Source organism: Clostridium phoceensis (assembly GCF_001244495.1).
GTDB lineage: Bacteria > Bacillota > Clostridia > Oscillospirales > Oscillospiraceae > Lawsonibacter > Lawsonibacter asaccharolyticus.
Genome location: NZ_LN866274.1, coordinates 373,616 through 431,286, shown reverse-complemented (window position 1 = coordinate 431,286; position 57,671 = coordinate 373,616). Strand labels below are relative to the sequence as shown.

General features: G+C 62.3%; 49 protein-coding genes, 1 pseudogene and 1 other annotated feature (1 of these 51 cut by a window edge). Of the genes and pseudogenes, 29 read left to right on the top strand and 21 right to left on the bottom strand.

From position 1 onward, the window contains the following. Positions 1 to 184 carry the end of an MATE family efflux transporter gene (locus tag BN1969_RS02845; RefSeq protein ID WP_050622906.1) on the top strand. It extends 1,190 nt beyond the left edge of the window, so 184 of the gene's 1,374 nt are visible here — the last part of the coding sequence; its start codon lies beyond the left edge, outside the window; it ends in the stop codon at positions 182 to 184. Positions 185 to 261: 77 nt separating this feature from the next. On the opposite strand, the gene BN1969_RS02840 is transcribed toward BN1969_RS02845, so the two are convergent. The 3 genes from BN1969_RS02840 to BN1969_RS02830 all read right to left on the bottom strand — a co-directional run bounded on the left by BN1969_RS02840 (position 262) and on the right by BN1969_RS02830 (position 3,409). Further along, positions 262 to 1,584 (bottom strand): aspartate aminotransferase family protein, encoded by a 1,323-nt coding sequence (locus BN1969_RS02840; protein ID WP_050622905.1) that lies wholly within the window; start codon positions 1,582 to 1,584, stop codon positions 262 to 264. A 143-nt stretch (positions 1,585 to 1,727) separates the two neighbouring features. After that, positions 1,728 to 2,357: a GntR family transcriptional regulator gene (locus BN1969_RS02835; RefSeq protein WP_050622904.1), complete on the bottom strand. Its 630-nt coding sequence runs from the start codon at positions 2,355 to 2,357 to the stop codon at positions 1,728 to 1,730. A 65-nt stretch (positions 2,358 to 2,422) separates the two neighbouring features. Beyond that, positions 2,423 to 3,409, bottom strand: coding sequence for a carbohydrate kinase family protein (locus BN1969_RS02830; protein ID WP_050622903.1), 987 nt, complete (start codon positions 3,407 to 3,409; stop codon positions 2,423 to 2,425). 268 nt (positions 3,410 to 3,677) lie between these two features. Here BN1969_RS02830 and BN1969_RS02825 point away from each other — a divergent pair, with 268 nt between their 5' ends. Next, positions 3,678 to 3,899: a hypothetical protein gene (locus BN1969_RS02825; protein WP_050622902.1), complete on the top strand. Its 222-nt coding sequence runs from the start codon at positions 3,678 to 3,680 to the stop codon at positions 3,897 to 3,899. A gap of 65 nt (positions 3,900 to 3,964) precedes the next feature. Here the strand turns inward: BN1969_RS02825 and BN1969_RS02820 are convergent, their stop codons facing one another. Then, complete coding sequence (locus BN1969_RS02820) at positions 3,965 to 7,531, bottom strand: S-layer homology domain-containing protein (protein WP_050622901.1); 3,567 nt, start codon at positions 7,529 to 7,531, stop codon at positions 3,965 to 3,967. Between the two features lie 551 nt (positions 7,532 to 8,082). Between BN1969_RS02820 and BN1969_RS02815 the strand changes: the two genes are divergently transcribed. From BN1969_RS02815 to BN1969_RS02790, 6 genes are all read left to right on the top strand, one after another. Beyond that, positions 8,083 to 9,501: an MATE family efflux transporter gene (locus BN1969_RS02815; RefSeq protein ID WP_077138682.1), complete on the top strand. Its 1,419-nt coding sequence runs from the start codon at positions 8,083 to 8,085 to the stop codon at positions 9,499 to 9,501. Positions 9,502 to 9,725: 224 nt separating this feature from the next. After that, positions 9,726 to 10,487 (top strand): threonine/serine exporter family protein, encoded by a 762-nt coding sequence (locus BN1969_RS02810; protein ID WP_050622899.1) that lies wholly within the window; start codon positions 9,726 to 9,728, stop codon positions 10,485 to 10,487. A 21-nt stretch (positions 10,488 to 10,508) separates the two neighbouring features. Then, positions 10,509 to 10,961: a threonine/serine exporter family protein gene (locus tag BN1969_RS02805; protein ID WP_050622898.1), complete on the top strand. Its 453-nt coding sequence runs from the start codon at positions 10,509 to 10,511 to the stop codon at positions 10,959 to 10,961. Positions 10,962 to 11,012: 51 nt separating this feature from the next. Further along, a complete protein-coding gene (locus BN1969_RS02800; protein ID WP_050622897.1) occupies positions 11,013 to 11,993 on the top strand; it encodes a GDSL-type esterase/lipase family protein in 981 nt (326 codons plus the stop codon). Next, positions 11,990 to 12,466, top strand: coding sequence for a DUF4358 domain-containing protein (locus tag BN1969_RS02795; protein WP_050622896.1), 477 nt, complete (start codon positions 11,990 to 11,992; stop codon positions 12,464 to 12,466). Before BN1969_RS02800 ends, BN1969_RS02795 begins: the two co-directional genes overlap by 4 nt. Before the next feature lie 154 nt (positions 12,467 to 12,620). Further along, entirely contained in the window at positions 12,621 to 13,424 is an 804-nt protein-coding gene (locus BN1969_RS02790; RefSeq protein ID WP_050622895.1) for a cell wall hydrolase, read from the top strand. 128 nt (positions 13,425 to 13,552) lie between these two features. On the opposite strand, the gene BN1969_RS02785 is transcribed toward BN1969_RS02790, so the two are convergent. Both BN1969_RS02785 and BN1969_RS02780 read right to left on the bottom strand, forming a co-directional pair. After that, the gene (locus BN1969_RS02785) at positions 13,553 to 15,211 is read right to left on the bottom strand and encodes a ribonuclease J (RefSeq protein WP_050622894.1); all 1,659 of its coding nucleotides are present in this window, start codon (positions 15,209 to 15,211) and stop codon (positions 13,553 to 13,555) included. Positions 15,212 to 15,593: 382 nt separating this feature from the next. Continuing rightward, a complete protein-coding gene (locus tag BN1969_RS02780; protein ID WP_147576982.1) occupies positions 15,594 to 17,972 on the bottom strand; it encodes a sugar phosphate nucleotidyltransferase in 2,379 nt (792 codons plus the stop codon). 259 nt (positions 17,973 to 18,231) lie between these two features. Here BN1969_RS02780 and BN1969_RS02775 point away from each other — a divergent pair, with 259 nt between their 5' ends. The 4 genes from BN1969_RS02775 (at position 18,232) to BN1969_RS02760 (ending at position 25,050) form a co-directional block, all read left to right on the top strand. After that, positions 18,232 to 18,564: an arsenate reductase family protein gene (locus BN1969_RS02775; RefSeq protein WP_050622892.1), complete on the top strand. Its 333-nt coding sequence runs from the start codon at positions 18,232 to 18,234 to the stop codon at positions 18,562 to 18,564. Positions 18,565 to 18,631: 67 nt separating this feature from the next. Next, entirely contained in the window at positions 18,632 to 19,618 is a 987-nt protein-coding gene (locus tag BN1969_RS02770) for a helix-turn-helix transcriptional regulator (protein ID WP_050622891.1), read from the top strand. 51 nt (positions 19,619 to 19,669) lie between these two features. Then, on the top strand, positions 19,670 to 20,347 hold the full coding sequence (locus BN1969_RS02765) for a response regulator transcription factor (protein WP_050622890.1): 678 nt from the start codon (positions 19,670 to 19,672) through the stop codon (positions 20,345 to 20,347). Positions 20,348 to 21,021: 674 nt separating this feature from the next. Beyond that, positions 21,022 to 25,050 carry an S-layer homology domain-containing protein gene (locus BN1969_RS02760; RefSeq protein ID WP_050622889.1) on the top strand — a complete coding sequence of 1,343 codons (4,029 nt, stop codon included), beginning with the start codon at positions 21,022 to 21,024 and terminating at the stop codon, positions 25,048 to 25,050. A gap of 82 nt (positions 25,051 to 25,132) precedes the next feature. Here BN1969_RS02760 and BN1969_RS02755 read toward each other — a convergent pair whose 3' ends face one another. Both BN1969_RS02755 and ilvD read right to left on the bottom strand, forming a co-directional pair. Further along, positions 25,133 to 25,717: a hypothetical protein gene (locus tag BN1969_RS02755; RefSeq protein WP_147576980.1), complete on the bottom strand. Its 585-nt coding sequence runs from the start codon at positions 25,715 to 25,717 to the stop codon at positions 25,133 to 25,135. A 403-nt stretch (positions 25,718 to 26,120) separates the two neighbouring features. Beyond that, a complete protein-coding gene (gene ilvD / locus BN1969_RS02750) occupies positions 26,121 to 27,782 on the bottom strand; it encodes a dihydroxy-acid dehydratase (RefSeq protein ID WP_050622887.1) in 1,662 nt (553 codons plus the stop codon). A gap of 137 nt (positions 27,783 to 27,919) precedes the next feature. On the opposite strand from ilvD, the gene BN1969_RS02745 reads away from it, so the two are divergent. From BN1969_RS02745 to BN1969_RS02715, 7 genes are all read left to right on the top strand, one after another. After that, positions 27,920 to 28,594: a FadR/GntR family transcriptional regulator gene (locus BN1969_RS02745; RefSeq protein ID WP_050622886.1), complete on the top strand. Its 675-nt coding sequence runs from the start codon at positions 27,920 to 27,922 to the stop codon at positions 28,592 to 28,594. 280 nt (positions 28,595 to 28,874) lie between these two features. Then, positions 28,875 to 29,927 carry an inorganic phosphate transporter gene (locus BN1969_RS02740; protein WP_050622885.1) on the top strand — a complete coding sequence of 351 codons (1,053 nt, stop codon included), beginning with the start codon at positions 28,875 to 28,877 and terminating at the stop codon, positions 29,925 to 29,927. Between the two features lie 24 nt (positions 29,928 to 29,951). After that, a complete protein-coding gene (locus BN1969_RS02735; protein ID WP_050622884.1) occupies positions 29,952 to 30,575 on the top strand; it encodes a DUF47 domain-containing protein in 624 nt (207 codons plus the stop codon). A 160-nt stretch (positions 30,576 to 30,735) separates the two neighbouring features. Next, positions 30,736 to 31,047 (top strand): DUF2178 domain-containing protein, encoded by a 312-nt coding sequence (locus BN1969_RS02730; protein ID WP_050622883.1) that lies wholly within the window; start codon positions 30,736 to 30,738, stop codon positions 31,045 to 31,047. A gap of 2 nt (positions 31,048 to 31,049) precedes the next feature. Next, a complete protein-coding gene (locus BN1969_RS02725; protein ID WP_050622882.1) occupies positions 31,050 to 31,256 on the top strand; it encodes a type II toxin-antitoxin system RelB family anti-toxin in 207 nt (68 codons plus the stop codon). Positions 31,257 to 31,346: 90 nt separating this feature from the next. Further along, complete coding sequence (locus BN1969_RS17780) at positions 31,347 to 31,790, top strand: hypothetical protein (RefSeq protein ID WP_050622881.1); 444 nt, start codon at positions 31,347 to 31,349, stop codon at positions 31,788 to 31,790. Positions 31,791 to 31,932: 142 nt separating this feature from the next. Continuing rightward, positions 31,933 to 32,838, top strand: coding sequence for a polysaccharide deacetylase family protein (locus BN1969_RS02715; protein ID WP_050622880.1), 906 nt, complete (start codon positions 31,933 to 31,935; stop codon positions 32,836 to 32,838). Between the two features lie 627 nt (positions 32,839 to 33,465). Here BN1969_RS02715 and ilvC read toward each other — a convergent pair. The 13 genes from ilvC to BN1969_RS02645 all read right to left on the bottom strand — a co-directional run bounded on the left by ilvC (position 33,466) and on the right by BN1969_RS02645 (position 50,770). After that, positions 33,466 to 34,485, bottom strand: a complete 1,020-nt coding sequence (ilvC, locus tag BN1969_RS02705; protein ID WP_050622878.1) for a ketol-acid reductoisomerase — start codon at positions 34,483 to 34,485, stop codon at positions 33,466 to 33,468. After that, entirely contained in the window at positions 34,466 to 35,032 is a 567-nt protein-coding gene (gene ilvN, locus BN1969_RS02700; protein ID WP_242850269.1) for an acetolactate synthase small subunit, read from the bottom strand. Before ilvN (BN1969_RS02700) ends, ilvC begins: the two co-directional genes overlap by 20 nt. Positions 35,033 to 35,045: 13 nt before the next feature. After that, positions 35,046 to 36,749, bottom strand: a complete 1,704-nt coding sequence (gene ilvB, locus BN1969_RS02695; protein WP_050622876.1) for a biosynthetic-type acetolactate synthase large subunit — start codon at positions 36,747 to 36,749, stop codon at positions 35,046 to 35,048. Between the two features lie 131 nt (positions 36,750 to 36,880). Continuing rightward, positions 36,881 to 37,366, bottom strand: a complete 486-nt coding sequence (gene ilvN, locus BN1969_RS02690) for an acetolactate synthase small subunit (RefSeq protein ID WP_050622875.1) — start codon at positions 37,364 to 37,366, stop codon at positions 36,881 to 36,883. 14 nt (positions 37,367 to 37,380) lie between these two features. After that, positions 37,381 to 39,009, bottom strand: a complete 1,629-nt coding sequence (ilvB, locus tag BN1969_RS02685) for a biosynthetic-type acetolactate synthase large subunit (RefSeq protein ID WP_082203476.1) — start codon at positions 39,007 to 39,009, stop codon at positions 37,381 to 37,383. Positions 39,010 to 39,077: 68 nt separating this feature from the next. Continuing rightward, positions 39,078 to 39,322: a binding site (T-box leader), on the bottom strand. Between the two features lie 101 nt (positions 39,323 to 39,423). Next, positions 39,424 to 39,858: a ribose 5-phosphate isomerase B gene (gene rpiB, locus BN1969_RS02680; RefSeq protein ID WP_050622873.1), complete on the bottom strand. Its 435-nt coding sequence runs from the start codon at positions 39,856 to 39,858 to the stop codon at positions 39,424 to 39,426. A 42-nt stretch (positions 39,859 to 39,900) separates the two neighbouring features. Next, positions 39,901 to 40,704, bottom strand: a complete 804-nt coding sequence (locus BN1969_RS02675) for a PHP domain-containing protein (protein WP_050622872.1) — start codon at positions 40,702 to 40,704, stop codon at positions 39,901 to 39,903. Positions 40,705 to 40,898: 194 nt separating this feature from the next. Further along, positions 40,899 to 43,334 carry a glycogen/starch/alpha-glucan phosphorylase gene (locus BN1969_RS02670; RefSeq protein ID WP_050622871.1) on the bottom strand — a complete coding sequence of 812 codons (2,436 nt, stop codon included), beginning with the start codon at positions 43,332 to 43,334 and terminating at the stop codon, positions 40,899 to 40,901. A 177-nt stretch (positions 43,335 to 43,511) separates the two neighbouring features. After that, on the bottom strand, positions 43,512 to 44,951 hold the full coding sequence (gene glgA, locus BN1969_RS02665; RefSeq protein ID WP_050622870.1) for a glycogen synthase GlgA: 1,440 nt from the start codon (positions 44,949 to 44,951) through the stop codon (positions 43,512 to 43,514). Positions 44,952 to 45,019: 68 nt separating this feature from the next. Then, entirely contained in the window at positions 45,020 to 46,138 is a 1,119-nt protein-coding gene (glgD, locus tag BN1969_RS02660) for a glucose-1-phosphate adenylyltransferase subunit GlgD (RefSeq protein ID WP_050622869.1), read from the bottom strand. Beyond that, entirely contained in the window at positions 46,135 to 47,352 is a 1,218-nt protein-coding gene (locus tag BN1969_RS02655) for a glucose-1-phosphate adenylyltransferase (protein WP_050622868.1), read from the bottom strand. The genes glgD and BN1969_RS02655 overlap by 4 nt, the downstream gene beginning before the upstream one ends. A 75-nt stretch (positions 47,353 to 47,427) precedes the next feature. Next, positions 47,428 to 49,443, bottom strand: coding sequence for a 1,4-alpha-glucan branching protein GlgB (gene glgB / locus BN1969_RS02650; protein ID WP_413464695.1), 2,016 nt, complete (start codon positions 49,441 to 49,443; stop codon positions 47,428 to 47,430). 172 nt (positions 49,444 to 49,615) lie between these two features. After that, positions 49,616 to 50,770 carry a D-alanyl-D-alanine carboxypeptidase family protein gene (locus tag BN1969_RS02645; protein ID WP_050622867.1) on the bottom strand — a complete coding sequence of 385 codons (1,155 nt, stop codon included), beginning with the start codon at positions 50,768 to 50,770 and terminating at the stop codon, positions 49,616 to 49,618. 197 nt (positions 50,771 to 50,967) lie between these two features. Here BN1969_RS02645 and BN1969_RS02635 point away from each other — a divergent pair, with 197 nt between their 5' ends. From BN1969_RS02635 to BN1969_RS02590, 10 genes and pseudogenes are all read left to right on the top strand, one after another. After that, on the top strand, positions 50,968 to 51,285 hold the full coding sequence (locus tag BN1969_RS02635) for a hypothetical protein (protein WP_050622865.1): 318 nt from the start codon (positions 50,968 to 50,970) through the stop codon (positions 51,283 to 51,285). Beyond that, entirely contained in the window at positions 51,273 to 52,529 is a 1,257-nt protein-coding gene (locus BN1969_RS02630; protein ID WP_050622864.1) for a PBSX family phage terminase large subunit, read from the top strand. Before BN1969_RS02635 ends, BN1969_RS02630 begins: the two co-directional genes overlap by 13 nt. Before the next feature lie 37 nt (positions 52,530 to 52,566). Continuing rightward, positions 52,567 to 53,712 carry a phage portal family protein gene (locus BN1969_RS02625; protein ID WP_050622863.1) on the top strand — a complete coding sequence of 382 codons (1,146 nt, stop codon included), beginning with the start codon at positions 52,567 to 52,569 and terminating at the stop codon, positions 53,710 to 53,712. Continuing rightward, positions 53,709 to 54,635, top strand: coding sequence for a hypothetical protein (locus BN1969_RS02620; RefSeq protein ID WP_050622862.1), 927 nt, complete (start codon positions 53,709 to 53,711; stop codon positions 54,633 to 54,635). The genes BN1969_RS02625 and BN1969_RS02620 overlap by 4 nt, the downstream gene beginning before the upstream one ends. 42 nt (positions 54,636 to 54,677) lie before the next feature. Next, positions 54,678 to 55,040: a hypothetical protein gene (locus BN1969_RS02615; RefSeq protein WP_050622861.1), complete on the top strand. Its 363-nt coding sequence runs from the start codon at positions 54,678 to 54,680 to the stop codon at positions 55,038 to 55,040. Between the two features lie 21 nt (positions 55,041 to 55,061). Then, positions 55,062 to 56,075, top strand: a complete 1,014-nt coding sequence (locus BN1969_RS02610; RefSeq protein ID WP_050622860.1) for a phage major capsid protein — start codon at positions 55,062 to 55,064, stop codon at positions 56,073 to 56,075. Continuing rightward, positions 56,075 to 56,410: a hypothetical protein gene (locus BN1969_RS02605; protein WP_077138680.1), complete on the top strand. Its 336-nt coding sequence runs from the start codon at positions 56,075 to 56,077 to the stop codon at positions 56,408 to 56,410. The genes BN1969_RS02610 and BN1969_RS02605 overlap by 1 nt, the downstream gene beginning before the upstream one ends. After that, complete coding sequence (locus BN1969_RS17775) at positions 56,407 to 56,739, top strand: hypothetical protein (protein ID WP_050622859.1); 333 nt, start codon at positions 56,407 to 56,409, stop codon at positions 56,737 to 56,739. The genes BN1969_RS02605 and BN1969_RS17775 overlap by 4 nt, the downstream gene beginning before the upstream one ends. Next, positions 56,736 to 57,239 carry a hypothetical protein gene (locus BN1969_RS02595; RefSeq protein WP_050622858.1) on the top strand — a complete coding sequence of 168 codons (504 nt, stop codon included), beginning with the start codon at positions 56,736 to 56,738 and terminating at the stop codon, positions 57,237 to 57,239. The genes BN1969_RS17775 and BN1969_RS02595 overlap by 4 nt, the downstream gene beginning before the upstream one ends. Then, a pseudogene (locus BN1969_RS02590) lies at positions 57,236 to 57,671 on the top strand (phage tail sheath C-terminal domain-containing protein); the annotation flags it as partial. The gene BN1969_RS02595 and the pseudogene BN1969_RS02590, both read left to right, overlap by 4 nt.

The window sequence follows — 57,671 nt, the reverse complement described above, 5'->3', positions numbered from 1 at the left end:
GCTGGTCTTTCCGCTGGCCTGTCTGGCGGTGCTGCCAGCCGCGCTGGGGCTGGACGGCGTGTGGCTGACGGCGCCGGCGGCCGGAGTGCTGACCGCCGCTCTGGCAGTCTGGTTTTTGATCGCAGTGCTGCGGCAGGAGAGAGCCCAGGACCGGCAGGAGGGGGAGGGTACACCCCAGGCGTGAGACCCGGTCCCATCATCAGAAAAAACAGGTCCTGCGCTCAGAGGAGCGCAGGACCTGTTTTAATGAATCACGGCGGTTCACGCCTCCTGGGCCATGACGGCCAGGGCCTCATCCACGGCGGAGAGGAGGTACTGGATGTCCTCCTCTGTGTGGGCGGGGGAGAAGCAGAGGCGGCTGTTGTGCAGGATGCCGCGGTCCTTCAGCAGGGCCATAAAGCGGCTGTGCTTGGGGAAGCTGGCGTTGGCCAGGGCGTCCCGGTGGTTGATGATCTTCTCCTTCTTGGTGAACACGGGAAAGAGCGCCCCCGGCATCCCCTGGACGATCATGTCCACGCCGTGCTTTCTGGCCAGAGCCTCCATGCCATCCTTGGCCATCTGGGTGTACCGGCGGATCAGGCGGAACGCCTCTCCGTCGTTGGCCTCCAGCTGCCGGATAGTCTCCAGCACAGCCGCGGCGGCCAGGGGATGGCCATTGTAGGTGCCCACGGCCAGGACGCGGTTGTCCTCGATGACCTGCATGACCTCCCGCCGGCCGGCGAAGGCGGCCACAGGGAAGCCGCCGCCGATGGCCTTAGCAAAGGTGCACAGGTCGGGGGTGACGCCGAAGTACTCCTGGGCGCCTCCCAGCGCCAGGCGGAAGCCGGTGAGGGTCTCGTCAAAGACCATCAGCACGCCATACCGGGTACACAGCTCCCGCAGTCCCTCCAGAAAGCCGGGCTCAGGCATGCAGCCGGTCATATTCAGGGTCACGGGCTCCATGATGACGCAGGCGATCTGATCCCCCTGCTCCTGGAACAGGGCGGCCAGCCCCTCCAGATCGTTGTATTCTGCCAGGAGGCAGTCATCCAGGGCGTGGGGGGCGCGGCCCTCGGTGTAGCACATGGCGGAGTAGAAGTCATCCGGGTCCACGCCGTCCCGGGCCTGGAGATCGCCGCGGTCGGTGCGGCCGCCCAGAACGAAGTCCATGCCCCCGTTGTACTGCCCCTTGAACTTTACATACAGGGGGCGTCCTGTATAAGCCCGGGCCACCCGGATGGCGTTGAAGACTGCGTCCACGCCGGAGACGGCGAAGCGGACCAGCTCGGCGCAGGGGACCACCTGCTGGATCTTTTCCGCGGCTTCGATGGCAGCCAGGCAGTCCCGGTTCGTGTAGGCCTGGTCCAGCTGCTCCCTGAGGGCCCGGCGCAGCCCCTCGTTGCTGTGGCCCAGAATGGCGGGCCCGGCGGAGAGGGAGAAGTCGTAGTACACATTGCCGTCATAGTCGGTCATGCGGCAGCCCTCGGCGCTTTTGACATAGACCGGAGCGACGCCTTTGGCCTTCTTGAAATTGGACAGGACACCGCCGGCCAGACAGCGGCTGGCGCGCTGGAACAGAGCTTCATTTTCCGTATGGACAGTCATGTGGGTGGCCTCCTTGTGGATCGTTGTGCTCTGAGTATAACAGATGCATACATCTTGGTCAATAGAAAAAGTCTAAATTAAAAAAGAAAATTATAAGATGCATACAATAAGAGATCCCCCGGCAGTGTCGGGGGATCTCCAAATCAATATTGAATGTGGTTCTCCAGCAGCTCTGTCAGCCGCGCCAGATCCCGGCGGCGGATGCAGTCCAGGATGGCCAGGTGCTCCGTAAGGCTCTCCTCCACCCGGGAGAGCAGGCGGACCGACAGGTACTGATACCGGCGCAGCACGGCCCGCAGGTCGTTGGTGGCCTTCTGGGCATAGCGGTTGCCGCTCTTTTGCAGGATCTGGTCGTGGAGGGCCCAGTCCGCGTCGGCAAACTCCTCCACGCGGACAGTCTCTCCCTGTTCCAGCCGTACCTGGAGGGAGCGGAAGCGGGCCTCCAGGGCGTCCAGCTCCTCTGGGGAGAAAGCGCCAATGGCGGTCCGGGCGGCCAGAACCTCCAGGGCCTGGCGCACCGCGTAGGCATCCTCGATGTCCTTCTGGGTGGCAGATTTGACGAAGGTGCCCACGCCGTCCCGGATCTCCACCAGGTCGTCCCGCATCAGCATCTTCAGGGCCTCCCGGATGGGGGTGCGGCTCATGTTCAGCTTCTGGGCCAGGGCCACCTCGCTGAGCATGGCGCCGGGGGGGAGCTGATTGTCCAGGATACGGCGCTTCAGGGTGTCATAGGCGAACTCTGCGCGGCTGGTCTTTTTCTCTTTGACGGGCAAAGGGCCACCTCCTTCAAGACGGAATGACTGATTATAACACGGAAAGGGAGAGGGAACAAGAGGATTCATAGGGAGAGGGGGGCGGGCTCTCCCATCCGGGCCACCACCTGGGCCAGCTCCGGGATGCTGGGGATGCCGCCGGGGTGCTGAGTGGAGAGGCTGGCGGCGGTGACGGCAAAGCGGGCGATCTCCTCCAGGCCGCCCCGGTCCAGCTCCTCCGGGGGGACGCGGAAGTCCAGCAGGCGGTGGAGGGCGCTCCCGCCGAAGATGTCGCCCGCGCCGGTGGTATCCACAGGGGAGACCTGGGGGGCGGTCAGGGCACAGCTCCCCCTCCGGTTCTGGAGGTAGCAGCCCCGGGGACCCAGGGTGACCATGGCCAGGGAGACGCCGCACTCCTCCAGCAGGCGGCGGGCCCCCTCCTGGGGGGAGCAGCCCCAGAGGAAGTCCACCTCCTCGTCGCTGAGCTTGACCACATCCGCCTGGCACAGGCTCCACAGGATCTGGGCCCGGGCCTCCGCGGGGGAGGGCCAGAGGGGGAGACGCAGGTTGGGATCAAAGGTGACGGTCCGGCCCAGCTCCCGGGCGTAGGCCACCGCGGCCCGGGTGGCGGATCGGGCGGGCTCGTCAGTGAGGCTGAGGGAGCCGAAGTGGAAGAGACGGCAGCGCTGGATGAGGGAGCGGTCCACCTCCTCCCACCGGAGCTGGGTGTCCGCCCCCGGCTTGCGTGCAAAGCTGAAGGAGCGGTCCCCCGCGGCATCCAGGGTGACAAAGGCCAGAGTGGTGAAGGCGGAGGAGGTGAGGCGGATGCCCCGGGTCTGGACTCCAGCCCGGCGCAGGGACTCCAGAAGGAGGTGGCCGAAGGCATCCTCTCCCACCTTGCCCAGAAAGGCGGTGCGCCGGCCATATCTGCTCAGGGCGGCCAGAAGATTGCCCGGCGCGCCCCCGGGATTGGCCTTGAGCGTGGGACAGCCCGCCCCATCGGTGGACACGGGGGTAAAATCAATGAGCAGCTCGCCCAGGGCCACAACGTCATAGACAGCTTCCTCACACATAAAAACACCTCCACAGCGGCCGTGGGGCCCACGGCCGGGATCGTATTTCCATTATATCCGAGAGTAAGAAGAAAATCCAGAAAAAGCGGGGGCGCGCACGATGCGCCCCTCAAAAATGCCCATGGGTCCTGTGGAGGCGGGACAGAAATGGGCATAGTCCCGCTTGATTTCCATAATTTGTATTGAAACGTCTCACAAAAAGCTCTTTCCCTCCGGTTTTGAGCGGGTCCGGATCTGCCGGGCCCAGTCAGGACAGGAGGGATTTTTTATGGCAAGGGGACAGACTCAGTATTATGGACTGAATCAATGGGAGGCTGCGGACCAGGTGCTCCGGACGGAGTTTAACGCGGATAATCAAAAGATCGACGGGGCGCTGAAAGCCATGCGGGATCTGATCGTCAGCCCCAGCGTTCTCAATGCGGTACTGGATAAGCTGCGCAGTGATATCAACGCCCTGTCTGCCCGGGTGGATAAGCTGGAGGAGAGGTGAGAGAGCCCCCCGGAGCAAATGCTCCGGGGGGCTGTTAAATTGCGTGAATCAGAATCTCACTCTAATCAGCGCTTCTGACCAATGGTGAGGGTCAGCGCACCGTCAGCATCATACTCCACAACATACTCACCGGTAATCACGGCCTTGGTGCCGAGATCTTCGTAGTAGTACAGAGTAGTGGTAGTACCAGGGGTACTGTTCTGCTGAGTCTCACAAGTGGAATCACTGTAGAGCTTTCCATCAGCCGCCAACTTAAGGGCTAGCTGGAAATCCGCATCGGAGTTGGTCACCGAAACAGATTTAATGACAGGATCCTTGCCCTCCACAGTGAGCTCGGCGTCACATACGGCGTTGCCGTCAATGCGGAACTCACGGACCCCGTTATGTTCGTCACTGGCCTTAACCTCGGTCCCGGTAAAGGTGTAGCGCTCACCGACCTTTACTTTATTGCCGGTATTGACGGGATTACCATCTTTATCGGTAACAGTGATCTTCCACACAGCAGAATCACTATAGGTCAGGGTGTACTCATCGGCCTTGGTCTCTACGTCGATTACCACGTTCTCCAGACCGGCGGGAATGGTGACGGTCCAGTTCTTGGTGTCGATCTTGGCGGTAACATTGCAATCAACAGAAGTGATGGTGTAGCCCTCCTTGGGGGTCAGTGTCACCACAACCTCCTCATCGGTCTTAGCGCTGTCCTTGTCGCCAGTAGCATTACCATTCACAGTGATGGTGCGGCCGTTGGCGGTGGCCTTCGCGTTGATCGTCCGGTCTCCAGTAATAGTGTACTCGCCGCTCGGGTCCGCAGCAAAGGAGTAGCCGGGCTTGGCGGTGGCGGCCACGGTGATCTTGGTGCCGGCAACGATCTCCACAGGCCCGGTGTAGGGCTCGCCGTCGATGGTCACGTCGGCGTTCTCAACATCGACAGTCACGGTGTAAGAGATGATGGGGTCCACCACGGGCTTATAGATGATATATACCAGCTCGGCGTACTCCTCGTCCTTCTCCACCACGGTGACGTAGGTCAGATAGTCGATGCCGTCCTGCTCCTCGGGCTCATCCTCAAGGATCATGTCGCTGATGCCGCCCTCAGAGACGGAGTACTTCCAGCCGCCCGTATAAGCGGCATAGGAACCAGCAGCCTTAAACTCAGCGGGCTTCTTGGGCTCCATCTCCACGTAGACGAAGACGGTCCCCTCATCGCCGCTGTCGGTGTCGAACTTGACTTCCTTGGACTGGGTGGTGGTCAGCCAGAAGGCGTCATCGCCGGTGGCGTTGACCACGTTGTCCTCCAGCGCGACCTCCCGGTACTCGGTGATGTACTGCTCATCGGTGGTCTTCACAGCCTTGTACAGGGTGCCCTCTTTCAGCGCGTTCAGATCCTGGTCGATGAACACGGACTGCTTCTGGCCGTCCACATAGGCGTTGAAGTACTCCCAGTAGTAGTCGCCGTCGTACTTCAGGGACTCGCGCTTGGTGCTGGTCAGGTAGAAGTAGGTGCTGTCCTCGTCATAGATCTCGCCATCCAGGATGAAGACGATCTCAGCCACGCGGCCGTCCATGACATAAGCCAGCTGGGCCTTCTCCACGTTGGGCACCTCGTCGTAGCCGATGTAGGCCACGTTGTTCATGGTGTCCACGAAGATGGTCTGCTTGTCAACGATGAACTCGTTGTTGCCCTGGGAGACATAGGCCTTGCCGTTCTTGATCTCGGCATCGGGATTAGCAACAAAGGTGTCACCAGCCTCCTTGGCGGGCAGGTACTTGTCGTTGACCTCCTTCAGGGAGTAGACATTGCTGCTCTCGCTGACGGTGTAGGCCCAGATGCGCTCGTCGATGTTGGTGGCGTTCTTAACAACGTGCTCGGAATCATTGTCCCACTTAATATCCTGGCTGACGCCGTGGGTATCCTTGTAGGTGTCCTTCAGCTCCACCTTGGGGCTGGTGCCGTCGGCCAGGTCAACGCGGGCGACCCAGTCGCGCAGCTCCTCGTCGGAGTCCTCCACGTACAGGTACTTGGTCTCGGACTCGCCGGCCAGCTTGAAGCCCAGAACGTAGCCGTTGGGATCCAGGTACAGGTCGTAGTCCTCACCCAGCTCGGGGTGCTCATCGGTGTTGCTGTCCAGATCGTAGACGATGTGGTTTGCACCGGAGTAGGGGTACTTGGTGCCGTCGTCCAGCTTCAGATAGGTGTCGTCGCTGTCGCGGTCGTTCTCCACGCGGCTGACCTCACCGGTCGCGACCTCGGGAGTGATGACCTCGGCAATGTAGAAGTCGTCGTCCTCGTTCTGGTCGATGGTGAAGACGATGTAGTCGTCCTCCTCATAGCCCTCGACATAGAAGTCGCGGTCGTCCAGTTTGGCGTCGTCCTGGCTCAGATTGGACAGGGCCTTGACGTTGATGTACTCGCCGTCGTCGTCGGTCTTCACCTTGGAGACCTGGCCCATGTAGTAGTTGATGGCGACCACAGTGACGGTGGTGTCAGCGTCGTCCACATAGATCTCGGTGACGGTGCCCTTGCCGGTGTACTGATAGTCAGCATCTTCGCCCCGCTCAGGAACGTCGTTGCCCACGCTGTTGTCATAGACGGTGTCAGCGACATCGGTGCCCTCGTCATAGACCTTCTCGCCGTTGACATAGACGGTCCACTCATAATCGTCCTCGTTGCAGACGGACTTGCCCAGATCCTTGTACACATCGTCCTCATCGGTGCCGGTGGTATAGGTGTAGGTGGGGGTGTTGGGAACGGTGATGATCTCGTCCTTGTCCAGCATGCGGACCATGGAGGCGATCAGGCCGCCGTCCTCGGTCAGAGTATCGGTCTTGCTGGTGTCGCCGGCATCGGTCTTGACATTGTAAGAGCCGGTGCCCCAGGTGGTGGCGGGACGGCCATAGATGGTCTCGGTGTCGGTCTTATAGACCAGGTCGAAGTTCTTGTAGCCCAGGGTCTGCAGGTAGTTGAACTCCAGGGAGTAGATGATGCCCTGGTTCTCGTTGTAGTACACACCCAGCAGCTCGTTGTACTGAACAGGCACGGCCTTGGTCAGGGCGTTGAACACCAGCTCAGCCACGTTGTCGCGGGTCAGCCCGGCGTTGGCGGTGAGCTTCAGGTCGCCATACAGGCCCAGAGCGGTGCCCTTGGCGGTGGCGGCCAGCATCCAGTCATTGCCGAAGTCAGCGGCGCTCTGGAAGTAGCCCAGGGCGCGGCACAGCATCAGCACGGCCTGCGCGGTGGTCACGGTGGCGTTGGGGTCGAACTTGCCGTCGCCCACGCCGGCCACGATGCCCAGGCTGGAGCACAGGTTCACATAGCCCTGCGCCCAGGCGGGGACATCGGTGAACACGCTGGTCTCCGCGAACTGGTTGACGTTCACACCGGCGCCATACAGCATGGTGCAGATGATGACCGCCATCTCGGCGCGGGTGACTACGTTCTCGGGGCCGAAGGACCCGTCCTCGTAGCCTTCGAACATGCCGATGGCAGAGGTGACCGCCACGGCATCCTGATTGACGATCTCAGCCTTGTCGGTGAAATCGTCGATACCCTTAGCGCTGGAGCCCACGACCATCATGCCCAGGAGCATAACGGAAGCCAGAGCCAGGCTGAGAGCACGCTTCAGGTTTCTCATTGGATATTCCTCCTTTTTATATTGACAAAAGTCGCTGTTTTCTGACAAACCGGGCCTTTTCTAGAACATTTCGGCCCACTATGCCTGTACAACACTTCTGACACAGGAGGAATTGGTTATAAAAAGGGGGAGATCAGGGGAAAAATCCCTGAGATCACGCCCAAAAAGTTTACCTGGTAGACATTTGGTAGACACATGAAAACAGAAGGGGCGGCAAGGCCCTGAAACATCAGGCCCCCGCCGCCCTTTTTTGGTAGACTTTTGGTAGACGAAAATTCAAATCGCATAGCACATAGGGAGTCCCGCAGGCCGGAGCATCTCCTGCGCTTGAGGGACAAGGAGAGAAGCGGAGTAGGAACCTTGTAAAAGTAACGGAAATTTTGTGAAAAACTTAGCGACGGACAGGCGAATAGAGGAAATTTCAGAGAAATGGGAAGAAGGGCCTTGAAAAGTGGGCGGGAGTGTGTTAAGGATTATATAGTAGAGATAGAGTGTGACCAGAGAAGGTCTGAAGCTTTCGGGATAGATGGAAAGGAATGGCGGATCGACCCATGAGAAGACAGAGCAAGGGCTATGAAATCGATATGTGCAACGGGACGCTTGCCAACAAGATCCTGCTGTTTGCGCTGCCGCTGATGGCCTCCAGCCTGCTGCAGCTCCTGTTCAATGCGGCGGATGTGGTGGTGGTAGGCCAGTTCTGCGGAAAGGCGTCCCTGGCTGCTGTGGGCTCCAACACCGCGCTGATCAATCTGCTGGTCAACCTGTTTGTAGGTCTGTCGGTGGGTGCCAATGTGGTGGTCGCCCAGGACCTGGGCGCCGGACGGAAGGCCGAGGCCAACCGCGCTGTGCACACCTCCATCCTGCTGGCTATGATCAGCGGCGTGGTCTTGATGATCTTCGGCGTCATTATGGCCCGCCAAATGCTGGAGTGGATGTCCTCCCCGGAAAATGTGATCGGGCTGGCCTCGGTGTATCTGAGGATTTACTTCATCGGCATGCCGGCCACCATGGTGTACAACTTCGGCAGTGCCATCCTGCGCGCCAAGGGAGACACCCAGCGTCCGCTCTATTTCCTGCTGGCTGCAGGTGTGCTCAATGTGGTGCTGAACCTGTTCTTTGTCATCGTTTGCAGGTTGGATGTGGCAGGTGTCGCCATGGCCACCAGCATTTCCCAGTATGTCTCTGCCTGGCTGATCCTGCGCTGCCTGATGCGGGAGCACGGGGCGCTGCACCTGAACCTTCACCGGATGCACTTGAATAAGCGGGTCATCGGCCGGATCTTTCAGGTGGGCCTGCCCGCCGGCTTCCAGGGCGTCATCTTCTCCCTGTCCAATGTGGTGATCCAGTCCTCCATCAACTCCTTCGGCGACACGGTAATGGCGGGGTCCGCCGCAGCCCAGAATATCGAGGGCTTCGTTTACGCGGCCATGAACGCTTTCTATCAGAGCGCCCTGACCTTCAGCGGGCAGAACTATGGTGCCGGCAAATGCGACCGCGTGGACAAGGTGGCCCTCTACTGCCAGGGCTTTGTGATTCTGACCGGCCTGATCCTGGGTAACCTGGCCTTTTTCTTCGGCTCTCAGCTCCTTGGCATCTACGCACCTGGGGAGCCGGATGTGATCCAGCAGGGACTGGTGCGGATGTCCTATATCGGCCGGCTGTACGCCATCTGTGGTATTATGGATACCATGGTGGGCATCCTAAGAGGGATCGGCTATTCTATCGTGCCCATGGTGGTCTCCCTGCTGGGCTCCTGTGTGCTGCGCCTGCTGTGGGTCTGGTTCGTGTTCCCCCTGGACCCGGTTCCAGGGAACCTGTATATCTCTTATCCCATCACCTGGGCAATCACAGGAGCGGTCCACATCATCATGTTCCTGGCGATCCGGAAAAAGGCGTACGCCAAGGTACAGGGGAGCGGTCCCTCCTATCTGTCTGTGGATGGACACCATCCGGAAGCGACGGAGCAGTGAAAAGAAAAAGCGGCTGGGGTCTCTGCGCGGAGATCTCAGCCGCTTCTGCCTGTTTAAAAAGAAAAAATCGACCAACAGAAAACTTTTCTGGCGTCATGACCGTCTGAACTAGGTAGAAGGGCCCCTTCTCTCTGCATGGCCCCGTGGCGCGGGGATTGTAACAAAATTGTTGCTTGCATCCGGCAGTGAAACCCGGTATTCTGTTGCAGGAGGAGGGGGAGGCTATGGACTATGACAGACTGCTCAATCTGACCACGGATCTGGGATACCAGCTGATGGCCAGCGGGGCGGAGATCTACCGGGTGGAGGAATCCATGCATCGGGTGCTGAAGGCCTATGGCCTGGAGCGGCCGGAGGTGTTTGCCATCCCGAACTGCATCATCGTCAGCGTGACTACGCCCCAGGGGCATCCTATCACCCGGATGCGGCGCATCCCGGGCCATGGGACAGACATTGAGCTGCTGGAGCGGTGCAACGACCTGTGCCGGCATCTATGCAGCCAGGTCCCACCACTGGAGGATGCCCAGAGCTTGGTCTCCGCCCTGGAGAGAGGGTATCCCCGCTACTCGTCCCATCAGGTACTGATGGGGTATGGTTTGGCCCCCGCTTTTTTCACCCTTCTATTCGGAGGTCATTTCCTGGACGGCCTGTGTGCTTTCGTGTGCGGCTTGGCGGTAGGGATCTGCCTTTTATATGGGGGGCGGTTCATTGGGAGCAACAGCTTCTTCCGCACCGTAGTATGCAGCACAGTGGGCTCGCTGCTCTCCCTGCTGCTGGTGCGCCTGGGCTTCGGATACGACGTGGATACTGTGACTATCGGTGTGCTGATGGTGCTGGTGCCCGGCGTGGCGCTGACCAACGCCATGCGGGAGATCATGGCCGGGGACATCATCTCGGGCCTGAGCCGGACAGCGGACGCCATCCTGGTAGCTTCGGCCATTGCCCTGGGCACGGTGGTGGGGCTGGCCATCGGCCAGATGCTTTAGGACCGTTGGAGGTGGATCGGGATGGAGCGAATTTTTCTGGACTATGTCTTGCCCTGCCTCTGGGCCTTTCTGGCCTGCGTAGGCTTTACACTGGTCTTCAACATCCACGGCGTAGGAAAGCTGATCTGCGGCTTCGGGGGAGGACTGGGCTGGCTGGTGTATCTGCTGGCGGGCAGCAGCATCGTGGCCGCGTTCCTGGCTGCGGTGGCCATCGGCGTCTTTTCGGAGATCATGGCCCGGCTGCGCCGCTGCCCGGTGACCGGCTATCTGCTGGTAGCACTTCTCCCCCTGGTTCCGGGGGGAGGTATCTATTACGCCATGAGCTACTGCGTGGCGGGAGATACAGACCGGTTCCTGGCTGAGTTGCTGCACACCTTTGGGATGGCGGCGGCCCTGGCGGTGGGAGCCATGCTGGCCTCGTCTGTATTTCGGACGGTGTTTCCTCGGCTGTACCACCGGCCGGCCGGGTCCTGAGACGGGGCAAAGAGAGAGAATCATGCGACTGGAATTTTTGGAGGTAATCTGATGAAGCGTTTTCCTTCCTTTCTCTGTTTCCTGATGGCAGCGGCTATCTCGGCCAGCCTGACCGGGTGCGGCGGCAGCCCCGGCGCAGGCAGCTCCGCCCAGGGACAGTCGGCTGACCCGCCTGCCCAGAGCGCTCAGTCGGAGGCCGGTACCCCGGCGGCTGACCCCTCCGGGGCGCCGGATCATAATGTGCCTGGAGAGGGCCCTGCCGGAGCTGTGCCGGAGGGAGAGCCCTCCACCCTGTCCGGCGGATCAGAACAGGGGCAGAACGTCCCAAACAGCCCGGAGGACAAGCCTGCCCATGTGGGAGAGAGCGGAGAGAGCAGCTACGACTTCTCCCAGCCCGCGCCGGAGAGTCCGGCAGTGGACAACACCTACTTTGAGGACGCCGCTTTTGTGGGGGACTCCCGCACGGACGGCTTCCTGCTTTACAGTGGGATCGGGACTGGGACCAACCTGACCTCCAACGGCCTGTCCATCTTCAAGCTGGCGGAGAAAAAGGCGATCACGATTGATGGGACCGCCTATACGCTGCTGGAGGCCCTGGAGCTGGGCGAATATGGAAAGGTGTACCTGTCCCTGGGCGTCAATGAGCTGGGCTACTACAACGACGAGGGCTTTTACCAGGCATACTGTGACGCCATCGATGCTATCCGGGCTTGCCAGCCCGACGCGGTCATCTACATCCAGGGCCTGATCCCTCTGAACGAGTCGGTGGTGGCGGCATCTGGCGGCCCCAGCTATCTGACCAACGAGCACCTCCGGGTGTACAACGGCCTGATGCAGAAAGCGGCAGAGGAAAAGCAGGTGGTGTTTCTGGACCTGTATTCCGAATTTGCCAATGAGAACGGGGAACTGCCCGAGGAGGCCAGCAAGGACGGGGTGCATCTGAAGAGCGACTACTGCAAGCAGTGGCTGGAGTATCTGAAAGTCCATACTGTGGACTTCGAAACACTTTATCCGGAGGGAACTGAGGCATGAGACGATTTGCTGGGATAGCGGCGGTACTGTTTCTGCTTTTGCTGCCGCTGGCCGCCTGCGGCGGCGCGGAGGAGAAGGCTGGGTTTGACCCGGAGATCACCCTCCAGGCGCTGGCGGACGCTGGAGCCTTCTCTGAGGAACTGGAGGAGCTGGACGGCGACACTGCCTTTACCCTCTACGGCTTGGGAAACTCCGGGCTGGAGCGGGAGGATCTGACCGCCGCCAAGGTACTGCGCTCAGCGGGCGCCACCTGTGAGGAGGGGGCTGTCCTGGTCTTCACCAGCGGGGACCAAGCGCAGACAGCCGTCCAGGTGCTGGGAGACTATGTGCAGAAGCAGATAGACTCCAACCGGGACTACCGTCCTCAGGAGCTGCCCAAGCTGGAGAGCGCCGTCATCCAGCAGCGGGAGAACACTGTGCTGCTGCTGGTGGCCGGTGACCTGGAGGCGGCTCAGGGCGTGCTGGAGCAGTAAAGGGAGATAGACTGGGGGGCGGGCCGCAGATGCGGCCCGCCCCTTTTATGCCTGACTGCCTGGAAGAAAACGGAGCACCAAAACTTACAGCTTGCCTTTGCACTGCATAAAAGTTACAATTTGGTTACAAAATAGAGCAAAGGAGCACGAGAGCATGAGACGACTGTTTTTCCGATGGGCCGCGGCCGCCCTGCTGGCGGGCGCTCTGATGATACCGGCCGCCGAAGCCGCCCAACTCCAGATCGATGACAGGATAGTGGAGCCCTCCGCCGCATGGACGGAGGAGGGGACGCCCTATGTGACGCTGGCCGCCCTGTGCCAGGCGGCGGACGGATACACGCTGAGCTGGAATGGGACAGCGGCGGCGCTGACAGCGGAGGACCTGGAACTGACGGCCACCCCCGGCGCCCTCTACGTGGAGGTCAACGGCAGAGCCCTGTATGTGGAGCACGGGGTACAGGTCCGGGATGGGAGGATCGCCCTGCCCCTGGAGGTGCTGGCAGAGGCCGCCGGTCTCCAGCTGACCTGGGACGAGGTGGAGGGAGCCGCTTGGCTGTCCACTGACCAGGCCCAGCCCGCCTCTGCCAGCTACCCGGCGGAGGACCTGTACTGGCTGTCCAGGATTATCTCGGCAGAGAGCCGGGGGGAACCCCTGCTGGGCCAGATCGCGGTGGGCAACGTGATCCTGAACCGGGTGGAGAGCAGCCAGTACCCCGACACTGTGGAGGGGGTGGTCTTTGACACAAAGTACGGCGTCCAGTTCCAGCCGGTGTCCAACGGGACCATCTATGACGCCCCGGCCTCCTCCAGCCTGGTGGCGGCGAAGCTCTGCCTGGAGGGGGCCGACGTGGTGGGCGAGAGCTTGTATTTTTTCTCCCCTGCCCTGTCGGCAGGCAGATGGATCGTGAGCAACGCCACCTATTATACCACCATCGGTGGACACCAGTTTTATGTCTGAAAAACTGAGGCGCGGAGCATCTGCTCCGCGCCTCAGTTTACTCTTCTTCCAGATATCCCCTTCGGCCTCCGGCGGGGACACACAGGGGAAAACAGGACGGAAAGGGCCCAACCGCCGGGTTGACCGGCTCAGACCTCCATAATAACAGGCAGGATCATGGGGGAGCGCTTGGTCTTCTTATAGAGGTAGTTGGACAGGTCCCCCTTGACCGCACCCTTGATGGCGGACCAGTCGGTGGAATAGCGGGCGTCCACGCTGTTGATGGCCTCCAGGGCCACCTGGCGCAGCTCCTCCATCAGCCCCTCGGACTCCTTCACATAGACGAAGCCTCGGGTGATCAGGTCGGGGCCGGAGACCAGGCTGCCGTCCTCCCCAGACATGGACATGACCACCACGATCATGCCGTCCTGGGCCAGATGGCGGCGGTCCCGCAGCACTACGCTGCCCACGTCGCCCACTCCCAAGCCGTCCACAAAGACCTGGCCCGCAGTGACAGTGCCCGCCAGACGGGCGCTGTTCTGGGTCAGTTCCATGACCCGGCCGATGTCGCTGATGAGGATATGATTGGAGTCCATCCCCATCTCCCGGGCCAGCTTTGCGTGGGTCTGGAGCATGCGCTGCTCTCCGTGGACCGGGATGAAGAACTTGGGCTTGACCAGGGCGTGGATGATCTTCAACTCCTCCTGGCAGGCGTGGCCCGACACGTGGAGGGCCAGCTCCCGCTCGTTGAGCACCTCCGCCCCCTTGCGGTAGAGCTCGTTGATGACGTTGCCAATAGAGTGCTCGTTGCCCGGGATGGCGGAGGCAGAGATGATGATCCGATCCCCGGGGAGGATATCCACCTGCCGGTGGGTGGAGAAGGCCATGCGGGACAGGGCGGACATGGTCTCCCCTTGACTGCCGGTGGTGATGATGCACACCCTGTTCTTGGGCAGGGACTTGATCTGGTTCAGGTCCATCAGCACTCCATCTGGGATGTTCATATAGCCCAGCTCGGTGGACACCTTCATGGCGTTCTCCATGCTGCGGCCAGTGACCGCTACCCGGCGGCCATAGCGGGCGGCTACATCGATGATCTGCTGGAGCCGGTCCACATTGCTTGCGAAGGTAGTGACGATGATGCGCTCCTCACAGCCCTTGAAAAGTGCGTCAAAGGAATTGCCCACGCTGCGCTCACTGCGGGTATAGCCGGGACGCTCCACGTTGGTGGAGTCGGCCAGCAGGGCCAGCACCCCCTCGTTGCCCAGCTGGCCCAGCCGGGCCAGGTCGATCATGCCGCCCTGGATGGGGGTGGCGTCAATCTTGAAGTCACCGGTGTGGACGCAGGTTCCCACCGGGCACTTGATGGCAAAGGCCACCGCGTCGGCGATGGAGTGGTTCACATGGATGAATTCCACGGTGAATTTGCCGGCCTTGATCACGTCGCCCGCCTCGCAGGTGATGATCTTGGTCTTGTCCAGCAGCCGGTGCTCCTCCAGCTTCAGGCGGATCAGGCCGGCGCTCATCCGGGTGGCATAGATGGGGGCGTTCAGGGAGCGGAGGACATAGGGCAGCGCGCCGATATGGTCCTCGTGTCCGTGGGTGATGAAAATCCCCCGGACCTTGTTCTGGTTTTTGATCAGGTAGCTAACGTCGGGGATGACCACGTCGATGCCGTACATGTCGTCATCGGGGAAACCCATGCCGCAGTCTACCACCACGATGTCACCGCCGTATTCATAGACGGTGAGGTTTTTGCCGATCTCGTTGAGACCGCCGAGAGAAATGATCTTCAGTTTTTCAGCCATACGATACTCCTTGTTTTTGATTTGTCAAGTTCTGGTCTATGTACGGCTGGGCGCAAAACGACCGGGCGAAGGACGCCCCTGCTTTCCGGCCCTGCCTCGCCGGGAAACGGGGTGTCTCTTCGCCTGATGGAGCGGGGGCCAGGGGCCGCGCCGCTCCCGGGAGGCCCGCCGGGGCATCCGGCGGTTGCGCTCTCGTCCGTACTGTGTGTGGGTGACCGCCTGCGTGCGGGCCCTGCATGGGTTATATTTAGGCGCGGGGAGGGGGCGCCTGCCACCCTGACGCGCATAAATCCAAAAATAAGCAAAATACAGTATAACACATGGGGCTCGAAAAGTACAGCCTAAATTTTCCGCCCTTTTTCCTGACAGGCAGGTCCTCGGCTTACAGCTGCTCCCCGGCCGGGCTCTCCCTCTGCTCCGGCGGAGGGAGCTGCCGGGACAGCTCCCGGTCCAGCTGGGCGGCCCGGCCCGCGTAGAAGTCGCACAGCTCAGCGGCTACCTCCAGGTCGGGACTCTCCGCCAGGATACGCAGGGCGGGCCGGCGGGACAGGGGGACCAGATAGACCCACCCGTTCCCCGTGTGAATGCGGACCCCCTCCCCGCCTGCAGCGGCCTTCCCCTCCGCCAGGGTCTGCATCAGCAGGCCCCGGTTCCCGTGGAGGGGGACCTCCCGCTTCCAGGAGGAGAAGCGGGGTGTCTTGCTCATCAAGGCCTCCAGCTTCTCACCGGAGGAGCCCATCCTGGAACAGATGCGGGTAGCAGCAAAGGCGGCGTCCCGCAGCCAGGGCAGGGCGGCATACAGGGACAGGGCCTGCTCACCGTCCCGGCCCAGCCGCAGAGCGGTGCCGTGGAATCCTGCGGCCACCAGGTCCACCGCTGCGCTGGCCCCATCGGGCACCGCTACCCGCCCCCCGCCGTCCTCCATCTCGATCAGGCAGACCAGGGTGAGCAGCTGCCCTGGGTCCAGAAGGGTGCCAGACTCGTCCTGAGCGGAGAGGTAGAGCCCGCCGTGGAGCCCAGAGAAGGCGGGCACCCCTTTCCGCCAGCGGTCCAATACCGTGCAGCCCAGGCTGGAAAGGGCCTGCCGGATGGCCCGGTCAGCGGGAGCGGATCCGGGGACGGCCACGGTGATGGAGCGCATGGGGAAACGGTGGAGACGGCTGCGCCTGGCCGCGTCGGCGGCGTAGTCATCACAGCCCGCATGGACCCGGACCACCTCGCCAATCTGACCGGCGGGGACCCGGGGGGCGTCCCCCTGGGCTACGGCGTGTTCCAGCTTCCGCTCCCTGGCCCGGCCCAGAGGCAGGCCGCTGCGGCCGAAGAGATGGAGATAGATGCGGTCCCCCTCCTGCTCCAAAAAGAGAGAGACAGGGATCTGATGGTGCTCCGCCAGCCAGGCGGCCTGGGCGGCGCACTCCAGGTCATGGGCCAGAGGGGTCCCGCCGGCCGCGGCGATGCCGCTGGCGGCCGCCTGGGCCAGCATGCGGGCACCGTTCCCGCCCCAGTAGCCAAGGCCCACCTTGCCCTCGCACCCCAGCACGCCGCCGATGGTCATCAGGGCCTCCGGGCCCAGATCTTCTCCCAGTACGCCCCGGATCACCCCGCCGTCCCCGAACAGAAGAGGCTCCCGGCGGCCGGAGGAAGTGATGGAGCGGGACAGCCGCGTCCCAGCAGGGGCAACCCGGGCTGGCCAGAGGCGCACCCCCTCCAGCAGTACGGCCTTCTCCTCCGCCAAGGCCCTCTCTCCAAGGACGGTCCCCTCGTTGAGGACGGCCTCCGGCCGGGCGGCGGCCCCCTTGCAGAGGATGGCTCCGTAGAGGGTGGTCCGCTCCTCCGCCCGGGCGCCGGGGAGGAGCACCGACCGCTGGACCAGGCTGCGGCGTCCCACCCAGCTGTTCTGCTCCAGCACGGTATGGGGGCCGATCAGGGCGCCCGGCTCCACCGCCGCCCCCGGGCCCAGCCAGCAGGGCGGGATCACGGTGACACCCTCTGGGATGGGCTGGGCGCTCCAGACGCCGGGGGACTGCTGAGGCAGGCCCATATCCAGCTTCACCTTCCCAGAGAGGGCGTCCGCCGCACAGTCCAGATAGGCCCCGCAGTCCCCCATGTCGCACCAGTAGCCGCCGCCGGGGACGCCGTACAGGCCGCCGCCGGACTCCAGCAGGGCTGGGAACACATCCTTTCCAAAATCCCAGGGCCTGTCCGGAGGGATCTGCTCCAGCACCTGGGGGGAGAGCAGATAGATGCCGGTGTTGACCAGATCGGTCACCACCTGCCCCCAGGAGGGCTTCTCCACAAAGCGGACTACCCGCTGCTCCTCGTCGGTGAGGACCAGCCCGTACTCCAGGGGCGCGGGATGACGGAAGAGGACCAGGGTGGCCTGGGCCCGCTTGGCCTGATGGAACTCCATGGCGGCAGTGAGATCCAGGTCGCAGACGCTGTCCCCGCTGATGACCAGGAAGTCCTCTCCCTCCAGGAAGGGGGCGCAGGCCCGCACGCTGCCGGCGGTGCCCAGCGGGGCCTCCTCGATGAAGTAGTGCAGGCGGACCCCCCACTTCTGTCCGTCCCCGAAATAGGACTGCACTGCCTCCGGCATGTAGCACAGGGTGACGGCGATCTCGTCGATCCCGTGGCGCTTGAGCAGGCCGATGATGTGTTCCATCACCGGCCGGCCCAGCAGAGGGACCATGGGCTTCGGCATGCCCAGGGACAGGGGGCGCAGGCGGGTCCCCTCTCCGCCCGCCATAATGACAGCTTTCACGATGTGTTTCCACCCTTCCGGCCGGGCTCCGCCGGGGCGGAGCGGGAACGGCCCTGTATTTGTAGCATCTCCTAGTATGACCAGCCGCCGGGGAAATAAACCGGTTCCGGAGCGGTTTTGACTTGTGCCCTGGGAGGGAATATGTTATACTTAGATATACATAATTTAACAGCCTGAGGAAGGACACAGGGACCATGCAGGCCGCCCTGCCCGGCGGGGGCAGGGGACGAGGCGGCCCGCGCTTCCGGAGGATATCGTAATGAACATACAGATTTTTGGCAGGTCCAAATGCTTTGATACCAAAAAGGCGGAGCGCTGGTTCAAGGAGCGCCGGGTGAGATTTCAGTCTGTGGATGTGGTGAAGTACGGCATGAGCCGGGGGGAGCTGTCCAGCGTGAAGAACGCGGTGGGGCTGGAGGCCCTGGCCGACCCCAAGCACCCAGACTATCCTCTTTTCCAGCATCTGGCCTATGACCAGGACAAGCTGGACCGGCTGTGGGAGGACCAGACCATGCTGCGTACCCCCATCGTGCGAAACGGCAGGCAGGCCACGGTGGGCTACTGTCCCGAGGTGTGGGCCGCCTGGGAGTGAATAGTCCGTTATATGGGACACAGGTTCCGGTATGCTGAGTGCATCACCGGAATGAGGAGGATGACCCATGGCGAAGAGTCCCAATCAAAAGCTGAAACTGCTGTATCTGTATCAGATCCTGCTCCAGCGCACCGACGAGGAGCACCCCATCACCGTCCCCCAGCTGATCGGGGAACTGGACCTGCGGGGCATCCGGGCGGAGCGGAAGAGCGTCTACGACGATCTGGAGGCCCTGCGGCTGTTCGGCCTGGACGTGCAGAGCCGGAAGGGCCGGTCCCCGGGCTGGTTCGTGGGCCGGCGGGAGTTTGAGCTGCCGGAGCTGAAGCTGCTGGTGGACGTGGTGCAGTCCTCCCGCTTCATCACCCGGAAGAAGAGCGACGCCCTGATCCGCAAGCTGGAGGGGCTGGCCAGCAGCCACCAGGCCCGCCAGCTCCAGCGGCAGGTGTACGTCAGCGGCCGGGTCAAGGCCATGAACGAGAGCATATATTATAATGTAGACAAGCTCCACACGGCCCTCTCGGCCCGGAAGAGCATCACCTTCCGCTACTTTGACTACGACATGCACCGGAACAAGGTCTTTCGGCGGGAGGGGCGGCGTTACGCCGTCTCTCCCTACGGCCTGATCTGGAACAGCGAGAATTACTATCTGGTGGCTTACGACATCTCCAACCAGGAGATGCGCCACTACCGGGTGGACAAGATGGCGGAGATCGTGGTCACCGGCCTGCCCCGGGAGGGGGAGGACCGCTACCCGGATTTTGATGTGGCCGCCTATGGCCAGAAGCACTTCGGCATGTACAGCGGGGAGGAGGCCAGCGTCACCCTGCGCTGCCGCAGCCACATGGCGGGGGTGGTGTGGGACCGGTTCGGCCAGGACGTGATCCTGGTGCCGGAGGACGAGGACCACTTCACCGTCACGCTGCCTCTGGTGCTCAGCCCGCAGTTTTTCGGCTGGCTGTTCGGGCTGGAGGACAATGTGGAACTGATCGCGCCCCAAAAAGCGGCGGAGGAATACCGCCGGAAGCTGAAGGCCGTGCTGGAGCAGTACGGCTGAACCCCGCCGGAGGAGGGGCGGGGGACAACAAGACACGGAGGAGGTCGCCCGATGAAACGGATCTTAGTCGTAGACGGGGATACGGGTGTGCGCGCCCGGATCGCAAAACATGCCCGGATGGAGGGCTATGATGTGACAGAGGCGGGGGACGGCGAGACCGCCCTCAGCCTGTCCCGGCAGCAGAACGCATTTGATCTCATGGTCCTGGCGGTGAATCTGCCGGGGATGGACGGCTTTACGGTGTTGAAGGCGGTCCGCACCTTCTCCGCCATCCCGGTGCTGATCCTGTCCAGCAAAAACACGGCGGAGGACCGCATCCATGGCCTGGAGCTGGGGGCGGACGACTATATGACCAAGCCCTTTTCGGCGCGGGAGCTGCTCCTGCGGATCTCGGCTATCCTGAAGCGGTGCAGCACCCTGGCCTCGGAGGAGGCGGAGGTGCTCCGCAGCGGCGGGCTGGTGCTGGACCTGACTGCCCGGCGGGTGGAGGTGGACGGCCGCCAGATCAACCTGACGCCCAGGGAGTTCGACCTGCTCACCGTGCTGATGAGCCACCCGGACGTGGCCTTCTCCCGCAAGCGCCTGCTGGACATCATCTGGGGCGGGGAGCTCTCCACTGACACCCGCACCCTGGACACCCATATCCAGCATATCCGCTGTGCCATCGTCCCGTACAGCGACCGGATCGTCACCCTCCGCGGGGTGGGCTATCGGTTCGAGAAGGAATAAAAAAGAGGCCGGACCCTCAAAAGGTCCGGCCTCTTCCTCTCGTGATCCATCAATACACCGTGCCCCGCCCCAAAAGCCTTCCCCCCTGTGGGGGGAAGGTGTCGCGGCGCGAGCCGTGACGGATGAGGGGTCCTCCTCCCCCCGTACCAGTCACAGAGCATGCCAGAGACAGGCGGGGACAAGCCCCGCCCCTGCGCAGAGGCCCAATATCTCCCGCAGGCTTCCAGCTGCCCCCAAAGCCTTCCCCCCTGCGGGGGGAAGGTGTCGCGGCGCGAGCCGCGACGGATGAGGGGTCCTCCTTCCCCCGTCCCACCCACAGGATATGCCAGAGGCGGGTGCGCAAAGCGCGCCCCTGCGGAGAGACCGAAAACGCCCCTGCCCTCAGCTCCCTCCCCCAAGTTGCACCCCCGCGTACAACCCTGCGCCGCCTCATGATAATATATAAGGAAGGACCCTCTTTTTGGGGGCGCCGGCCCCCCTCAAAGGCCCTCTGTAACAAAGCCGACGCAATGTTACCGTTTTGTTACATCTTGCTCCGGCCGCTTGACGATTTCGAGCTTTTGAGATATCATACACACACAGGCAAGGGGAGTTGTACTTTCCTGATTTTGGTAAAATCCATAAAATTCAAGAAAATAGCTCTCATTTGCCAAATATAAAAGGAGGAATATCCAATGAGAAACCTGAAGCGCGCTCTCAGCGTTGCTCTGGCTTCCGCCATGCTCCTGGGCATGATGATGGTCGGAACCAGCGCTAAGGGCATCGACGATTTTACCGATAAGGATAAGATCGTCAATCAGGACGCCGTGGCGGTCACCGCCGAGATCGGCGTGTTCGACGGCTACGAGAACGGGTCCTTTGGTCCCGAGAACGTAGTCACCCGCGCCGAGATGGCGGTCATCATCTGCACCATGCTGTATGGCGCCGGTGTGAACGTCAACCAGTTCGCGGAGACCAGCGTGTTCACCGACGTCCCCGACTGGGCGGAGGGCTATGTGAACCTGTGCGCCAGCCTGGGCATCGTGGCCGGTGTGGGCGACGGCAAGTTCGACCCCAGCGCCACCGTGACCACTGCGCAGGCCGTGCTGATGCTGTGCCGCACTCTGGGCTACTTCCAGAGCGCCACTGACTTCGGCAACGACTGGATGCTGGCCGCCACCGCCAAGGGCACTGAGCTGGGCATGTACGGCGATCTGAAGCTGACCGCCAACGCCGGCCTGACCCGCGACAACGTGGCCGAGCTGGTGTTCAACGCCCTGACCAAGGCTGTCACCGTTGAGTACAACGACACCTTCAACATCTACTTCAACACCGGCAGCACCTGGGCCAACGGCGTGAAGTTCGACTACAAGCAGACCCTGGGCTACAAGAACTTCGACCTGGTGTACATGAATGACGAGGATGACTTCGGCCGTCCCAGCACCGTGTGGGGCACCGGCTCCCTGGCCAACGTGTCTCTGGACGACGAGGGCAACATCCCCGACAGCTACAAGGGCATCGCTGACGACGACATCATCATCAGCATGGCCGACACCGCTACCCACACCTACACTGCCAAGGTCTCTTCCAAGACCCTGTACAACGATGTGGGCCGCACTGCCGCTCAGGAGTATGGCTGGACCGTTTACACCAACGGCGAGGCCAATGAGTACTCCTTCGACGGCAACGACCTGTATGACAACCGTACCAGCACTGACTGCTTCCTGAAGGAGGCCGCTGGCGAGAACGTGACCGGCAACGGCGTTCTGACTCAGGTCTATGTTGACTCCAAGGAGAAGGAAGTTACCGTCTCCGTCATCGACAGCTATGTGGCTGAGGTCTACAAGGTCGATGAGAAGGACGGCACCATCACCCTGTCCGACCTGGTGGACGGCCCCGCCGATGCCAGCGACGACGAGTTTGCTACCACCGCTTTTGCGGAGGACGACGTGGTCGTCTACACCTACGCCAACGACGAGATCCAGTCTGTTGTCAAGGCTGAGTCCGTGGAAGGCACTGTCACCAAGGTGAAGGACAAGGACAACTTCTCCCTGGACGGCACCAGCTACTCCTACTCCAAGAACATGGATGCCAGCGACAAGCTGGACACCGATGATGTGGACGCCGAGACCGTGGCCTATCTGGACGCCTATGGCTATGTGATCCATCTGGACGCTGACGCCGTGGCTCAGGATTACGCCTACGTGGTGGGCGTTGGCTCCGCCAACGACAAGTACGGCGATGACGCCGACTTCGGCGCCACCCTGCTGCTCACCGACGCCACCAAGCTGAAGGTGGACCTGGATTCCGACAGCACGGACAAGTATGATAGCACTCAGGAGGCCCGTGAGGCTCTGGAGGGCTACATCGTGTCCTACTCCAAGGACAGCGACGGCCTGTACACTCTGACCAAGAGAAGCGACAACCGCATCGACCTGAAGGATGATACCTTCAACGCCACCGGTCTGGAGATCAAGTCCGGCACCTCCGCCATGAAGATCTTTGCGACCGACGACTACTATGCCAACAGCAGCACTATCTTCCTGCTGTACGACGGCGACGACTACACCGTCTACACCGGCATCAAGAATGTGCCCGACGTGAAGGGTGACGCAGACACCAACGCCGTTGTCTTCGACAAGGGCGGCGTGGCCAAGGTGGTCTACATCGAGAACGCCAACGTGGACGGCGACGACGAAGTCATCTTCGTGGTGGGCGACACCGGCGCCAAGGCCCAGAAGGACAACGAGACCAACACCAAGTACTATGAGTACCAGGCCATGGTCGGCGGCGAGATCGTCAAGCTGAAGGTCCGCGACGGCGACGCCTATGACTTCTTCAAGACCATCAAGACTGATGAGATCCAGGTGCTCAGCGGCCTGACCTACAACAAGGACGGCTTTGTCACCGACTATGACAAGAACTTCACCGATTGGACTGTGAAGACCGGTATCGGCACCGAGGGCGAGGACGACGAGGTCATCGGCATCGGCGATGCCGCCGGCAAGAACTATGCGACCTACGCCTATGACGAGGACGTGGTGGTTGCCCGCTTCGACGGCGACGACCTGACCAAGTCCACCATCGGCCGCATCAAGGACGACGGCAACGACAAGGTCACCTATGTCCTGGACGGCAAGGTGCTGATGGGCGTGTGCATCAATGAAGTCAAGGGCACCGAGATGCCCAAGAGCTATACCCTGACCCTGACCGAGGGCACCGGCACTGACCTGAGCGCCACTGTGAACGGTCAGAATACCACTGCCTTCCAGGAGGGTGACAAGATCGTCATCACCGCTAAGGCTGAGACCGGATACAAGGACCTGACCGTCACCGTGGACGGCAAGGCTGTGACCCTGGACGGAAACGGCCAGTACTCCTTCACCGCCAAGGCCGGCGATGTGAAGATCGTGTCTAGCGCCACCTCCACTAATATGATCGACAGCAAACTGAACGTGACTGTCACCGATTCTACCGGTGTGACCGGCTTCGCTGTGACCGATGCACACATCGTCACCGCCAGCGACGACAAGACGACCCCCGGCGGAAAGTATAACGGCATGAGCGATGGCGACCTGTACCTGGCCTTCACCGCCCCCGACGGTGTGACCATTGGTAGCGTCAGCGCTGTCAACTTCGAGATCGGCAACCAGAAGTTCAGCAACGTGACCGCAACCGGGACCGGCACTTCCGGGGATATCACCGTGAAGGTCGCTAAGGCGAATGTCCCCAGTGCTGTGGCTTCTGCCTCCAGCGTAAAGATCGACATTCCCGTCACTGTCTCCGGCCAGACCTATCCTGTGTCTGTGAATACTCCTAAGGATATCTATGTGGAGGGCGGGTCTGACACCACCTCTACCCTGAGCAAGACTTCTGGTGCGGCGATCAAGGTGAAGCTGTCCGGCATTGCAAACGGCGTAAAGACCGTGGATGTGGCCTACGAGGTCACTGGCCTGACCGGCGGGACCAAGACCGGAACTGCGAATGGCCAGACCGTTACTGCGGGCGCTGTGACCATTACCAATCTGACCGGCGCCAGCGAGACCGCTGCCAGCAACGTGACCGTGACCATCAAGTCTGTCACCCCTGCCACTGTGGAGTACACGGTTGACTCCGAGGTAGACACCCACGAGGTGGATACCATCTCTGACACTCCCAATGCGGGCAGCGAGGCCGCACTGGCTAATTTCGCTGTCCAGGCGGCGAGCGGAAGCATCGTGACCGGCGCCAAGGCGAAGATCACCTTCACTGTCTCCGGCATCGAGGGCGGTCCCAAGCAGTTCACCACCAAGGAACTGACCGCCGGAAGTAACAAGTACACGGTCAACGCTTCTGCTTTCGATGGCGGCATGCCTCAGATCACTCCTGATGGCAAGGGCGCTGTGACCATTACCCTTAACAAGGTGGAGATCACCAGCGTTCGGGCTCAGTACACTGAGGCCATTACCAACGCTGCTTCTGGTGATGTGGTGAAGAGCTTTAACGACCAGAGCACCGCAGCTTCCGCCGGAGATGTTGCTGTTGTCGATGGCAAGTTTACTGCCACTCTGACCCTGAGCAACTCTGGTAAGAACGGCGATGCCGCCGCTGGCAATTATGTTGCTGTATCTGGCGGCGGCGAGAACAGCGAGATTACCGCAATTTCTTCTGGTAATCAGACCATTGTCTTCGAAGTCACTGCCGATGACACCGCTACCTACAATTTCGTGGTGTCTAAGATCTAATTGATCATTGGTCAATGAAAGGAGCGCCCCCGGGCCCTAAGGGTCCGGGGGTGTTTCCTCTCATGAAAGAGCGATATCTGTTTTACCCAATGGCAAAATAAAAATACTCCACGCCCTCAGAATTCATCTGGGTGGAGGGGTTGTCCTTTGAGGTGTACCAGGAGACCTGATTTCCCGACCAGGTGACATTGACATAGAAGTCGATGTGCCCCAGGCCGCCTCCCTGGGTGACGCCCCGGAGGAGGAGCAGGCCGGAACGGTCGGCGGAGGAGCCGGAGCGGCGCACCGCCAAAAGCTGGGGCGGGAAGGAAAAGGCGAGGGAGACAGGGGACTCCGGGCCGCTGGTCCCGTTTCCGGTGTAGCTGCCGAAGGCGGTGCGGGGCATGGAGCCCTCCACGGCTGACAGGCGGCGCTCCACGCCGCTCAGGCCCTCCTGATCCGCCTTGCTGTCCAGCCGCCCCTCCAGCGCCTCCAGGGCGGTCTGGTCCGCCTTCTGGGCCACAAGGCCGGAGAGCTGGGAGAGGGCGGCGGTCTCCGCCTTGGACTGTGCCAGCGCGTGGAGCGCCCCGTCCACCGCGGCGTTGTCCGCGTTGAAGTCGGTCCGCTCCACTTTGTCCGAAGCCTCCCACTGGCTCAACCCATAATGTTCAGTGTGTCTGCTTGCCATGATCGATCCCTCTTTCTATTAAAAATGATTTCATAGAAGGGGGAAACCGGGGGCTATGTGGGACGTTGAAATACAAATAATGGGATTTCGGGGAAACTGTGCCCATTTTTATCCCCAGACAGCGGCCCGAGGGGATGAGACGGGAGAAAACGGATATCCTACCATGGGGACCTGCTGTGATGTGCCCGCCTGCCTGCTGAGGCCGTCCCTGTATGGGACCCTCTCCGCACAGCATATTCTTGCAGGAACGTGTCTGTACCATGTTCCACCGGGACGCCGCCTCCCGTGCGGGGGCGGAGGGCGGGCGCATCACCGCAGGCCTCTTCTGAATATCAAAGGGACACAGAGCAGAAATAGCCCGGACACGGCGGAGGCCGCGTCCGGGCTATTTGTATCGCGCTGTTTACTCCAGGATGGCCCCCCGGTCGGCGGAGGAAACCATTTTGGCGTACCGGGCCAGATAGCCGGTCCTGATCTTGGGCTCGGGGCAAACCCACTTGGCCCGCCGGACCTCCAGCTCCTCGTCGGACACCTTCAGGGTGATGGAGTGGGCGGGGATGTCGATGGCGATGAGGTCACCCTCTTCCACCAGACCGATGGGGCCGCCGGAGGCCGCCTCGGGGGACACATGGCCGATGGAAGCCCCCCGGGTGGCGCCGGAGAAGCGGCCGTCGGTGATGAGGGCCACATCCTTATCCAGGCCCATGCCCGCGATGGCGGAGGTGGGGTTGAGCATCTCCCGCATGCCGGGACCGCCCTTGGGGCCCTCGTAGCGGATGACCACTACGTCGCCGGCCACGATCCTGCCGGCGTAGATGGCCTGGATGGCGTCCTCCTCGCTGTCGAACACCCGGGCAGGGCCCTCGTGGACCATCATCTCCGGGGCCACAGCGGACTGCTTCACCACGCAGCCGTCGGGGGCCAGGTTGCCCTTCAGCACGGCGATGCCGCCGGTCTTGGAATAGGGAGCCTCGATGGGGCGGATGATCTCCGGGTCCCGGTTGACCACGCCCGCCAGGTTCTCTGCCACCGTCTTGCCGGTGCAGGTCATAAGGCCGGTGTCCAGCAGGCCCGCCTTGGACAGCTCGGCCATGACGGCGTAGACGCCGCCGGCCCGCTCCAGGTCCTCCATATAGGTGTTGCCCGCCGGGGCCAGGTGGCACAGGTTGGGGGTCTTCTGAGAGATCTCATTGGCCATGTCGAAGGAGAGCTCGATGCCGCACTCATGGGCGATGGCAGGCAGGTGGAGCATGGTGTTGGTGGAGCAGCCCAGGGCCATGTCGATGGTCTCGGCGTTGTGGAAGGCGGCCTCGGTCATGATGTCCCGGGGGCGGATATCCCGCTCCACCAGCTCCATGATCTGCATGCCGGCGTGCTTGGCCAGCCGCAGGCGGGCGGACCACACGGCGGGGATGGTGCCGTTGCCCCGCAGCCCCATGCCGATGGCCTCGGTGAGGCAGTTCATGGAGTTGGCGGTGTACATGCCGGAGCAGGAGCCGCAGGTGGGGCAGGCGTTGTTTTCATACTCCTCCAGGCCGGCCTCGTCCAGCTTGCCGGCGTAGTAGGAGCCCACCGCCTCGAACATGTGGCTCAGGCAGGTGCGGCGGCCGTCATTCATAGTGCCCGCCATCATGGGGCCGCCGGAGACGAAGATGGTGGGGATGTTCACCCGGGCAGCCGCCATGAGCAGGCCGGGCACGTTCTTGTCGCAGTTGGGGATCATCACCAGACCGTCAAACTGGTGGGCCATAGCCATGGCCTCGGTGGAGTCGGCGATCAGGTCCCGGGTGACCAGGGAGTACTTCATGCCCACATGTCCCATGGCGATGCCGTCGCACACGGCGATGGCGGGGAACTCCACCGGGGTGCCTCCGGCGGCACGGATGCCGGCCTTCACCGCCTCGGCGATCTTATCCAGGTTCATGTGGCCGGGGACGATCTCGTTGTAGGAACAGACCACGCCGATGAGGGGCCGCTCCAGCTCCTCCTTGGTATAGCCCAGGGCATAGAGCAGGGAGCGGTTGGGGGCGGCGGGGGCCCCCTTTTTAATGACATCGCTGCGCATGGGAATTGACCTCCTCACAGATCCAGACTCAAGTTGTCTGATTTCTCTTGCATTGTCTGACTATATAGTATAAGATAGAGGGGAAAATGTCAAGAGGGAGCTGCGCCTCCGGCACAGAGAAAAGGAGAAGAGAGACCATGTCGAAGCGGAATCTGTCCCAGCAGACGGCGGAACGCCTGTATAACAGCATCGTGGCGGAGGGCACGCTGCGGCCCGGGGACAAGCTCCCCAACGAGGTGGAGCTCTCCCAGCAGCTGGGGGTGAGCCGCGCCACCCTGCGGGAGGCCATCCGAGAGCTGGCCGCCTGTGGAGTGCTGGAGGTCCGGCGGGGGCGGGGGACCTTTGTGTCGGAGGAAGTGGCGGACATCGAGGACTTCGGCTTCTCTGGGCTGGAGCGGCTTCAGGGCCAGCTGCGGGACCTGTTTGAGCTGCGGTCCATCTTCGAGCCAAAGGCCGCCCGGCTGGCCTGCCAGCGGGCCACGGAGGAGGAGCTGCGGGATATCCTGGAGAGAGGGGAGGCGGTGGAGCGGTGCATCCGGGCAGGACAGGACCGGACGGAGGCGGACCGTGACTTTCATGCCGCCATCGTGCGGGCTGCCCACAACGAATTCATGGTCCGGCTGCTGCCGGTGATCCACCAGGCAGTGGCCGCCGCAGTGGAGAGCGGAGAGCACGGCGAGCAGCTGGCAGAGGACACCCTGCGGGACCACGCCCTGCTGCTGGAATTTTTGGCAAAGCGGGACGGAGAGGGCGCAGAGCATGCCATGGCCATCCACATGTGCCGCAGCATGGAGGTGATGGGGCTGGGATGAGCCGGGCAGAACGCCGGCCTCCCTGCCTGCACAAATCTTGAACTGGGACGGAAAAGGTAAAGTCTTGACGAAATTGGTGTAAAATGCTATGCTAAACCTAGAGGTCCACAGGGGAATGGACGTTCCCGGCGGAAGATGCTCCGTGCTGTGGTTCCACGACAACTTGAAGAACAAGGGGGATGCTCCCTGATGGAGGATGACAGGACTTCGTACCGGACCGGGTCAGCAAGTCCTGTTATTTTTATGCCTCTCACGGGCAGGAGGGAGCGCGGGAGATCGTATGGAACTGTCATTTGCATCATTTGTACAGCAGGTCTTTTCCAGCCCGGCCATGCTGGTCACAGTCCTGCTGACGCTGGGCGTCATTTTCGTCAACGGATGGACGGATGCCCCCAACGCCATCGCCACCTGCATCGCCACCCGGTGCATCAACGTCCGGGCAGCCATCCTGACCAGCGCGGTGTTCAACTTCCTGGGCGTGCTCATCATGACCCACATCAACAGCTCGGTAGCCTCCACCATCAGCAATATGGTGGACTTCGGCGGCAACACCCATGAGGCCCTGATCGCCCTGTGCGCGGCTCTGTTCTCCATCGTGGTGTACAGCGTGGGGGCGGCCCGCTTCGGCATCCCCACCAGCGAGAGCCACAGCCTGATCGCGGGCCTCACAGGGGCGGCTATCGCCATCCAGAACGGCATTGGCGGCATCAACATGGGCGAGTGGGTCAAGGTGCTCTACGGCCTGGTGCTGAGCCTGGCGCTGGGCTTCCTGGCCGGGTGGGGCATCTGCCGCCTGGTCATCCTGGTGTGCGCCGGGATGGACCGAAGGAAGACCAACGGCTTCTTCCAGGGGGCACAGATCTTTGCTGCCGCCGCCATGAGCTTCATGCACGGGGCCCAGGACGGGCAGAAATTCATCGGCGTGCTCTTTCTGGGCATGGCCTTCTGCGGCGGGCAGGAGAGCGTCACCGGGATGGTCATCCCCGCCTGGCTGATGCTGATGTGCAGCACCGTGATGGGCCTGGGCACCAGCGTGGGGGGCGAAAAGATCATCAAGTCGGTGGGAATGGATATGGTGCGCCTGGAGAAGTACCAGGGGTTCGCCGCAGACCTGGCGGCGGCGGCCTGCCTGCTGCTCTCCAGCCTGTTCGGTATCCCAGTGTCCACCACCCACACCAAGACCAGCGCCATCATGGGTGTGGGGGCGGTGAAGCGGCTCTCCGCCATCAATTTCGGCGTGGTGAAGGACATGATGCTCACCTGGGTGTTCACCTTCCCGGGATGCGGGCTCATCAGCTTTGTCATGGCTAAGATATTTACGGCGATCTTCTGATCGATCATGGGGAGGAAGAGTGTTATGGCGAAAAAGAGTGATTCCTTTTATTTCGGCAACTTCTACGCTTGTGCGGACTGCGCCTATCAGGCGGCCCACCTGCTGGAGCGGGTCATGCGGGATTTCGATCCCCTGCTGATCCGGGAGAAGCTGGACGACATGCACAAGGTGGAGCACGCCGCTGACGAGAAAAAGCACGAGGTGCTGGACGCTCTGGTCAAGGCGTTCATCACCCCCATCGAGCGGGAGGACATCATCCTGCTCAGCCAGAACATCGATGAGGTGACAGACAAGATCGAGGATGTGATGCTCCGGCTCTACTACAACAACATCCAGAGCATCCGGCCCGACTCCCTGGAGCTGGTCTCCATCGTGGTGAAGAGCTGCGACATGGTCAAGCTCATGCTGAAAGAGTTCGCCTCCTTCCGCCACTCCAAGAGCCTGCGGGACCACATCATCGCCATCAACACCCTGGAGGAGCAGGCGGATCAGGTCTTTGTGACCAGCATGCGGGAGCTGCACACCACCTGCACCGACCCGGTGGAGATCATCTGCTGGCGGGAGGTCTATTTCTACCTGGAGAAATGCACTGACGCCTGTGAGCATGTGGCGGACGTGGTGGAGCAGATCGTAATGAAGAACTCCTGACCAAAGACGCATATGCTGCGCTTTCAGGACCCGGCCATCCAGGGGAGGCCGGGTCTTTTTTTGCACAGGATGTAAAAAGTATTTGACATTCCCGCACATCCATGTTAGAATCAAGATGTCAAAAGAATTTGACATCTTGATTTGACAAGGAGGCAGCGTCATGGAATCCAACGGGACTTCTATTTTTGTGGTGATCTTTCTGGCCGTGCTGATCCTCTCCGCAGTGCTGATCGTGTGGATGTTCGTCTCCCTGGTCCGGTCGGAGCTGGAGGACGAGCGGCGGCAGATGATCGTGGGCAAGGCCAGCACCTGGGCCTTCATCGCCGTGGTGGGCGGCGACCTGATCGAGGTGATCCGGACGGCGGTACAGCAGCCCAGCGGGGAGCCGGCCTCCCCCTTTATCCAGCTGGTAACGGCGGCGGTGGTGTATGCGGCCTTTTTGGGCTGGTTCAAGCACAAGTACGGAGGCTGAGCATGGAGAACAAGATCCGGGCGCTGAGGAGCGAGATGGGGCTCTCTCAGGAAGAGCTGGCCCGCCGGTGCGGAGTGTCCCGCCAGACCATCAACGCCATCGAAAACAACAAGTACGACCCCACCCTCACCCTGGCCTTCCACCTGGCCGGAGTGCTGGGGACCACGGTGGACGAGCTGTTCCTGGGGCCGGGGGAAAAATCCTGCTGAAATTGGCGGGGACCCGTTTACAAAATGGGTCCCCGCTGTTAAGCTTGTTTTAGAAAAGACTCTCTCTGGAACAGATGGGAGGCGCGGGAAATGAAGCACGGAACGATGAGCCTGCGGGACCGGGCGGCGGCTTGGGCCTTTGCCCTGTTCTCGGCGGCGGCCCTGCTGGCGGTGGCCGCCCAGGTTTTCCTGGGGGCCCGGCCGCTGCAGGGGATGCTGCCCCCCCTGGACCAGGTCACGGAGTTCTATGTCACCCCCTCCCACGAGGATATGGTCAGGTTCACAGTGGAGGAGAACGGCCTGGTCCAGGCCCTGGGGGAACTGCGGGTGGCCTGGCGGGGGCCCTATCAGGCTATCCGCTATGAGCGGGGGCAGCATACCTATCATATCGATCTGTTCCGCACCTACGAGCCCTTGGGGGATGTGGTCCTGTATGAGAACGGTTTTCTCTGCTTCGAGGGGAGCCTCTTCCGGGTGGAGGAGGGGGAAGCCTACCAGCGGTGTCTGGAGCTGTGCCGGGAGGCCCTGCCATGAGCGGGCGGGACCGGGCGGCGGAGACGCCCTCCAGAGATATCCCATAGAAAAAAGCCGGCCGGAATAAACTGCACCTCATCCTGTATCCATAGATAGACCCGGCCCCGCGCAGGTCCGGCAGATATCAGAAAGGAAGTAGAAGATGAAACGCTTTTGGAAAAAAAGATGGCTGCCGCTCCCGGTCCTGATCCCGCTCCTGCTGTACGCGGCGGCGGCGGTCTGGACCAGCACCCGGAACGTGTCCCAGCTCCCGGTGCTCATGTACCACCACATCTCGGAGGACGTGGCCACCGATATGGTGATCTCTCCCGCCCGGTTCGAGGCCCATATGGCCGCCCTGAAGGAGCACGGCTGGAACAGCGTCACCATCCGGCAGCTCATTGAATTTGGGGAGCAGGGGACCCCGCTCCCGGACCACCCGGTGCTCATCACCTTTGACGACGGCTATACCAGCAATCTGGAGCTGGCCGCCCCCATCCTGGAGCGCCATGGCCTGAACGCCGTCATCTTTGTCATCGGGATCAACGCCGGGCAGAGCGTCTATGCCCACTCGGGCCAGCCCCTGGACCCGCCCCGCTTCGCCCTGAAGGACGTCCGGCCCTATCTGGAGTCCGGTGTGCTGGAGGTGGAGAGCCACACCTTTGACCTGCATCAGCGGGCCGACTACGGGTACAGCGGCCGCGAGGGGGTGCTGCCCCTGGCGGGCGAGCCGGAGGATGCCTACCGCCAGGTCCTCGCCGGCGACTGCCGTCAGGCCCGGCAGCTCTTCGCCCAGGAGCTGGGCCAGCAGGTCACCGCCCTGGCCTACCCCTTCGGACTGGTCAGCCAGGAGGCGGACCGGATCTTCGGGGAGGAGGGGATCAAAGTGACCGTCACCTCCGTCTTCGGCCCCAACCAGATCCGGGGCGGGGACCCCGCCTCCCTTCGGATGCTGAACCGCTACGCCATCACGGACAACACCTCCACCCAGGAGCTGCTGGATCTGGTCAACTGGCATAAGGAGACCTTTTGGGAAAAGGTCCTGCGCCATCTGGGGCTGGAGCCCTGAGTTCTCCCGCAGATAATGACCTAATAGAAGAGCTTGAAAGTCAATGATGGTTTTAAGCAAAATTTAGGTGGATGATTTCGGATGCTAGTTCTAAAAATACTATCATTCTTATTGGCAATATCCTACATCCTGCTATTCCCGATGTTTCCGCAATATCCCTGGGAGAGCGGTGTTTTAGCTGAATATCTTGGAGAAAGTCTATTTTTACAGATCTATATTGTGATCTGGATCCTTGCAATTATATATGAGCTCATCATATTATTAAGATTTTACTGCCGAAAAAAATATCAATGTACTTTTTCGATTTTTTTACCTGCCGCATTTTATCAATTATATCAATATTATCCGCCTTTTCCTATTTTGAGTCAGTTTTTTTGCTTTCTTGTCCTTTCAGTAAAAGTAATTGAGATTATTTTTTGGCATAAAAGAGTAAAGAATAACGCTCCTAATCAAGGGATACAAATACTGTTAGAGTTCCTTGTGATGACTTCAATATTGATAACAACCTTTCTTTGCTGAATGACAACACTATAGATCATAACCAAAAGGGTTCTTGAGCATATGCTCAAGAACCCTTTTGTCATACATGAAAGGTCAGCGGCACCGCTGTCGCTGGCTTGCGCCCGGTTAGTTGGAAGCGGTATCCAGGTCCTTGTCGCCGCCCCAGATCATATTCTTGCGCAGCTCCTCGCCCACGATCTCCATCTGGTGCTTGGCCAGCTGGGCGCGCTTGGAGTTGAAGAAGGTGCGGCCGTTTTTGTTCTCGGCGATCCACTTTCCGGCGAAGGTGCCGTCCTGGATGTCCTGAAGGACAGCCTTCATGTTCTTCTTGGTTTCCTCGTAGGGCAGCACGCGGGGTCCGGAGACATACTCGCCGTACTCGGCGGTGTCAGAGATGGAGTAGTTCATGGCCGCCACGCCGCCCTTGTTGATCAGGTCGATGATGAGCTTCATCTCGTGGATGCACTCGAAGTAGGCGTTCTCAGGCTCGTAGCCGGCCTCCACCAGGGTCTCGAAGCCGCAGCGCATCAGGTCCACCACGCCGCCGCACAGCACGGCCTGCTCGCCGAACAGGTCAGTCTCGGTCTCGTCGTGGAAGGTGGTCTCCATCACGCCGGCCCGGGCACCGCCGATGCCGGCGATGTAGGCCAGGGCGATCTTATAGGCGTCGCCGGTGGCGTTCTGCTCCACGGCCACCAAGCAGGGCACTCCCTTGCCGTTGACATAGGTGGAGCGGACGGTATGACCGGGTCCCTTGGGGGCAGCCATGAACACGTCCACGCCCTTGGGGGGACGGATCTGCTGGTAGCGGATGTTGAAGCCGTGGGCGAAGGCCAGGGCGTTGCCCTCCACCAGGTTGGGCTCGATGTCCCGCTTGTAGACGTCGGCCTGGACCTCGTCGTTGATGAGCATCATCACGATGTCGCCCCACTTGGCGGCGTCGGCCACGGTCATCACCTTCAGGCCGGCGTCCTCGGCGTTCTTCCAGTTCTTGGAGCCGGCGCGCAGGCCCACGCACACGTCACAGCCGGAGTCCTTCAGGTTCAGGGCATGGGCGTGGCCCTGGGAGCCATAGCCGATGATGGCGATCTTCTTGCCGTTGAGGTAGTTGATGTCGCAGTCTTTCTCATAGTACATTTTTGCCATAGTTATATTCCTCCTTGATCTTATTGTCGTCGTATATGGTGCTACGCCCTCTTTCGATGGCGATGGTACCCGTTCTTGCGATCTCCAGCACGCCGAAGTCCCTCAGCAGGCGGACCAGAGCCTCAGTCTTGTCCCGGTCCCCGAAGATGGCTACGGTAAGAGTCTCCCGGCTGACGTCGATGATGTTGGCCCGGAAGATGTTGGCCATCTGGATGACCTCGTCCCGGGCGTTGCGGTCCAGGGTCTTGACTTTGATGAGGGCCATCTCCCGCTGGAGGGAGGTGGACTCGTCCAGGATCTTCACTGCGATCACCGGAAGGAGCTTGCGGCACTGGGCGGCGATTTGGGAGATCATCAGCTCGTCCCCCAGCAGCACGATGGTGATGCGGGTCACGCCGGGGTCCCCCGACTCGCCGGAGACGATGGATTCGATGTTGTAGCCCTTGCGGGAGAAGAGGCGGGCCACCTGGCTGAGGACGCCGGGGATGTCCTGGACCAGAATGGACAGCGTGTAGGGCTTGATGTCCTTGTTCATATCAGGTCTCATGGTGAAGCCCCCTTTATTTCAGCAGAAAGTCGGTGATATGGGCCCCGCCGGCCACCATGGGCCGGACCATCTCGTCCATATCCAGGCGGCAGTCGATGACACAGCCGCACCCCGCCTGGAGGGCCTGGCCAAAGGCCTGCTCCATCTCCGCCCGGGTGGAGACCCGGAAGCCCTTCAGTCCATATGCCTCGGCCAGCTTGACGAAGTCGGGGCCACGGTCCAGGGTAGTCTGGGAGAAGCGCTGGTGGTAGAGCAGGTTCTGCCACTGGCGCACCATGCCCAGGCAGCCGTTGTTGAAGATGACGGTGATGATGGGCAGGTGGTAGTGCTCCACAGTGGCCAGCTCGTGGCAGTTCATGCGGAAGCAGCCGTCTCCAGTGGTGTGGACCACCACCTTGTCCGGATTGCCCACCTTGGCACCGATAGCGGCCCCCAGTCCGAAGCCCATGGTGCCGAAGCCGCCGCTGGTGAGCAGCTGGCCGGGGTAGTCGAAGTGGAAATGCTGGATAGACCACATCTGATGCTGGCCCACATCGGTGGCCACGATGGTGTCCTGGGGGGCCATGCGGCGGATGGTCTCCAGCACCTGCCTGGGAGTGAGGACCTGGGAGGTCTCCACCTCCGGCTCCCGCTTCAGGGAAAGGATCTGCTCCTTCCAGGCGTCCCGGTGGTACTGGGGGACCCGCTGGTTGAGCAGTTCCAGCACCCGTTTGGCGGAGCCGATGATGTGGTGGTCGGTGAGGATGTTCTTGTCAATCTCCGAACGGTCGATATCGATCTGGACGATCTTCGCCTGGCTGGCAAAGGAGGCAGGGTCCAGAGCCACCCGGTCAGAGAAGCGGCAGCCCACGGCGATGAGCAGGTCGCACTGGTCACAGGCGGTGTTGGATGCCTGGGTGCCGTGCATCCCCACCATGCCGGTGGTGAGGGGGTGCGCGCCGGGGAAGCCGCCGCCCCCCATGACGGTGATGGCCACAGGGCAGTCCAGCTTCTCGGCAAACTCCCGGAACTGCCGGTCCGCCCGCCCGCGGACCACGCCGCCGCCGCACATGAGCAGCGGCCGCTGGGACTGGGCGATCATCTCCACCAGCTTGTCGATATCCCCCAGGTCAGGCTCCGGCGGCTTGAGGCCGTGGCGCAGGTTCAGCTCCCGGATGCTGCCGCAGGAGCGGTTCTCCTTCCAGGGGATGAACTCATAGTCGATCATAGTGGTGGGGAAGGTGACGTTCTTCAGAAAGTCGATGAGCACCGGGCCGGGCCGGCCAGTGGCAGCCACGGCAAAGGCCTGACGCATCACGTCGGGGATGGTCTGGGGGTCCCGGACCAGATAGGTGGCCTTGGTGATGGGCATGGCGATGCCGGTGATGTCCACCTCCTGGAAAGCGTCCTTGCCCAGGGTCTCCTCAGTGACATTGCAGGTGATGAAGACCACAGGAGAGGAATCCATATAGGCGGTGGCGATGCCGGTGGTGAGATTGGTGGCCCCGGGGCCCGAGGTAGCGAAGCACACCCCCACCTTGCCGGTGGATCGGGCATAGCCATCGGCGGCGTGGGAGGCCCCCTGCTCGTGGGCGGTCAATATGTGGTGTATTTTATCTTGGTAGTGATACAGTTCATCATAGAGATTCAGGATGGTCCCGCCCGGATAGCCGAAGACGGTGTCCACCTCCTGCTCCAGCAGGCACTCCAGGATGGCCTGGGTGGCTCTTACTTTCAAGCTGCTGCCTCCTTTGGTTCAGATAGGAACGATGAGATAGGAGCTGAGGCGCCCGGCTTCGCCGGACCGCTTTATATTTGTGCGCCGGAAGCGCACTTACTGACTCAGAACTTTTATCTCCTGACTCACGATCAAATTTTCCCTCCGCCCTTCTGGACGGCGATGACCCCGGTGCGGGCCACCTCCAGGATGGAGAAGGGGCGCATCATGGACTGAAAGGTGTCCAGCCGGTCGGGAGTATCGGACAGCTCCAGGGTGAGGGAGGTGGGAGAGATATCGTCCACCTTGGCCCCCATGATCTCACAGATGGTCATGATATCCTGGCGGGTCTTGTTGTTGGCGTTCACCTTCAGGATCATCAGCTCCCGGCCGATCAGGCTGTTCTCCTCCAGGGTGCGGACCTTGATGACTTCGATCAGCTTGTTGAGCTGCTTTTCCACCTGCTCCACCACGCTGTTGCCGCTGTCCACGATGATGGTGATGCGGGAGATGGTGGGGTCATCGGTGACACCCACTGCCAGGGATTCTATGTTAAAGGCCCGGCGGGAGAACAGGCCGGTGATCCGGTTCAGAACGCCGGCCTGGTTCTCCACTAGGACGGAAATGGTCTGTTTCATGGCTTATCCCCCTCTCAGTCATTGGTCCCAACGTCAGGGTGGACCTCACAGATCAGCAGACAGCTGCCCTGTGTGCCCAGAAAACGGTCCAGCGCCTCGTCCAGGTGGTCCTCGTCCCCCACCTGGATGCAGGGGACCCGGTACGCGGCGGCAATGGTCTCAAAGTCCGGGGAGCCGTCCAGCGCCACGCCGAAGGGCCCGTGGTAGGGGGCGCTGCTCTGGATCTGGTGGACCAGACCCAGGGTGTGGTTGCGGAACAGGACGATCTTGATGTCCATGTCCGCCGCCCGGATGGCGGCCAGCTCGTTCATGGCCATCTGGAAGGAGCCGTCGCCGCAGACCACCAGAGTCTGGCGGTCGGGACCGGCCACCTTGGCCCCCACAGCGGCAGGGAGGGCATACCCCATGGTGCCCAGGCCGCCGCTGGTGAGCAGGCGTCCGTGCTTCTGGGGGATATATTTGCAGGCGAAGATCTGGTTCTGGCCCACATCCACGCAGATGACGGCATCGTCGTCCAGCCGGGCTCCCAGCCGGCGGAGGACTGTGCCCGGGAAGACCGAGCCCGCCCGGCGGGGGAAGACGCGGTTCAGCTCCGCCTTCCGGTAGTCACGCAGCTTTTCCAGCCAGGCCGCCGAGTCGGTGGCCGCCACGTCCCGGTCCAGGATCTGCCGGAGGATGACCTTCACATTGCCCACCAGAGGGATGGCGGCCTGCATATTTTTTCCGATCTCCGCCGGGTCCACGTCGATGTGGATGGTGGCCATGCGGCGCTGGATCTCCCCCGGGTCCACCATGGCCCGGTCGGCGGCCCGGGTGCCCACCATGATGAGCAGGTCCGCCTTGGCCAGGGCCTTGTTGGCGCAGTGGTTGCCGTGGGCCCCGATCATCCCCATGTTCAGCGGGTGGTCGGTGGGCAGGAGCCCCAGCCCCATCATGGTCTTGACCACAGGGATGGAGCACCGCTCCGCCAGCTCCAGCAGCTCCTCTTTGGCGTCGGCCAGCCACACGCCGCCGCCGGCGCAGATCAAAGGCTGTTTGGAGCGGGAGATGGCCTCCACCACCCGTTTGATCTGCAGGTCATTGCCCTTTACGCTGGGCTTATAGCCCCGGATGCTGACCTCCTCGGGGTAGTAGAACTTTTTCAGGGACTGCTCCTGTACGTCGATGGGGATGTCGATGAGCACCGGGCCGGGCCGGCCAGTGGAGGCGATGTGAAAGGCCTCCTTGACGATGCGGGGGATGTCGTTGGCGTCCTTGACCAGGTAGCTGTGCTTGGAGAAGGGGGCCACCGCGCCAGTGATATCCACCTCCTGGAAGATATCCCGCCCCAGCAGATTGCTGGGTACCTGGCCGGTGATGGCTACCATGGGGATGGAATCCATATAGGCGGTGGCGATGCCGGTGATCAGGTTGGTGGCGCCCGGGCCGGAGGTCACCATGCACACCCCCACCTTCCCGCTGATCCGGGCATAGCCGGAGGCCATATGGCCCGCGTTCTGCTCCGTGCGGACCAGGGTGTAGCCGATCTCCGGGTGGGACTTCAAGGCGTCCACCGCCGGGCAGATGGTGGCGCCGGCATAGCCGAAGATATGCGCTACCTGTTCCCGCTTCAAACTCTCGATCAGGGCCTGTGCTCCTGTCATGAGAAGATCACCTCCAAATTGCATGCCGCCTGGGCGGCGGGGTAAAAATAAACGGCTTCGTCCTATCTCGATAGGACGAAGCCGTCTGCTCCGTGGTACCACCTAACTTCACAGCGGAGCGGCCAGAACAGGCCGGCGCTGCGCGCTCATGCCCCTGTAACGGTGGGTCTCCGGCCCCGCCTACTGCGGCAAACGGTTCAGCGGGACTGCTCGCGGGTGATGTTCGGCGCCCTGTTCCACAGGTGGAGCTTACACCAACCGCTCCCTCTCTGTACCCTTTGGAACTGCCTACTGGCCCGGTCATCGCGTTTTGTCATCTTCCGGGTCGCCCCGGTAAAAGTTATTTACTACTTTATCGCACGGGGAGCTGTTTGTCAATTCCCTTTTTGTCTCCGGAACATTTTTCTGCTGGGCTCAGCCCTCGATCTCCATCATCAGCTCTACCCGCTTGGTGTGGCGGCCGCCGTCGAATTCGGTGGACAGAAACACGTCCACCATCCGCTCCGCCAGGTTGGGGCCCACGATACCCGCCCCCATAGCCAGCATGTTGGCATTGTTGTGGCGGCGGCACATCTCGGCGGACAGGGTATCCCCGCACAGGGCGCAGCGGATGCCCTTTACCTTGTTGGCAGAGATGGAGATGCCGATGCCAGTGGTGCAGATGACGATCCCCTTCTCACACTGGCCGGAGGCCACGGCCTGGGCGGCAGCCTTGCCGAAAACAGGGTAATCGCACCGGTCCGGCGTCTCACAGCCGAAGTCCTGGCAGGTGATCCCCTTAGCGGCGAGATAGGCCTTGATGTGCTCCTTCAGGGCGTACCCTCCGTGGTCGGAAGCGATTGCGATCATAATGAAATCCTCCTTCTTCTCTCTTCTTCAACTATTCTTCTGTCACAGCCGGATGAATTGGGGGGTCCGGCGGTGGTAGACGGTGAAATAACGGAAGCCGACTGTCCGGAGCAGCTCCTGGGCCTGGGCGATCCCCTTCCCCACGTCCTCTGGCCTGTGGGCGTCGGACCCCAGAGTGATCAGCTCGCCGCCGCAGTCCCGGTAGAGCTCCAGCAGGGGCTGCCACTGGGTCACAGTGCGCCCGCACCAGGTGTTCACCTCAATGGCCCGCCCCGCCTGGGCCACCCCGGTGAGGAGCGCGCGCAGGCGGTCCTGGTACCTCTCCAGAGTGACAGGATGCCCAGGGATCTTCTGCATATACCGAAGGGGGTAGATGATATGGCCCATCGTGTCCCAGCAGTCCAGATGGACCAGCTGGGCCAGGCTGTCGAAGTAGTCATCCAGGGCCTCATAGCAGGCCCGGGGGGTGGTGTAGTCCAGGAAATAGAAGTCCTTCCCCCCCTTGGCGGGGCTGAGGTTGTGGATGGAGCCGATAACAAAGTCCAGGTCCGCGCCGGAGAGGATGGCGGCGGCGCAGTCCGGGTCCACCGGGGCACCGCCCAGCTCCAAACCCAGGCGCAGCTTCACGCCGGCGGGGCAGTCCCCCCGAGCCGCCTGATACTGGGTCAGGATGGGGGCCCAGTCCAGCCCTGTGACCCGTCCCCCGTCCAGATCCAGCAGGTCGCAGTGGTCAGTGGCACACAGGTCGGAGAGGCCGGCGGCCTGGGCCGCCCGGAGCATCTCCGAGAGGGGCGCCTCACTGTCCGGGGAGCAGCAGGAATGGATGTGATGATCAGCAAGATACATACAGAGACCTCCGGCGGGCAAATTCTGTGGATCAGTCCGCTTCGCCCTCTATTTTATTGCATTTGTTGACATTTTGCAAGTGATTTTCTTGGAAATCCCTTCCTACCATTTCCGGAAGAGGAACGGCGTTCCAGCCAGCGCTAAGCCGGACGGAAAAAGCCGCCGCAGACCCGTCTGCGGCGGCTTTGAAAGGGTCAGTCGAACCGGGTGGGGACATGCCAGATGTCCCGGGCGTAGTCCCGGATGGAGCGGTCGGCGGCGAAGATGCCGGACCGGGCGATGTTGATGAGAGATTTCTGATCCCAGGCTCTCCGGTCCTTGTAGACCTCCAGAGAGCGGCGGTGGGCCTGACAGTAGCTGTCAAAGTCGGCCAGTAGCATATATTCATCGGCGATCCCGCCCCCTCCGCCGAAGAGCAGGCGGTTGGTCAGGTCGGTGTAGGCCCTGCCGTCGGAGAAGCCGGCGGAGATCTGGTCCAGCACCCGCTTGAGCACCGGGTCCTGCTGGTAGTAATCCAGAGAGCGATAGCCCTGGCGGCGGCGCTCCTCCACCTGGTCGGCGGTGAGGCCGAAAAGGAAGATGTTCTCATCCCCCAGCTGCTGGTGCATCTCCACATTGGCTCCGTCCAGGGTGCCGATGGTGAGGGCGCCATTCATCATGAACTTCATGTTGCCGGTGCCGCTGGCCTCCTTGCCGGCGGTGGAGATCTGCTCGGAGAGCTCGGAGGCAGGCATCAGCTTCTCTGCCAGGGAGACCCGGTAGTTCTCCAGGAAAACCACCTGGAGCTTATCCTTGCAGACGGGGTCGGCGTTGATCTGGGCGGCCAGGGAGTTGATGAGCTGGATGATCTGTTTGGCCACGTGGTAGCCCGGGGCCGCCTTGGCGCCGAAGAGGAAGGTCTGGGGCGTGAAGTCCATATTGGGATCGTCCCGCAGCTGCTGGTACAGGCACACGATATGCAGCACGTTGAGCAGCTGGCGCTTATACTCGTGGAGGCGCTTCACCTGTACGTCGAAGATGGCGTCGGTGTTGAGGATGATCCCGGACTCCCGGGCCACATAGCCGGCAAAACGGCGCTTGTTCTCCTGTTTGATGGACTCCAGGCGGTCCAGGACGGCGGAGTCGTCCTTGTACTTCTCCAGGCCGGAGATGGATTCCGGGTGGAGCAGGTAGGCGTCGCTGCCGGTGCACTCCCGGATCAGGGCGTCCAGCTTGGGGTTGATCTGAGAGAGCCAGCGGCGGTGGTCGATGCCGTTGGTCACGTTTTTAAACTGGTCAGGCTGGCGGAGGTAGGCGTCATGGAACACGTCCCGCTTGAGGATATCGGAGTGGAGGGCGGACACGCCGTTGACTGCGGAGCAGGCGCACACGCACAGGTTGGCCATGCGGACCTCCCCACCCCAGATGATGGCCATCCGGGAGACCCGGTTCATGTCCCCGCCGAAGTATCCCTCCAGCTGGCGCTGGTAGCGGGCGGCGATCTCCTTCAGGATCTCCCAGATGCGGGGCAGCAGGGACTCGATCAGGTTCTGGGGCCAGCGCTCCAGGGCCTCGGCCAGGACAGTGTGGTTAGTGTAGCAGACGGTGTTGGTGACGATGTGCCACGCCTCGTCCCAGCTGTACCCCTCCACGTCCAGCAGGATGCGCATCAGCTCGGGGATGACCAGGGTGGGATGGGTGTCGTTGATCTGGATGACATGCTTCTGGTGGAAGTTGCGCAGCGTCCCATACTGGGCACGGTGCTGGCGGACGATAGACTGGGCGGTGGCGGAGACGAAGAAATACTGCTGCTTCAGCCGCAGGGACTTGCCCTCGTAGTGGTTGTCATCGGGATAGAGCACTTTTGCGATGACCTCGGCCATGGCCTGCTGCTCCACCGCCTTCAGGTACTCGCCCCGGGAGTAGAGGGACATATCTACGGGGACCGGGCTCTTGGCGTCCCACAGGCGCAGGGTGTTGGTGTGGTTGGTCTTGTAGCCGGCGATCTCCATGTCACGTGGAATGGCCAGCACGGTCGTGTAGCCCACGTGCTCCGGTTTATTGTGACCGTCCACCCAATGGTCCACGATCCTGCCGCCAAAGCGGACCTCCTCCGCCTCGTCCATCTTGGCGATAAGCCAGGCGTCGCCCAGGCCAAGCCAGTTGTCGGCCAGCTCCACCTGCTTGCCGTCAATGATCTTCTGCTTGAAGATGCCCAGCTCATAGCAGATGGAATAGCCGGTGGCCGGGATCTCCAAAGTGGTCATGGAGTCCAGGTAGCAGGCGGCCAGACGACCCAGACCGCCATTGCCCAGGCCGGCGTCTGGCTCGGTCTCGAACAGGTCAGCGGCGGAAAAGCCCAGATCCTCCAGCACCTGGGTCAAGGTGTCCAGCAGCCCCAGATTATAGGCGTTCTTCTCCAAAGAGCGGCCCATCAGGAATTCCAGAGAGAGGTAGTGGACCTGCCGGCCCTGGGCTTCCCAGACGTGGTTGCTGGTCTCGATCTGATGACCGGACATGATATCCCGCAGGACCATGGCGCAGGCCTTGAACATATGATTAGGGGTGGCCTCATCCACTGTGCGGCCAAAATTCCGCAGGAGCTTGCCCACGATCATCTCAGTGAGCTGGGCTTTGTTGTATTCAGCCATAATTTGCCTCCCTGTTAATTTAAAATGAAAATAAAAATCACGGAGCCTGTATGGCGAAAAATTTTTCCATACAGGCTCCATTGTAGCAGACCGGAGTGGGCGCGTCAATTGGCGGAAGGGCCAAAACAGCCGCCATTTCAGCCCGTTTCCGGCGGGATACCCAGACGGGCCCTGAATCTACCAGCCCAGGATACGCTGATAGATCTCCAGATATTGGCGGGCGGAGCTGTTCCAGCTGAAGTCGGCGGTCATGTCCTCCTTCTGGATGCCGCGCCAGGCCTTTTTGTTGTTGAAATAGAGGTCCACTGCCTCCCGCAGGACCCAGACCATATCGTGGGCGTTGATGTCAGAGAAGGTAAAGCCCCGGCCGGTGCCCTCGAACTTGTTGTAGGGGGTGACGGTGTCCTTCAGGCCGCCGGTCTCCCGCACTACGGGGACAGTGCCGTAGCGCATAGCGATCATCTGGCTCAGGCCGCAGGGCTCGCTGACCGAGGGCATAAGGAACAGGTCCGCGCCGGCGTAAATGGCGGTGGACAGAGGCGCGGAATAGGTGATCTGGGCGGAAAAGCGGCCGGGATACTGGACCTGCGCCTCACGGAAGGCGGCCTCATACTGCCAGTCTCCGGTGCCCAAGACCACCATCTGCACATTCATGGCCATGATCTCGTGGAGGGCATCAGTGACCAGGGAGAATCCCTTGTGGCCCACCAGGCGGGAGATGCAGGCGATGATGGGCACGTCGGCGTTCTCCTCCAGGCCAACGGCCCGCTGGAGGGCCAGCTTGCACTCGGCCTTCCCCTTCACCAGGGAGCGGGCGCTGAAGTTGGCGGCCAGCCCGGAGGTGGCGGCGGGGTCATAGAGCTGGGTATCGATGCCGTTGAGGATGCCCTGGAGCTTTCCGCTCTGCTCGTTAATGACTCCGGCCAAGCCGTGGGCATAGAAGGGCAGACGCAGCTCCTGGGCGTAGGTGGGCGAGACGGTGGTGACGAAGTTGGAGGCCATGATGGCGCCCTTCATCAGGTTGACGTCCTTGTAGTAGCCCAGCATCCCCTCGTTGAGATAGCTGCGGTCCAGGCCAATGACGTCCTCCAGTACCTGGTCGCCGTAGCGGCCCTGATATTCGATGTTGTGGATGGTGAACACCGTCTTGGTGTTGGCCAGCTCGGGGACGTGGTACCGCTCCTCCAGCATGTAGACCGGGACCAGGGCGGTCTGCCAGTCGTTGCAGTGGATGATGTCCGGGGCCCAGCCGAAGTGGCCCGGCGTCTCGATGACGGCCCGGGAGAAGTAGGCAAAGCGCTCACAGTCATCAAAGTGGCCGTACAGTTGCCAGCGTTTGAAGTAATACTCATTGTCCACGAACCAGTAGGTGACGCCGTCCTGCTCCAGGGAGAAGACACCGCAGTACACGTGCCGCCACGACAGAGTGACGTTGTAATACTGCTCGAACTTCATCTGGCTGCGCCACTGTTCTCCGATCCCCTCATACAGCGGTAGGATGACCTTGACGTCGTGGCCCTCCTGGGCCAGCGCCTTGGGCAGAGAGCCGGCCACATCGGCCAGCCCGCCGGTCTTGATAAAGGGCGCCACCTCAGACGAGGCAAACAGAATTCTCATAGATCAGTTCCTTTCTTCATATCAGCGCGGAGGGAGGCCCCTTGTCCGGTCAGGGGCCTCCCCTGCGATCAGACGATGGAATCCTTGGAGATGGCCAGCGGATAGGTGGAGTGGCCCATCAGCATCCGGTCCTGATTCACCTGGACATTCTTGTCGGTGATGGTGTAGGACAGGGAGGCACCTGCGCGGATGATGGTCCCCTGCATCAGGACGCTGTTGGAGACCTTGGCGCCTGCCTCCACAATGACGCCGCGGGAGAGGATGGAGTTTTCCACCTCGCCCTCGATGAAGCAGCCGTCCGCCACCAGGGAGTGGACTGATTTGGCGTCTGGGCCGTAGTAGGTGGAGGGGTTGGACTGGTCCTTGGTCCGGATGGGGCGGTCAGGATCGAACAGGTCCGCCCGCACCGCTGGGTCCAGCAGGTCCATGGAATGCTGGAAGTAGTCGGCCACGGACTGGAAGCGGGCCACATAACCTCTGTGGAGATAGGGCAGCACCTTCAGGGTGCTCAGACGGGGAAGCAGAACGCCCCTGCTGAAGTTGTGGATGTTATGGGCGGCGCAGTAGTCCACCATGTCCAGCAGCAGCTTTTTGGAGATGATGTAGGTCTCCAGCGACTCCAGGGCGTTGGCCGCGTGAGCGGGATTGATGGACAGATCGCTCACCAGTCCATCGGGACCCTGGGTGATGTAGACGGTGTTGCGGGGGGCACCCTTCAGCTCCTGGGTGCAGAGGATGGTGATGTCAGCACCGCTGTCCAGATGCTGCTGGAACACTTCGGCCACGGGCAGGTTGACCACCATGTCGCCCCAGCCCATGATGACATACTCCTGACGGATGTTCTGGAGATAGGTGTAGATGCCCGCCAGCGCCTCCATGTTGCCGCGGTATTCCCCGCTGCCGCCCCGCTCTGCCACGCCGAAGGGGGGCAGGATGCGCAGGCCGCCGTGCTTGCGGCTCAGGTCCCAGTCCTTGCCGGAACCTACATGATCCAGCAGGGACTGATAGCTCTCGTGGACGATCAGGCCCACGTCGCTGATGCCCGCGTTGACATAGCTGGAGAGCATGAAGTCGATCAGGCGGTACCGACCGCCGAAGGGCAGAGAGCAGGTATTGCGGGGGCGGGTCAGCTCACCTAGATTGGAGTCAGAATGGTAGGCAAACAGGATGCCGTGGAGATCGTTCATACCCGCTCACCTCCTTTCACATCTTCCCGGACCATGGCGCTGGGCGTCACGGTGGCCTTCTCTCCCACGGTGACGCCGCCTGCCACTACGGCGATGCCCCAGCCGGGAGAATCGTCCGGAGGCGCGCCCACCACGGCGCCCGCCTCCACCACGGCGTCCTCCGCCACGATGGCGTAGGAGATGCTGGCACCGGCTTTCACCACGGTGCCGGGCATGAGGATGGAGTACTCCACCTTGGCCCCCTCCTCCACCGTGACGGAATGGAAGAGGACCGAGTTGGCCACCGAGCCGTCCACCTGGCAGCCGCCGGTGACCAGGGAGTGGGAGATCACGGCGTTGGGGCCGGTGACGTGGGGAGGTTTGATGGGGGTGCGGGCGTAAATGGGCCAGCTGGTATCATAAAGATCGATGCCGCTGTGGGGGGCCAGCATGTCCATGTTTGCGTCCCACAGAGAGTTGATGGTGCCCACGTCTTTCCAGTAGCCATGGAAGCGGTAGGCCATCAGCTTCTCCCCTGCGGCGAGCATGTTGGGGATGATGTTCTTTCCGAAATCGTTGGAAGACTTGGGATCTGCCTCATCATCGATGAGGTAGCGGCGCAGCTTCTGCCAGGAAAAGACGTAAATGCCCATAGAGGCGAGGTTGCTCTTGGGCTGGGGGGGCTTCTCCTCGAACTCATAGATCTGGTCGTTCTCGTCCACGTTCATGATGCCGAAGCGCTTGGCCTCGTCCATGGTGACCTCCAGCACGGAGATGGTGCAGGCGGCACCGGTCTTCTTGTGCAGGTCCACCATGTCGGCATAGTCCATCTTGTAGATGTGGTCGCCGGAGAGGATGACTACATAGTCCGGATCATACAGGTCCAGGAAGCCGATATTCTGATAGATGGCGTTGGCAGTCCCCTTGTACCAGGTGCCCTGGTCGCCCTCGCGCATGTAGGGGGGGAGGATATGTACGCCGCCATCGGAGCGGTCCAAGTCCCAGGGCTGGCCAGAGCCGATGTAGCTGTTCAGCTCCAGCGGACGGTACTGGGTCAGAACGCCCACTGTGTCAATGCCGGAGTTGACACAGTTGGACAGGGGAAAGTCGATGATGCGGTACTTGCCGCCGAAGGGGACCGCGGGCTTTGCTACATGGCTGGTCAGGGCGTAAAGCCGGCTGCCCTGCCCTCCGGCCAGCAGCATTGCCACAACTTCTTTCTTCATCTCATTCATCACCTCTTGGATTGATAAGCACACACAGGGAAGTATCGTATAACAGACCAGGAGCAAACGGAGAAACTGGTCCGGTTATGCCTCTTTTTTCCGCTTGGAGGCGCCGGGCTTGGCGGGGCGCTTGCCGGAGGGGCCGGTTTTTTCCGATTTGGACGCCTTGGGCTTGCGCTTGGGGAACTTGCGGGTACAGCGGTAGATGACGGCGGCCATGGGGGGCAGGTCGATCTCCATGGACTGGTCCTGGTCGTGGCAGGGGATGTACTCGGTGCGTACAGGGTCCTGGTCGCCAAGGCCTCCCCCGCCGAAGGACACGTCATCTGTGTTCAGCACAGCGGACCACATCCCGGCGAAGGGGGTCCCCACCCGATAACCCTTCCGGTGTACCGGAGAGAAGTTGCACACTACCAGCAGGGGGCTGCCCTCCTTGTCCCAGCGGAGGAAGGAGACAGTGTTGGCCTGGTTGTCATCGGCGCACAGCCACTGGAAGCCCTGCCAGGAGTCATCCTGCTCCCAGAGGGCGGGCTGCTCCAGATAGAAGGCGTTGGCCGCCTTAAAGAACTCCTGGGTCTGGCGGTGGGGCTCGTACTGGAGCAAATGCCAGTCCAGGGAATATTCATAGTGCCACTCGTTCCACTGGGCCAACTCGGCACCCATAAAGGTGAGCTTTTTGCCCGGGTGGGCAAGCATATAGGTATAGAAGACCCGGACGCCGGCAAACTTCATGGGGTTGTCTCCGGGCATCTTGCCAAAGAAGGAGCCCTTCATGTGGACCACCTCGTCGTGGGAGAGGGGCAGGATGTAGTTCTCCGAGAAGGCATACACCAGGGAGAAGGTGATGTCCCGGTGGTTGAACTGCCGGAAGTATGGGTCCATTTTGATGTAGTGGCAGATGTCGTTCATCCAGCCCATGTTCCACTTGAAGTTGAAGCCCAGGCCCCCGTCGCTCACCGGATAGGTGACCTTGGGCCAGGCGGTGGACTCCTCCGCGATCATCAGCACGTCGGGATGGGCACCGAAGACCATCTCGTTGAGGCGCTGGAGGAACTCGATGGCCTCCAGGTTCTCCTTACCGCCGTGGATGTTGGGTATCCACTCTCCGGGCTTGCGGGCATAGTCCAGGTAGAGCATGGAGGAGACCGCATCCACCCGCAGGCCGTCAAAATGGAACTCATCCAGCCAAAACATGGCGGAGGAGTAGAGGAAGGAGCGCACCTCGTTGCGTCCGTAGTCAAAGACGTTGGTGCCCCAGTCGGCGTGCTCTCCCTTCCGGGGGTCGGCATACTCGTAGGTGGGGGTGCCGTCAAAGTGATAGAGGCCGAACTCATCCCGGGGGAAGTGGGCGGGGACCCAGTCCATGATGACGCCGATGCCAGCCTGGTGCATCTGGTCCACGAAATACATCAGGTCGTGGGGGGTGCCGAAGCGGCTGGTGGCGGCAAAGTAGCCGGTACACTGGTAACCCCAGGAGGCATCCAGGGGATGTTCGGTGACAGGGAGGAGCTCCACATGGGTGAAGCCCAGCTCCTTCACATAGGGGACCAGATAGGCGGCCAGATCCCGGTAGCTGAGGAACTCCCCTTCCCCCGTGCGGCGCCAGGAGCCCAGGTGACATTCATAGATGTTCATAGGGCGGCGGTAGGGAGCGTTTTTGGCCCGATAGTCCAGCCAGGCCCGGTCCCCCCACTGGTAACCGGAGAGGTCGTAAAGCTTGGAGGCGGTGCCTGGGCGAGTCTCTGCGTGGAAGGCAAAGGGGTCAGCCTTGCCGGTCAGGCGGCCATCCTTGGTATGTACTGCATATTTATACGCGTCATACTGCTGAAGGCCGGGGATGAACCCCTCCCAGATGCCGCCCTGAACAGGGGTCAGAGGGTTGGCGTTGGGGTCCCAGTCGTTGAAATAACCAAAGACACACACCTGCTGGGCGTTGGGGGCCCAGACTCGGAAATAGTAGCCGGGGACACCGTCCTGCTCGCCGGCATGGGCGCCGAAGCACTCCCAGGCATGGGTGCTGTGTCCATCACTGAACGCTCTCAGTTCATGTTCCGGGGCATAAACCGGGGCATTTTTCTTCGTTTTGGCCAATGAAACCACCTCAAATCACTCTTTTGTGTCACAAATGGTCGAAAAGCACGAACAAAAACCGAAAATTCTCCTCTATATTTATAAAAATTATACAACAGAAGAGAGGACGCGTCAAGTGAAAAGCCGGTAAAATGGAATTTATTCGGAGCCCCCCGGCGGCCGGGGAGCTCCGAACAGGGCGTCAGCGGGCCATCAGCAGCCGCTGAAACATCTTTCCAAAGATGCCGGGAATGGTGAGGCGGTCCACCTGCTGGGAGGCGACGATGGGGATGGTGTCCCGGACCTCGCCGTCCACAGTGACCACCATCTGCCCCAGTTTCTGCCCCCGCTCCACCGGGGCCTCCAGGTCCTGGGCGAGCTGGATCTGGGTGGAGATCAGGCCCTCCTCCCCCTTCCGGACCAGGAGGGAACACTCCCGCTCCAACTGAGGCTGGACCTGGGCGGTGGTGCCCAGCAGCACCTCCACGGGGGCCAGTGGGACATCGGGATAGACCCGGGCGAGCGTATAGTTGGCGAAGCCGTAATCCAGAAGGGCTTTGGCGTCTTCAAAGCGCTGAGCGGAGGTGGGAGACTTCATCACCACGGCGATGAGTTCCATGCCGTCCCGCTCGGCGGTGGCGGAGACGCAGTACAGGGCGGAATCGGTGGAACCGGTCTTGAGGCCGGTGGCTCCCTGATAGAAGCGGACCAGACGGTTGGTGTTTGTGAGACCGAAGGCACCGTCCCGGATGGAGTCCATCCAGATGGTGGTGTACTCCCGGATGCTGGGATGGTTGAGGATCAGCTCCCGGGACATGAGGGCGATGTCGTGAGCGGAGGTGAGGTGGCCCTGGGCGGGGAGGCCGGTGCAGTTGACGAAGTTGGTGTCAGCCATGCCCAGCTCACGGGCCCGGAGGTTCATCTCGGCAACAAAGGCGGCCTCGCTGCCGGAAAGATACTCGGCCATGGCCACAGCGGCGTCATTGCCGGAGACCACAGTGATGCACTTGAGCAGCTCGGAGACGGACATCTGCTCCCCCTCCTTCAGGTAGACCTGGGAACCGCCCATGCCGGCGGCATAAGCGGAGACGGTCACCATGTCGTCCCGGGCAATGCGGCCGCTGTCCAGGGCTTCCATGATGAGAAGCAGGGTCATGATCTTGGTGACGCTGGCGGGCTCCAGCTTCTGGCGGGCGTCTTTTTCGTAGAGGACAGCGCCGCTCTCCTTCTCCATCAGCACCGCAGAGGCGGCGGCTGTCTCCGGCCCGGAGGGGGCGGCGGAGGCGGGGAGGTCAGCAGCAGATACACAGGGCGCCAGCAGCAGGGCGGCCAGCGCCAAAGAAAGGAAACGGTTCATGGCGGGTCCCTCCAAATCCAAATGTTTCTGTGAAAAGGATGTGGAGGGGCGAGGACTTCTATACGCCGCAGCGGACCGGTATTTTTTTCTGCGCAAATCGTTGCATGATGCAAAAATTTTTGAAAAATTTTTGGCCTGCGTGGACGGGTCTGTACAACTTTTTCCGAAGTCGGACCAGGGGTGAGGAGGGTGATGGGGTGAGCAAGGCGGAAGAAAAGCGGCAGCGAGAGCAGCTGATCCGGCAGGTGCGACGACTGACTCGGGCGAGAGTGAATGACGCCGTCAAGCTGGCCTATCTGTCCGGGGAGGCGCTGGAGGCCATCGACGGGCTGGACCTGACGGCTATGACGGAGTTCAAGCGGGCGGGGAACGGAGCGGTGGAGATCAAGTTCACCGACCGGCTCAAGGCCCTGGAAAAGCTGATGGAGCTGATCCGGGAGAACCGGGAGACGGAAGCGGAGGAGCTGCTGCGGACCCTGGGCGGGACGGCGGAGGAGCCGGAATGGGAGCGCTGAGGTTCTCCCCCAAACAGCGGCAGGTGCTGACCTGGTGGCGAGAGGGGTCTCCCCACTGGGAGAAGAGCGCCATCATCTGCGACGGCGCGGTGCGCAGCGGTAAGACCCTGTGCTTAGGCCTGTCCTTCTTCCTGTGGGCCATGGCCCGCTTCCAGGGGCGGAGATTCGCCCTGTGCGGCCGGAGCATGGAGGGGGTGCGGCGGAACCTGACGGGAGAGGTGCTGCCCCTGTTGAGAGGGATGGGATTCCAGTGCCGGGAGCAGCTGACCCGGGGGGAGGTGACGGTGTCCCTGGGGCGGCGGCGGAACATCTTCTGCCTGTTCGGCGGAGGGGACGAGGGGGCGGCGGCACGCATCCAGGGGGTGACCCTGGCGGGGGCGCTGCTGGACGAGGCTGTTCTGATGCCCCGCTCCTTTGTGGAGCAGTGCTGCGCCCGGTGCTCGGTCCAGGGGGCCAGGCTGTGGTTCTCCTGCAACCCGGAGGGGCCGGGACACTGGTTCTATCAGGAGTGGGTCCAGAAGGCCGGGGAGCGCAACGCCCTTTACCTCCACTTCACCATGGAGGACAACCCGGGCCTGTCTCCCCAGGTGCGGGAGCGATACCGGACCATGTTCCGGGGGACCTTCTACCGCCGGTTCGTGCTGGGGGAATGGACCGCGGCGGCAGGGCTGGTATATGACTTCTTCTCCCGGGAGATGGTGTGCGAGCCGCCGGAGGGGCGGGCGGCGGAGTGGTATATCTCCTGCGACTACGGTACGGTGAACCCCACCTCTATGGGACTTTGGGGGGGGTGGGGGGAGGCGTGGTACCGGGTGGAGGAGTTCTATTACGACTCCCGCCGGGAGGGGCGGCAGAAGACGGACAGCGAATACGCCGACGCGCTGGAGGCACTGGCGGACGGGCGGCCCATCAGGGAGGTGGTGGCAGACCCCTCCGCCGCCAGCTTTCTGGAGTGCCTGCGGCGGCGGGGCTGGCAGGTGCGGCGGGCGGAGAACGAGGTGCTCTCCGGCATCCGCACCACGGCGGAGCTGCTGCGGACGGGCCGGCTGGTCATCTGTCCCGGGTGCGGAGACGCCATCCGGGAGTTCGGGCTGTACCGCTGGGACACCAGCGCCGGAGGGCGGGACCAGGTGTGCAAGGAACATGACCACGCAATGGACGACATCCGGTATTTTGCCGTCACGTTGGCGGCAAAGGAGCGCGGCGGCAGCTGGGCCGGGAGCGTGGAACGGAGGATATTTTGACCGGCAGGGGCCGGAAGAGGCAAAGGAGGCTTTTGCGATGAAGCGGCGGGAACGAAACAAGGGGCCGGCTCGGGCGGAGGCGGTGCAGATCCGGGAGAGCGGACGGCATCCCTTCGGCGTGCTGGACCGGTATGTGCCCCTGGGGGCGGGGGAGCTCCAGCTCTACCGGGCCATCCGGGAGGCGGTGCCCATCCTGGACGCGGCCATCTGGAAGCTGATCCGGCTGGCCGGCGGAGTGGCGGTGAAGTGCGGGGAGCCCGCCGCCCAGGCGGGGCTGGAGCGGTTCCTCCGTACTGTCCCCACCGGGCGGGGACAGCGGGGCATCCAGTCCTTTCTGGACTGCTATCTGGACTCCATGCTTACCTGCGGGCGGGGGGTGGGCGAGCTGGTGCTGGACTGCCAGGGCCGGGAGATCGCCGCTCTGCTGTGCGCCGGACCGGAGCAGGTGGAGATCCGGGAGGGGGACTCGCCCCTGGACTTTCAGCTGTGTGCCCGGGGCCCGGGCGGAACCTGTGAGCCCCTGCCCTGGCAGGAGCTGCTGCTGTTCACCCCTTTTCAGCCGGAGACAGAGCACCCCTACGGGGTGTCCCTGCTGCGGTCCATGCCCTTCCTCACCGACATCCTGCTGAAGATCTACCAGGCCACGGGGATGAACTGGGAGCGAATGGGCAACGTGCGCTTCGCGGTCATCTGCCGCCCCGGAGAGGGAGAGGGAGCCTATGCCCAGGAGCGGTGCCGGCAAATCGCCGGGGAGTGGTCCGCCGCCATGCAGGCGGGCAGGCAGGGGGCCGTGCGGGACTTTGTGGCGGTGGGGGATCTGGACATCAAGGTCATCGGGGCGGACAATCAGGTGCTGGACAGCCAGGTGCCGGTGCGTCAGATCCTGGAACAGCTCGTTGCCCGCACCGGTATCCCTCCCTTCCTGCTGGGGCTGTCCTGGTCCAGCACGGAGCGGATGAGCGCCCAGCAGGCCGACCTGATGACCAGCGAGATCACCGCCCTGCGCCGGACCCTGGAGCCGGCGGTGGAGCGCATCTGTGAGATGTGGCTGCGGCTCCACGGCTGGGGCGGCGATGTGACGGTGGACTGGGCAGACATCAACTTGCAGGACTTCGTGGAGGAGGCCAGAGCGAAGCTGTATCTGGCCCAGGCGGAAGCCATCAGAGAGGAGGAACGGACATGAAGGTAGAAAAGGAGGCCCTTGGGGGCCAGAGGGTGGAGCCCACAGAGGAGGAGCTGGCCCTCGTCAACCGGCAGAGCCGGAAGGAGCTGACAGCGGCGGAGGTCTATCTGTTCGCGGTGCGGCTGTGCGACAACGAGGTGGACCGGGACGGGGAGCAGTTTCCACAGGCCACCCTGGAGCAGCTGGCGGAGCTGTTTGTGGGCAAGAGCGGGATCTTTGACCACAGGTGGAGCGCCGGCGGTCAGACGGCCCGCATCTACCGGACGGAAGTGGTCCGGGAGGAGGGGATACGCACGGCGCTGGGAGAGCCCGCCTGCTATCTGAAGGGGTACGCCTACATGGTGCGGACCCAGGGAAACCAGGACCTGATCGCGGAGATCGAAGGGGGTATCAAGCGGGAGGTCAGCGTGGGCTGCGCGGTAAAGCGGGCAGAGTGCTCCATCTGCGGGTCGGACATGGGCAGGTGCGCCCACGAGAAGGGAAAGCGGTACGACGGCAGGCTGTGCTGCGCGCGTTTGCTGGAGGCCACAGACGCTTTCGAGTTCTCCTTTGTCGCAGTGCCCGCCCAGCCCAGGGCTGGAGTGATGAAGCGGGCCGGAGGGAGCCCTTCGCTGAAGCAGCTGGCGCTGGGAGAGCCCGCCGCCGCAGCCGAGCTGGAAGATCTGGAGCGGGCGGCCGAGCTGGGGCGCCGCTATCTGACGGGACTGCGGAACGAGGTGGTCCGGCTGGGCCTGCTGGCGGAGCGCCAGGTGGGGGCGGAGACCCTCCGGCACATCGCGGACCGGCTGGAGGAAAAGGAGCTGCTGGAGTTGCGGGAGAATTATCAGCGGCGGGCGGCGGAGCGCTACCCCATCGCCCCGCAGCTGTCCTACGGTAACGGGGACGGGATGCCGGAGCGGTCGGACGGGGCTTTTTTGATCTGACGGCGGGGCCGTCTTTACAAAATAAATCGGGAGGGATCGGGAATGAACAAGGTTTCCTTTGAGGAGATCGGCGCAGTGGCGGCCACCTTTTTCGCCCAGAAGGAGGTCAAGGCAGGACAGGTGGTGAAGATGACGGGCAACGGCCAGGTGGGGCCCTGCTCGGCCGGGGACAAGTTCTGCGGCGTGGCCCTGTCCAATGAGAACGGGTGCGCCGGCGTACAGGTGAAGGGATTCTGCCCGGTGGCGGTGACGGGCTCCATCGATTTGGGGTGGAACGTGCTGGCGGCGGATGGGGCCGGCGGCATCCAGACGGCGACCGCCGGGGCCGAAGAGTCCCCATCTGGGGTGGAGTGTCTGGTGGTCAGTACAGACACGGCGGGCAAGCGCGCCGTGATCTGCCTGTGAGACAGAGAGGAGAGAGCTGAGATGGCCTATTGCTACGACAATCTGAAGCTGGAGAAGGGGATGTATCATGAAGCGGGGCGGTCCTTCACTCAGGTGCTGGAGAGCCGGGACCCCTCGGAGCAGTACCGGGGCACCGCCCTGGAGGGGCTGGATGCCTTTCAGCGGCAGCTCAAGCGCTTTGATATCAAGGTGAAGGGGACGGGCAGCGACGTGGTGGAAAAGTTCTTCCGCACTGCCGACTCCGCCGTGCTGTTCCCGGAGTATATCGCCCGCTCGGTGCGCCAGGGTATGGAGGAGGCGGACCTGCTGCCCCAGCTCACCGCCGCGGTGACACGGTTCGACGGCATGGACTACCGCTCCATCACCTCCGAGGCGGGAGGCGAGGAGAAAGAGCTGCGCCGAGTAGACGAGGGGACAGAGATCCCCAGCACCACGGTCAAGGTGCAGGAGAATCTGGTGAAGCTGAACAAGCGGGGCCGGATGCTGGTGGCCAGCTATGAGGCGGTGCGCTGCCAGAAGCTGGACCTGTTTTCCGTCACGCTGCGGCAGATCGGCGCCCACATCAGCCGGATGCATCTGGAGGACGCCATCCAGGTGCTGATGGAGGGGGATGGGAACGGCAACGCCGCCCCGGTGGACAGCACGGCAACGGAGGACACGGTGACCTATGAGGACCTGGTGGACTTCTGGGCCAAGTTCGACCCCTATGAGATGAACACCCTTCTGGTGGGCAACGACGTGATGGTGAAGATGCTCAAGCTGGAGGAGTTCCAGAACCCTCTCACCGGGCTGAACTTCCAGGGCACCGGCAGGCTGTCCACCCCCCTGGGGGCCAGCCTGCTGCGCACCTCCGCCATGCCTGCCGGGACCATCATCGGCCTGGACCGGCGGTTCGCCCTGGAGATGGTGCAGGGCAGCGATGTGCTGGTGGAGTACGACAAGCTCATCGACCGGCAGCTGGAGCGGGCGGCCATCACCACTATCAGCGGCTTCGCCAAGCTGTTCCAGGGCGCGGCCCGGGTGCTGGAGCTGTGATGGAGGAACAGATCCTGGCCTTTGTGGAACTGATGGGGGGGCGCGGGAATGAGGAGCTGCTCCGCCCCCTGTGTCAGGCAGCGGAGCGGGAGATGGCGGGCCGGCTGAGGGAGGGGCTGTCCCCCGAGGCGTGCGGGCCCGCCTTCCCGGTGGCCGCAGCCTGGCTGGTGCTGGCCGGACTGGAGGCAGGGACGGACGGCGTGACCTCCTTTTCCGCTGGCGACCTGACGGTACATACCGGAGGAGACGGGGCGGGAGCCATGCGACGCCAGGCGGAGCGGCTGATGGCCCCCTATTTGGCGGACGGATTTGCATTTCGGGGGGTGCTGGGGTGAGAGTGGACACCATTTCCGTCCTGCTGGACCGGTATGGGCAGTGTGTGACGCTTTACCGCGGCGGCGTGGAGCCGGGAAGAGAGGTGCGGGCCTTCCTCCAGCCCCTGCGGGAGGCGGGGAGGGAACAGGCCCGCCCCTCCCCCCTGGGGCTGCGGCGGGAGGACCGGTATCTGATGCTGGGGGAGCCGGACGTCCCGGCGGCCCCCGGGGACCGGGTGGTGTGGCGGGAGAGCGGATATGAGGTCCGCACCGCCCACCCCATCTATCTGGGGGAGCGGCTGTCCCACTGGTGGGCAGTGCTGGCCCCCTGGGGCAAGGAGGAGACATGAGCGGCGGACTGGAACAGATCCGGGAGGGGCTGACCGCCCACCTCAATGGGAAGGGTATCCGGGCAGTACCTGCCTGGAGCGGGACGGCGCGGACGTTCCCCGGCGGGCCGGTGGCCGCAGTATCCCTGCGGGGGTGCCGCTGGGGCCCGGCCGGCTTTCAAGACTATCTGGGGGAGCGATATGACCCGGAGGCGGGGCGCTGGGAGGAGCTGTATGGGCGCAGGGTGAAGCTCACCTTCGGTCTGGACCTGTACGGGGAGCGGGCGCAGGGGGACCAGGCACTCCAGGCGGCCTTCGATGCCCTGGCGGGGGCGCTCCATCGGGAAGGTCCCCCGGGGATGCGGCTGCTGGAGCTCTCCTGCGGGGAGACGGAGTATGACCAGGGGGGGCAGCTGCTGAGGCGGCCGGTGGAGGCGGTATATGAGGCGTGCCTCTATGCCGCGGCGGAGCCGGGCGGCCTTTTCCAGGACTTTGAGATCAGAGGAGGATTGGAGCCATGAGCGTGACCACACATGAGCGGCCGGGGGTGTATTCGGAGTATGATGCCTCCTCGGTGGTGCAGGGCAGACAGGGGCGAAAGATGGTGGGGATGGCTGCCATCCACGCCACGGCCCCGGCAGGGGTGCCCCAGACGGTGACCAGCTACGAGGGCGCGCTGATCGCCTTCGGCAGCACCGGGGGGCAGGATATGACAGAACTGATCCGGCTGGCACTGAAGAACGGGGCGGCCGGCGTGGTGGCGGTGCCGGTGGCGGACGAGGAGGGTTATGAGGCGGCATTTGCCGCCCTGGCGGCGATGGACGATATCGGAGTGGTCATCTGTGACAGCGTGGACCGGGAGGTGCAGCAGTCCCTGCGGGACAGCGCCGCCGCCGCCTCTGCCGCCCGCCGGGAGAGGATCGCGGTGGCCGCCGGCGGGGCGGGCGAGACGG

Bases quoted from the DNA above. Each gene is read 5' to 3' on its own strand.
- BN1969_RS02840 (WP_050622905.1), bottom strand. From the start codon at position 1,584: ATGACTGTCCATACGGAAAATGAAGCTCTGTTCCAGCGCGCCAGCCGC.
- BN1969_RS02830 (WP_050622903.1), bottom strand. From the start codon at position 3,409: ATGTGTGAGGAAGCTGTCTATGACGTTGTGGCCCTGGGCGAGCTGCTC.
- BN1969_RS02825 (WP_050622902.1), top strand. From the start codon at position 3,678: ATGGCAAGGGGACAGACTCAGTATTATGGACTGAATCAATGGGAGGCT.
- BN1969_RS02820 (WP_050622901.1), bottom strand. From the start codon at position 7,531: ATGAGAAACCTGAAGCGTGCTCTCAGCCTGGCTCTGGCTTCCGTTATG.
- BN1969_RS02815 (WP_077138682.1), top strand. From the start codon at position 8,083: ATGAGAAGACAGAGCAAGGGCTATGAAATCGATATGTGCAACGGGACG.
- BN1969_RS02810 (WP_050622899.1), top strand. From the start codon at position 9,726: ATGGACTATGACAGACTGCTCAATCTGACCACGGATCTGGGATACCAG.
- BN1969_RS02805 (WP_050622898.1), top strand. From the start codon at position 10,509: ATGGAGCGAATTTTTCTGGACTATGTCTTGCCCTGCCTCTGGGCCTTT.
- BN1969_RS02800 (WP_050622897.1), top strand. From the start codon at position 11,013: ATGAAGCGTTTTCCTTCCTTTCTCTGTTTCCTGATGGCAGCGGCTATC.
- BN1969_RS02795 (WP_050622896.1), top strand. From the start codon at position 11,990: ATGAGACGATTTGCTGGGATAGCGGCGGTACTGTTTCTGCTTTTGCTG.
- BN1969_RS02790 (WP_050622895.1), top strand. From the start codon at position 12,621: ATGAGACGACTGTTTTTCCGATGGGCCGCGGCCGCCCTGCTGGCGGGC.
- BN1969_RS02785 (WP_050622894.1), bottom strand. From the start codon at position 15,211: ATGGCTGAAAAACTGAAGATCATTTCTCTCGGCGGTCTCAACGAGATC.
- BN1969_RS02775 (WP_050622892.1), top strand. From the start codon at position 18,232: ATGAACATACAGATTTTTGGCAGGTCCAAATGCTTTGATACCAAAAAG.
- BN1969_RS02770 (WP_050622891.1), top strand. From the start codon at position 18,632: ATGGCGAAGAGTCCCAATCAAAAGCTGAAACTGCTGTATCTGTATCAG.
- BN1969_RS02765 (WP_050622890.1), top strand. From the start codon at position 19,670: ATGAAACGGATCTTAGTCGTAGACGGGGATACGGGTGTGCGCGCCCGG.
- BN1969_RS02760 (WP_050622889.1), top strand. From the start codon at position 21,022: ATGAGAAACCTGAAGCGCGCTCTCAGCGTTGCTCTGGCTTCCGCCATG.
- BN1969_RS02755 (WP_147576980.1), bottom strand. From the start codon at position 25,717: ATGGCAAGCAGACACACTGAACATTATGGGTTGAGCCAGTGGGAGGCT.
- ilvD (WP_050622887.1), bottom strand. From the start codon at position 27,782: ATGCGCAGCGATGTCATTAAAAAGGGGGCCCCCGCCGCCCCCAACCGC.
- BN1969_RS02745 (WP_050622886.1), top strand. From the start codon at position 27,920: ATGTCGAAGCGGAATCTGTCCCAGCAGACGGCGGAACGCCTGTATAAC.
- BN1969_RS02740 (WP_050622885.1), top strand. From the start codon at position 28,875: ATGGAACTGTCATTTGCATCATTTGTACAGCAGGTCTTTTCCAGCCCG.
- BN1969_RS02735 (WP_050622884.1), top strand. From the start codon at position 29,952: ATGGCGAAAAAGAGTGATTCCTTTTATTTCGGCAACTTCTACGCTTGT.
- BN1969_RS02730 (WP_050622883.1), top strand. From the start codon at position 30,736: ATGGAATCCAACGGGACTTCTATTTTTGTGGTGATCTTTCTGGCCGTG.
- BN1969_RS02725 (WP_050622882.1), top strand. From the start codon at position 31,050: ATGGAGAACAAGATCCGGGCGCTGAGGAGCGAGATGGGGCTCTCTCAG.
- BN1969_RS17780 (WP_050622881.1), top strand. From the start codon at position 31,347: ATGAAGCACGGAACGATGAGCCTGCGGGACCGGGCGGCGGCTTGGGCC.
- BN1969_RS02715 (WP_050622880.1), top strand. From the start codon at position 31,933: ATGAAACGCTTTTGGAAAAAAAGATGGCTGCCGCTCCCGGTCCTGATC.
- ilvC (WP_050622878.1), bottom strand. From the start codon at position 34,485: ATGGCAAAAATGTACTATGAGAAAGACTGCGACATCAACTACCTCAAC.
- ilvN (WP_242850269.1), bottom strand. From the start codon at position 35,032: ATGAGACCTGATATGAACAAGGACATCAAGCCCTACACGCTGTCCATT.
- ilvN (WP_050622875.1), bottom strand. From the start codon at position 37,366: ATGAAACAGACCATTTCCGTCCTAGTGGAGAACCAGGCCGGCGTTCTG.
- ilvB (WP_082203476.1), bottom strand. From the start codon at position 39,009: ATGACAGGAGCACAGGCCCTGATCGAGAGTTTGAAGCGGGAACAGGTA.
- rpiB (WP_050622873.1), bottom strand. From the start codon at position 39,858: ATGATCGCAATCGCTTCCGACCACGGAGGGTACGCCCTGAAGGAGCAC.
- BN1969_RS02675 (WP_050622872.1), bottom strand. From the start codon at position 40,704: ATGTATCTTGCTGATCATCACATCCATTCCTGCTGCTCCCCGGACAGT.
- BN1969_RS02670 (WP_050622871.1), bottom strand. From the start codon at position 43,334: ATGGCTGAATACAACAAAGCCCAGCTCACTGAGATGATCGTGGGCAAG.
- glgA (WP_050622870.1), bottom strand. From the start codon at position 44,951: ATGAGAATTCTGTTTGCCTCGTCTGAGGTGGCGCCCTTTATCAAGACC.
- glgD (WP_050622869.1), bottom strand. From the start codon at position 46,138: ATGAACGATCTCCACGGCATCCTGTTTGCCTACCATTCTGACTCCAAT.
- BN1969_RS02655 (WP_050622868.1), bottom strand. From the start codon at position 47,352: ATGAATGAGATGAAGAAAGAAGTTGTGGCAATGCTGCTGGCCGGAGGG.
- BN1969_RS02645 (WP_050622867.1), bottom strand. From the start codon at position 50,770: ATGAACCGTTTCCTTTCTTTGGCGCTGGCCGCCCTGCTGCTGGCGCCC.
- BN1969_RS02630 (WP_050622864.1), top strand. From the start codon at position 51,273: ATGGGAGCGCTGAGGTTCTCCCCCAAACAGCGGCAGGTGCTGACCTGG.
- BN1969_RS02625 (WP_050622863.1), top strand. From the start codon at position 52,567: ATGAAGCGGCGGGAACGAAACAAGGGGCCGGCTCGGGCGGAGGCGGTG.
- BN1969_RS02620 (WP_050622862.1), top strand. From the start codon at position 53,709: ATGAAGGTAGAAAAGGAGGCCCTTGGGGGCCAGAGGGTGGAGCCCACA.
- BN1969_RS02615 (WP_050622861.1), top strand. From the start codon at position 54,678: ATGAACAAGGTTTCCTTTGAGGAGATCGGCGCAGTGGCGGCCACCTTT.
- BN1969_RS02610 (WP_050622860.1), top strand. From the start codon at position 55,062: ATGGCCTATTGCTACGACAATCTGAAGCTGGAGAAGGGGATGTATCAT.
- BN1969_RS02605 (WP_077138680.1), top strand. From the start codon at position 56,075: ATGGAGGAACAGATCCTGGCCTTTGTGGAACTGATGGGGGGGCGCGGG.
- BN1969_RS02595 (WP_050622858.1), top strand. From the start codon at position 56,736: ATGAGCGGCGGACTGGAACAGATCCGGGAGGGGCTGACCGCCCACCTC.